51 protein-coding genes and 1 tRNA gene (2 of these 52 running past the window's edge) are annotated in these 56,569 nt (G+C 72.6%); 24 read left to right on the top strand and 28 right to left on the bottom strand.

The genetic code is table 11. From position 1 onward, the window contains the following. The 3 genes in view from EFK50_RS17120 to EFK50_RS17110 are tightly spaced (each overlapping or abutting the next) and all read right to left on the bottom strand, a layout consistent with a single transcriptional unit that may run on beyond the window. Positions 1 to 651: the beginning of an error-prone DNA polymerase gene (locus tag EFK50_RS17120; protein WP_123228813.1), read on the bottom strand. 2,745 nt of this gene lie to the left of the window's left edge; the window shows 651 of its 3,396 coding nt (coding positions 1–651); the start codon lies at positions 649 to 651; the stop codon falls past the left edge of the window. Then, entirely contained in the window at positions 651 to 2,198 is a 1,548-nt protein-coding gene (locus EFK50_RS17115) for a DNA polymerase Y family protein (protein ID WP_123228812.1), read from the bottom strand. Before EFK50_RS17115 ends, EFK50_RS17120 begins: the two co-directional genes overlap by 1 nt. Beyond that, a complete protein-coding gene (locus tag EFK50_RS17110) occupies positions 2,195 to 2,881 on the bottom strand; it encodes a hypothetical protein (protein WP_123228811.1) in 687 nt (228 codons plus the stop codon). The genes EFK50_RS17115 and EFK50_RS17110 overlap by 4 nt, the downstream gene beginning before the upstream one ends. Positions 2,882 to 2,931: 50 nt before the next feature. On the opposite strand from EFK50_RS17110, the gene EFK50_RS17105 reads away from it, so the two are divergent. Together EFK50_RS17105 and EFK50_RS17100 are read left to right on the top strand one after the other, a co-directional pair. Continuing rightward, on the top strand, positions 2,932 to 3,675 hold the full coding sequence (locus tag EFK50_RS17105; RefSeq protein ID WP_123228810.1) for an SDR family oxidoreductase: 744 nt from the start codon (positions 2,932 to 2,934) through the stop codon (positions 3,673 to 3,675). Then, complete coding sequence (locus EFK50_RS17100; RefSeq protein WP_221177457.1) at positions 3,672 to 4,082, top strand: hypothetical protein; 411 nt, start codon at positions 3,672 to 3,674, stop codon at positions 4,080 to 4,082. The genes EFK50_RS17105 and EFK50_RS17100 overlap by 4 nt, the downstream gene beginning before the upstream one ends. A 7-nt stretch (positions 4,083 to 4,089) precedes the next feature. Here the strand turns inward: EFK50_RS17100 and EFK50_RS17095 are convergent, their stop codons facing one another. Both EFK50_RS17095 and EFK50_RS17090 read right to left on the bottom strand, forming a co-directional pair. Then, a complete protein-coding gene (locus EFK50_RS17095) occupies positions 4,090 to 4,923 on the bottom strand; it encodes an SDR family NAD(P)-dependent oxidoreductase (RefSeq protein WP_123228809.1) in 834 nt (277 codons plus the stop codon). Positions 4,924 to 4,933: 10 nt separating this feature from the next. Next, complete coding sequence (locus tag EFK50_RS17090) at positions 4,934 to 6,217, bottom strand: alpha/beta hydrolase (protein WP_123228808.1); 1,284 nt, start codon at positions 6,215 to 6,217, stop codon at positions 4,934 to 4,936. A gap of 70 nt (positions 6,218 to 6,287) precedes the next feature. Between EFK50_RS17090 and EFK50_RS17085 the strand changes: the two genes are divergently transcribed. From EFK50_RS17085 to EFK50_RS17065, 5 genes are all read left to right on the top strand, one after another. Beyond that, a complete protein-coding gene (locus EFK50_RS17085; RefSeq protein ID WP_123228807.1) occupies positions 6,288 to 7,355 on the top strand; it encodes an acyl-CoA dehydrogenase family protein in 1,068 nt (355 codons plus the stop codon). Between the two features lie 80 nt (positions 7,356 to 7,435). Further along, positions 7,436 to 8,404, top strand: coding sequence for an enoyl-CoA hydratase/isomerase family protein (locus EFK50_RS17080; protein ID WP_246004214.1), 969 nt, complete (start codon positions 7,436 to 7,438; stop codon positions 8,402 to 8,404). Next, complete coding sequence (locus EFK50_RS17075) at positions 8,388 to 9,515, top strand: CoA transferase (protein ID WP_123228806.1); 1,128 nt, start codon at positions 8,388 to 8,390, stop codon at positions 9,513 to 9,515. Before EFK50_RS17080 ends, EFK50_RS17075 begins: the two co-directional genes overlap by 17 nt. After that, on the top strand, positions 9,512 to 10,804 hold the full coding sequence (locus tag EFK50_RS17070) for an amidohydrolase family protein (protein ID WP_123228805.1): 1,293 nt from the start codon (positions 9,512 to 9,514) through the stop codon (positions 10,802 to 10,804). Before EFK50_RS17075 ends, EFK50_RS17070 begins: the two co-directional genes overlap by 4 nt. A gap of 54 nt (positions 10,805 to 10,858) precedes the next feature. Beyond that, the gene (locus tag EFK50_RS17065; protein WP_123228804.1) at positions 10,859 to 11,671 is read left to right on the top strand and encodes a FadR/GntR family transcriptional regulator; all 813 of its coding nucleotides are present in this window, start codon (positions 10,859 to 10,861) and stop codon (positions 11,669 to 11,671) included. On the opposite strand, the gene EFK50_RS17060 is transcribed toward EFK50_RS17065, so the two are convergent. Further along, on the bottom strand, positions 11,664 to 13,166 hold the full coding sequence (locus tag EFK50_RS17060; RefSeq protein WP_123228803.1) for a class I adenylate-forming enzyme family protein: 1,503 nt from the start codon (positions 13,164 to 13,166) through the stop codon (positions 11,664 to 11,666). The genes EFK50_RS17065 and EFK50_RS17060 overlap by 8 nt on opposite strands. Before the next feature lie 66 nt (positions 13,167 to 13,232). Next, complete coding sequence (locus tag EFK50_RS17055) at positions 13,233 to 14,246, bottom strand: hypothetical protein (RefSeq protein ID WP_123228802.1); 1,014 nt, start codon at positions 14,244 to 14,246, stop codon at positions 13,233 to 13,235. A gap of 96 nt (positions 14,247 to 14,342) precedes the next feature. Here EFK50_RS17055 and EFK50_RS17050 point away from each other — a divergent pair, with 96 nt between their 5' ends. Further along, on the top strand, positions 14,343 to 15,098 hold the full coding sequence (locus EFK50_RS17050; RefSeq protein ID WP_123228801.1) for an SDR family NAD(P)-dependent oxidoreductase: 756 nt from the start codon (positions 14,343 to 14,345) through the stop codon (positions 15,096 to 15,098). Between the two features lie 9 nt (positions 15,099 to 15,107). On the opposite strand, the gene EFK50_RS17045 is transcribed toward EFK50_RS17050, so the two are convergent. The 6 genes from EFK50_RS17045 to EFK50_RS17025 all read right to left on the bottom strand — a co-directional run bounded on the left by EFK50_RS17045 (position 15,108) and on the right by EFK50_RS17025 (position 22,368). Beyond that, the gene (locus EFK50_RS17045) at positions 15,108 to 17,714 is read right to left on the bottom strand and encodes an NAD-dependent epimerase/dehydratase family protein (protein ID WP_183407899.1); all 2,607 of its coding nucleotides are present in this window, start codon (positions 17,712 to 17,714) and stop codon (positions 15,108 to 15,110) included. Then, positions 17,711 to 18,736, bottom strand: coding sequence for a hypothetical protein (locus tag EFK50_RS22335; RefSeq protein WP_183407898.1), 1,026 nt, complete (start codon positions 18,734 to 18,736; stop codon positions 17,711 to 17,713). The genes EFK50_RS17045 and EFK50_RS22335 overlap by 4 nt, the downstream gene beginning before the upstream one ends. A gap of 92 nt (positions 18,737 to 18,828) precedes the next feature. Beyond that, positions 18,829 to 19,416 (bottom strand): TetR/AcrR family transcriptional regulator, encoded by a 588-nt coding sequence (locus EFK50_RS17040; protein WP_183407897.1) that lies wholly within the window; start codon positions 19,414 to 19,416, stop codon positions 18,829 to 18,831. Positions 19,417 to 19,465: 49 nt separating this feature from the next. Next, positions 19,466 to 20,215: an SDR family oxidoreductase gene (locus tag EFK50_RS17035; protein ID WP_123228798.1), complete on the bottom strand. Its 750-nt coding sequence runs from the start codon at positions 20,213 to 20,215 to the stop codon at positions 19,466 to 19,468. 47 nt (positions 20,216 to 20,262) lie between these two features. Then, a complete protein-coding gene (locus EFK50_RS17030; protein ID WP_123228797.1) occupies positions 20,263 to 21,774 on the bottom strand; it encodes a class I adenylate-forming enzyme family protein in 1,512 nt (503 codons plus the stop codon). A 96-nt stretch (positions 21,775 to 21,870) separates the two neighbouring features. After that, on the bottom strand, positions 21,871 to 22,368 hold the full coding sequence (locus EFK50_RS17025; protein WP_123228796.1) for a DoxX family protein: 498 nt from the start codon (positions 22,366 to 22,368) through the stop codon (positions 21,871 to 21,873). Between the two features lie 176 nt (positions 22,369 to 22,544). Here EFK50_RS17025 and EFK50_RS17020 point away from each other — a divergent pair, with 176 nt between their 5' ends. After that, positions 22,545 to 24,245: a pyruvate, phosphate dikinase gene (locus EFK50_RS17020; protein WP_123228795.1), complete on the top strand. Its 1,701-nt coding sequence runs from the start codon at positions 22,545 to 22,547 to the stop codon at positions 24,243 to 24,245. 7 nt (positions 24,246 to 24,252) lie between these two features. Here the strand turns inward: EFK50_RS17020 and EFK50_RS17015 are convergent, their stop codons facing one another. Further along, positions 24,253 to 24,864, bottom strand: coding sequence for a MarR family transcriptional regulator (locus EFK50_RS17015; RefSeq protein ID WP_123228794.1), 612 nt, complete (start codon positions 24,862 to 24,864; stop codon positions 24,253 to 24,255). An 87-nt stretch (positions 24,865 to 24,951) separates the two neighbouring features. Here EFK50_RS17015 and EFK50_RS17010 point away from each other — a divergent pair, with 87 nt between their 5' ends. Genes EFK50_RS17010 through EFK50_RS17000 form a run of 3 tightly spaced genes read left to right on the top strand, consistent with a single transcriptional unit; the run spans position 24,952 to position 28,188 of the window. Continuing rightward, positions 24,952 to 25,713, top strand: a complete 762-nt coding sequence (locus EFK50_RS17010) for a FadR/GntR family transcriptional regulator (protein ID WP_221177456.1) — start codon at positions 24,952 to 24,954, stop codon at positions 25,711 to 25,713. A gap of 39 nt (positions 25,714 to 25,752) precedes the next feature. Further along, entirely contained in the window at positions 25,753 to 27,675 is a 1,923-nt protein-coding gene (locus EFK50_RS17005) for a linalool dehydratase/isomerase domain-containing protein (RefSeq protein ID WP_148046220.1), read from the top strand. A 21-nt stretch (positions 27,676 to 27,696) separates the two neighbouring features. Next, positions 27,697 to 28,188, top strand: a complete 492-nt coding sequence (locus EFK50_RS17000) for a DUF3833 family protein (protein WP_123228792.1) — start codon at positions 27,697 to 27,699, stop codon at positions 28,186 to 28,188. 18 nt (positions 28,189 to 28,206) lie between these two features. Here the strand turns inward: EFK50_RS17000 and EFK50_RS16995 are convergent, their stop codons facing one another. Then, positions 28,207 to 29,715: an aldehyde dehydrogenase family protein gene (locus tag EFK50_RS16995; protein WP_123229092.1), complete on the bottom strand. Its 1,509-nt coding sequence runs from the start codon at positions 29,713 to 29,715 to the stop codon at positions 28,207 to 28,209. A gap of 73 nt (positions 29,716 to 29,788) precedes the next feature. On the opposite strand from EFK50_RS16995, the gene EFK50_RS16990 reads away from it, so the two are divergent. Next, a complete protein-coding gene (locus EFK50_RS16990; protein ID WP_123228791.1) occupies positions 29,789 to 31,603 on the top strand; it encodes a long-chain-acyl-CoA synthetase in 1,815 nt (604 codons plus the stop codon). A 3-nt stretch (positions 31,604 to 31,606) separates the two neighbouring features. On the opposite strand, the gene EFK50_RS16985 is transcribed toward EFK50_RS16990, so the two are convergent. After that, a complete protein-coding gene (locus tag EFK50_RS16985) occupies positions 31,607 to 32,731 on the bottom strand; it encodes an NAD(P)H-dependent flavin oxidoreductase (protein ID WP_123228790.1) in 1,125 nt (374 codons plus the stop codon). Between the two features lie 32 nt (positions 32,732 to 32,763). Further along, the gene (locus EFK50_RS16980; RefSeq protein WP_123228789.1) at positions 32,764 to 34,809 is read right to left on the bottom strand and encodes an acyl-CoA dehydrogenase family protein; all 2,046 of its coding nucleotides are present in this window, start codon (positions 34,807 to 34,809) and stop codon (positions 32,764 to 32,766) included. A gap of 80 nt (positions 34,810 to 34,889) precedes the next feature. Between EFK50_RS16980 and EFK50_RS16975 the strand changes: the two genes are divergently transcribed. Next, positions 34,890 to 35,483, top strand: a complete 594-nt coding sequence (locus EFK50_RS16975) for a TetR/AcrR family transcriptional regulator (protein WP_123228788.1) — start codon at positions 34,890 to 34,892, stop codon at positions 35,481 to 35,483. On the opposite strand, the gene EFK50_RS16970 is transcribed toward EFK50_RS16975, so the two are convergent. Then, positions 35,470 to 35,934, bottom strand: coding sequence for an SRPBCC family protein (locus EFK50_RS16970; protein ID WP_183407895.1), 465 nt, complete (start codon positions 35,932 to 35,934; stop codon positions 35,470 to 35,472). The two genes, EFK50_RS16975 and EFK50_RS16970, sit on opposite strands and share 14 nt — an antisense overlap. 109 nt (positions 35,935 to 36,043) lie before the next feature. On the opposite strand from EFK50_RS16970, the gene EFK50_RS16965 reads away from it, so the two are divergent. After that, positions 36,044 to 38,413, top strand: coding sequence for an acetyl-CoA acetyltransferase (locus tag EFK50_RS16965; protein ID WP_123228786.1), 2,370 nt, complete (start codon positions 36,044 to 36,046; stop codon positions 38,411 to 38,413). A gap of 7 nt (positions 38,414 to 38,420) precedes the next feature. Here the strand turns inward: EFK50_RS16965 and EFK50_RS16960 are convergent, their stop codons facing one another. From EFK50_RS16960 to EFK50_RS16930, 7 genes are read right to left on the bottom strand one after another with little or no spacing between them, the layout of a single operon-like run. Next, entirely contained in the window at positions 38,421 to 39,110 is a 690-nt protein-coding gene (locus EFK50_RS16960; protein WP_123228785.1) for an ABC transporter ATP-binding protein, read from the bottom strand. After that, the gene (locus tag EFK50_RS16955) at positions 39,110 to 39,916 is read right to left on the bottom strand and encodes an ABC transporter ATP-binding protein (RefSeq protein WP_221177472.1); all 807 of its coding nucleotides are present in this window, start codon (positions 39,914 to 39,916) and stop codon (positions 39,110 to 39,112) included. The genes EFK50_RS16960 and EFK50_RS16955 overlap by 1 nt, the downstream gene beginning before the upstream one ends. Further along, entirely contained in the window at positions 39,907 to 41,373 is a 1,467-nt protein-coding gene (locus EFK50_RS16950) for an ABC transporter substrate-binding protein (RefSeq protein ID WP_123228783.1), read from the bottom strand. The genes EFK50_RS16955 and EFK50_RS16950 overlap by 10 nt, the downstream gene beginning before the upstream one ends. Further along, positions 41,370 to 43,262, bottom strand: a complete 1,893-nt coding sequence (locus tag EFK50_RS16945) for a branched-chain amino acid ABC transporter permease (RefSeq protein WP_148046219.1) — start codon at positions 43,260 to 43,262, stop codon at positions 41,370 to 41,372. The genes EFK50_RS16950 and EFK50_RS16945 overlap by 4 nt, the downstream gene beginning before the upstream one ends. Further along, positions 43,259 to 43,786, bottom strand: a complete 528-nt coding sequence (locus EFK50_RS16940) for a hypothetical protein (protein WP_123228781.1) — start codon at positions 43,784 to 43,786, stop codon at positions 43,259 to 43,261. The genes EFK50_RS16945 and EFK50_RS16940 overlap by 4 nt, the downstream gene beginning before the upstream one ends. Then, positions 43,783 to 44,187 carry a hypothetical protein gene (locus tag EFK50_RS22330; protein WP_183407894.1) on the bottom strand — a complete coding sequence of 135 codons (405 nt, stop codon included), beginning with the start codon at positions 44,185 to 44,187 and terminating at the stop codon, positions 43,783 to 43,785. Before EFK50_RS22330 ends, EFK50_RS16940 begins: the two co-directional genes overlap by 4 nt. Then, the gene (locus tag EFK50_RS16930) at positions 44,175 to 45,497 is read right to left on the bottom strand and encodes a hypothetical protein (protein WP_148046218.1); all 1,323 of its coding nucleotides are present in this window, start codon (positions 45,495 to 45,497) and stop codon (positions 44,175 to 44,177) included. Before EFK50_RS16930 ends, EFK50_RS22330 begins: the two co-directional genes overlap by 13 nt. Positions 45,498 to 45,613: 116 nt before the next feature. Between EFK50_RS16930 and EFK50_RS16925 the strand changes: the two genes are divergently transcribed. Further along, a complete protein-coding gene (locus EFK50_RS16925; RefSeq protein ID WP_123228779.1) occupies positions 45,614 to 46,402 on the top strand; it encodes a CPBP family intramembrane glutamic endopeptidase in 789 nt (262 codons plus the stop codon). Between the two features lie 60 nt (positions 46,403 to 46,462). On the opposite strand, the gene EFK50_RS16920 is transcribed toward EFK50_RS16925, so the two are convergent. Both EFK50_RS16920 and EFK50_RS16915 read right to left on the bottom strand, forming a co-directional pair. Continuing rightward, positions 46,463 to 48,391: a hypothetical protein gene (locus tag EFK50_RS16920; RefSeq protein ID WP_148046217.1), complete on the bottom strand. Its 1,929-nt coding sequence runs from the start codon at positions 48,389 to 48,391 to the stop codon at positions 46,463 to 46,465. A 130-nt stretch (positions 48,392 to 48,521) separates the two neighbouring features. After that, positions 48,522 to 49,196, bottom strand: a complete 675-nt coding sequence (locus tag EFK50_RS16915) for a response regulator (protein ID WP_183407893.1) — start codon at positions 49,194 to 49,196, stop codon at positions 48,522 to 48,524. A gap of 283 nt (positions 49,197 to 49,479) precedes the next feature. On the opposite strand from EFK50_RS16915, the gene EFK50_RS16910 reads away from it, so the two are divergent. From EFK50_RS16910 to efeB, 7 genes are all read left to right on the top strand, one after another. Next, positions 49,480 to 49,812, top strand: a complete 333-nt coding sequence (locus EFK50_RS16910; RefSeq protein ID WP_123228776.1) for an ArsR/SmtB family transcription factor — start codon at positions 49,480 to 49,482, stop codon at positions 49,810 to 49,812. 206 nt (positions 49,813 to 50,018) lie between these two features. After that, positions 50,019 to 50,603: an adenylate kinase gene (locus tag EFK50_RS16905; RefSeq protein WP_123228775.1), complete on the top strand. Its 585-nt coding sequence runs from the start codon at positions 50,019 to 50,021 to the stop codon at positions 50,601 to 50,603. 75 nt (positions 50,604 to 50,678) lie between these two features. Further along, positions 50,679 to 51,032 carry a zinc ribbon domain-containing protein YjdM gene (locus tag EFK50_RS16900; protein ID WP_123228774.1) on the top strand — a complete coding sequence of 118 codons (354 nt, stop codon included), beginning with the start codon at positions 50,679 to 50,681 and terminating at the stop codon, positions 51,030 to 51,032. A 130-nt stretch (positions 51,033 to 51,162) separates the two neighbouring features. Then, positions 51,163 to 51,238 (top strand) — tRNA-Arg (locus EFK50_RS16895). Between the two features lie 228 nt (positions 51,239 to 51,466). Further along, a complete protein-coding gene (gene efeU / locus EFK50_RS16890) occupies positions 51,467 to 52,321 on the top strand; it encodes an iron uptake transporter permease EfeU (protein WP_123228773.1) in 855 nt (284 codons plus the stop codon). Positions 52,322 to 52,354: 33 nt separating this feature from the next. Continuing rightward, positions 52,355 to 53,515, top strand: coding sequence for an iron uptake system protein EfeO (gene efeO / locus EFK50_RS16885; RefSeq protein WP_123228772.1), 1,161 nt, complete (start codon positions 52,355 to 52,357; stop codon positions 53,513 to 53,515). After that, positions 53,512 to 54,786 (top strand): iron uptake transporter deferrochelatase/peroxidase subunit, encoded by a 1,275-nt coding sequence (efeB, locus tag EFK50_RS16880; protein WP_123228771.1) that lies wholly within the window; start codon positions 53,512 to 53,514, stop codon positions 54,784 to 54,786. Before efeO ends, efeB begins: the two co-directional genes overlap by 4 nt. On the opposite strand, the gene EFK50_RS16875 is transcribed toward efeB, so the two are convergent. Continuing rightward, positions 54,783 to 55,952, bottom strand: coding sequence for a saccharopine dehydrogenase family protein (locus EFK50_RS16875; protein WP_123229091.1), 1,170 nt, complete (start codon positions 55,950 to 55,952; stop codon positions 54,783 to 54,785). The two genes, efeB and EFK50_RS16875, sit on opposite strands and share 4 nt — an antisense overlap. 65 nt (positions 55,953 to 56,017) lie before the next feature. Between EFK50_RS16875 and EFK50_RS16870 the strand changes: the two genes are divergently transcribed. Further along, positions 56,018 to 56,569, top strand: the 5' portion of a protein-coding gene (locus EFK50_RS16870; protein ID WP_123228770.1) for a beta-propeller domain-containing protein. The gene runs 1,380 nt beyond the window's last position; the window shows 552 of its 1,932 coding nt (coding positions 1–552); the start codon lies at positions 56,018 to 56,020; the stop codon falls past the right edge of the window.

Here is a 56,569-nt window from a genome sequence, read left to right as displayed (position 1 = left end):
CGCCGTGAGCCGGTCCAGCTCGTACGCCGCGGCCGCCTCGCCTCCGGACGCCAGCGCCGCGCGCACGCTCCCCTTCCGGCAGCCGGTCAGCGCCAGCCAATGGCCGCGACCCCGCTCCGCGAGCTCCTCGAGGTCGTAGACCGGCCGGCCCTTCTCGTCACCGCGCAGCTGCGCCGCGGTGATCGCCGCCGCCAGCCGGTGGTAGCCCTCGACCCCTTCGGCGAGGACCAGCAGGTGACTCCCCTCCGGGTCCGGTACGCCGTTCTGCGGAGCACTCAGCCCGAGCGAGAGCTCGGCACCGTAGACCGTCTGCAGGCCCGGGTACTTCTGGGCGATCTCGGCGAACAGCGGCGCCCCCGCGAACCCGTCGTGATCAGTCAGCGCGAGCCCATGCAGCCCCAGCCGGACGGCCTGCTCGACCAGGCGGTCCGGCCCGCTGGCACCGTCGAGGAAGCTGAAGTTGCTGTGCGCGTGCAGCTCGGCGTACGGCGTGACCGGGCCGAGCGGAGGGCGCACCTCGTCCTTGGGGCGATAGGGCTTCCGCTTGCGCGACCCCGGCCCGTCATCGGGAGCGGCGTTGCGCGCGCGTGGTTGCGGCGAGAGCCGCTTCTCCAGCTCGGACCAGGGGATCGGCGGGTTCGACCACCCCACTAGTCGTAGCTCGCTTCGGTCCACCACTGCCCGCCGTCGCAGCGCATCAACCAGGCCCGGCCGTCGACCCCGACGATCTGGAACCGCGCGACCATCCCAGCCGTCCCGCGGGACCCGTCCCACCACTGCTCGTCGGCCGGCCACGGGCCGGCCCAGGTGTCGATCACCTGCCACCCCGACCCGCTACCGCTGTGGAACCTGGTGGGCACCGCGGTCACCACACCGCGGTCGGTGACCGTCACCGGCTGACCGGCCGGCCCGACCACGGCGGTCGCCCACGGTTCGGCGAAGACCCGGCTCGGCGCCGGCGAGGGCATGCTGCCCGGCCACGGCAGGTCCGGGGCCCGCACCGCCGAAGGCCGCTCCCCCCAGGGCACCAGCAGCTGCCGCGACGCCGGCGACCGGCCGCCCTGGCGGACCGGGACGACCACGGCGTCGTACCCCAGCATCGCCTGCACCCGGGCCACACCCCGGTCGATGAGCTCGTCGGTCCCACCGCCCCAAAGACCGTCCGCGTGGGCGGCCGCGGGCTCGACCGTTTCGGGCACGAAGCGCACCAGTCCGACCGGAGCGCCGACCAGGACGCCGGCCGGGGTCGCCTGGAGCTGCCAGTGCACCCGGTCCACCACGTCGTTGGCGCCGAACCACCGCGAGTGCACCCAGGACCGCGCGGAGAGCAGCGACCGCTTGGCGTCGTCCGCCTCGGCCTCGACCCGGAGCGCGGTGCAGACCAGGCCGCGCTCCCCCAGCTCCGCGACGAACCGCTCCGCCGTACGACGGACGCTGAAGCTGACCGCCTCGACGGAGACCAGCGCCGGCTCGAAGACCACCTCGCTGACCAGGTCGGGCGGGGGCGTCCGGGTCGCCGGCTGGACCGGGTCGACCCCGCGCGCCAGCCGGTGCACCTTCGCGCCGTACGCCCCGAACCGGGTCAGCACATCCCGGGCCGGGAGCGCCGCGAGGTCGCCCAGCGTGCGCAGACCGAGACGGCGCAGCAGCCCGACCAGGTCGCCACTGTCCGGGAGCGAGTCGGTGGCGAGGACGTCGACCGGCAGTCCGGCCAGGAACGCGGCCGACCCGCCCTCCTCGACCACCCGCCAGTCCTGGATCTCGGCCAGGCGGGCCGCCTGCTCGGCCGAGAACAGGTCGTCGGCGATCCCGATCCGGACGTCCCGGACGCCGACCTCGACCAAGCGCTCGGCAATAGTGGCGGCGGCCAGCTCCTCCCCGCCGTAGAACCTCCCGGGCGCCCGGATCGCCAGCAGTCCCGGTCGCAGCGGAGCGACCCCGGGGCGGAGCGCCTCCACGGCCGCGAGCACCGGCTCGAAGGCCCGGACGTCGCGCTCCGGGTTGGCGTCGAAGAGGGTCAGTCCGGGGCACCGGGACTGCGCGTCGCGACGACGCATCCCGCGCGTCACACCGAACCCCCGCGCGGCCTGGTTGCAAGCCTGCACCCCGCCGCGAGCGATCACCGCGGCCGGCAGCGCACCGGTCGAGCCGGTCGCCACCACCGGCCAGTCCGGGCACCAGACCACCAGCGCCCTCATGCCAGTGCCTCCATCCGCGGCGCGTCAAGAGCAGGCCGCTCGACGCCGTACTCGATCCTGACCACCGGCCCCTCGGCCGAGGGGAACCACAGCTCGACCTCCCGGACCGGCGCCGAGCCGCGCTGGACCCCCAGCACCACCCGCCGGCTCCGCAACCGGCCGTGACCGGCGACCGCTCCGGACCAAGCCGAGGAGCGCAGGCTGATCCGCGCCTCGGCACCCGGCCACTCCCCCTGGACGATCAGTGCCGCGGACCGCTTCCGCAGCCGGGCCGCGATCCGGCTCGCGGTCCGCTCGGTCACCCCGACCGGGGGCCGGAGCAGCACCACCCCGACCACGTCGACCAGGGCGGCCGTGGTCTCCAGCCAGTGCTCGCCCGGGTCCGGGACGAGCACCGTCCGAGTCAGGTCGACGCCCAGCTCGGCGGCCGCCTCGACCCCGAAGTCGGGAGCACCGACCACGGCCACCCAGGAACCCTCCGCCGACGGCGTCGCCAGCAGCGCCATCCCCAGGCTGGCGCGATCGACCTCGTAGGCGCCTCCGGTGCGCAGCTGGAGCAGCCCGTCGAGGACCGGGTGCGTCGGGAGCGGCACCCGGGGAACCCCGTCCTGCATGCCCCGGATCCGCTCCTGGAGCTGCTGGAGCGTCTGCTCACGGGGAGCGAGGACGATGGGTGCGGACATCTCCCCATGATCGAACACATGTTCGAATCAAGTCAAGGCAGACTGTCCCCATGAAGATCGCCGTCGCCGGGGGCACCGGAGTAGTCGGGTCCGTCCTCGTCGACCAGCTCGCGGCAGCCGGCCACGAACCCGTCGTGCTCGCTCGCGGCGCCGGGGTCGACCTGCTGACCGGCGACGGCCTGGCGGGCCGGCTCGACGGCGTCGACGCCGTCGTCGACGTCACCAGCATCGCGACCACCCGAGGCGGTCCGGCCACCGAGTTCTTCACCCGGACCACCGGCACCCTGCTCGACGCCGGCCGGGCGGCCGGCGTCCGGCACCACGTGCTGCTCTCGATCGTCGGCATCGACGTGACCCCGTTCGGCTACTACGTCGGCAAGGTCGCGCAGGAGCGGCTCGTCGAGGACGCCCCGGTGCCCTCGACGATCATCCGGGCCACCCAGTTCCACGAGTTCGCGGACCAGATGATCGACCGCTCCGGCTTCGGCCCGGTCGTGTTCGCCCCGGTGATGCAGGCGGCGCCGATCGCCGCCGGCGAGGTCGCGGCGCTGCTGGCCGGGATCGCGACCGGGGCACCGCAGGGCCGGGCCGGCGACGTCCGCGGCCCGGAGGAGCTGAGCGTCCCGGAGATGACCCGGCGGCTGCTGCGTCGGCGCGGGTCCCGCCGGCTGGTGGTCCCGGCCCCGCTTCCCGGCAAGGCCGGTCGGGCGATGCGCGGCGGGGCGCTGATCCCGGACGATCCCGGAACGGTCGGCACCCAGACCTTCGACCAGTGGCTCGCGGAGCAGTCGTGACCGGCACCGGCCGCCGGGCCGGCCTGCTCGTGCTGGCGGCGTCCGGCTTCTTCGTGGGCGCCTGGGCGCTGGTCGGCCCGCGCTCGTTCTACGACTCCTTCCCCGGCTTCGGCCATCACTGGACCGCCGTCACCGGCCCGTACAACGAGCACTTCGTGACCGACGTCGGCGCCGCGTACCTGGCGCTGACCGCGGCCGCCGTGCTCGCCCTCGCCTGGGGCGACCTCCGCACCTGCCGGATGGCCGGCGCGATCTGGGCCGTGTTCAGCGCCCCGCACCTGTACTTCCACGTCCGCCACCTCGACGGGCTGACGACGTTCGACAAGATCGGCGAGCTCGGCACCCTGGCCGCGACCCTGGTGATCGCGGTCTGGCTGGCCCTGCCCGAGCGCACCGCCCGCCCCTGAACCGGGCTCAGAGGTACTCCGAGCCGCCGTCCACGTTGAGCAGCACGCCGTTGACGTAGCTCGCCCGCTCCGAGGCGAGGAACGCCACCGCGTCGGCGACGTCGTCCGGGACGCCGAGGCGGGTGCCCCAGGTCGCCTGGTGCCAGCGGCTGTTGGCGTCCGCGAAGTAGTCGGCCTCGGTCCCGCCGGTCTCCGCCATCCAGAGCCGGCGCTTCTCGGCGATCTGCTCGTTGACGATCATCCCGGGAAGGACGGAGTTCGCCCGGATGCCCTGCGGGCCGAACTCGCGGGCGAGGTTCTTGGTGAAGTGCGCGAGTGCGGCCTTCTGCGCCGAGTAGTGCGCGATCCGCGGGACGAAGTGCCGCATCGACATCGCCGAGGTGGTCACGATCGCGCCGCCGCCCGACCTCAGCATCAACGGGATGCCGGCCCGGCAGGCGCGCACCGAGGTCATCAGCACCGACTGGTAGGCGCGGTCCCAGCGGTCGTCCGGCTCGAGGGCCGACTCCCCCAGCTCGCAGAGGCCGACGGTGTTCACCAGCACGTCGAGGCGGCCGTGCTCGGCCTCGACAGCGGCGACCAGGGCCTCGGCCTGCCCGGCCGAGGTGAGGTCGGCGCCGAAGGCCGTGGCCGACGCGGCCCCCGCGGCGCGGGCCTCGTCCGCGACCGCTTCGAGACCCGCCTTCGGGGCGTACCGGTAGTCCTCGTCGCCCTCCTCACGACCGCGCGAGCACACCACGACGTGGGCGCCCTCGGCCGCGAGCCGGATCGCGATCGCGCGCCCCATCCCCTGGGTGGCGCCGATCACGACGGCGACCCGTCCGGTCAGTCCGAGGTCCATCGGCACTCCTTCATCGGTGCTCCCCCTCGCGCCGGGTGGCGCGGACGTAGGCGAGGAATCGGTCGATCGCGTGCACGGTGTACGCCGTGCGCAGGCTCGGGAGCAGGTCCCAGCAGTGGTGCGTCCCCGGCAGCTCGGCGTGCACCACCGGCTGCCGGGAGACGGCGCGCAGCGACGACGCGAAGGTACCCGCCTGCGCCGGTGCGGTGAAGGTGTCCTCGGCGCCGTGCAGGACGAAGAGCGGCGGCGCGTCCGGACCGATCCAGGAGAGCGGCGAGCCCTGGTCGTAGATCGCGAACGCCTCGTCCCGGGACTGCCCGAGGACGAGCCGGCGCCAGAATTCCTCCTGGCTCTTGGGCGAGTCCCCGTGGCGATCGATCAGGTCGTACACCCCGTAGAGCGGCACGCCCGCGACCACCGACGTGTCCGCCTCCTCGAAGCCGGGCTGGAACACCGGCGCGTTGGCGCTGAGCGCGGCGAGGGCGCTCAGGTGGCCTCCCGCGGAACCGCCGGTGATCGCGACGAACTCCGGGTCCCCGCCGTACGCCGCGATCTCCTGCTTCACCCAGGCGATCGCCCGCTTGACGTCGATGATGTGCGCCGGCCACCGGGCCGCGGGGGCGAGCCGGTAGTTGATCGCGACGCAGACCCAGCCGCGCCGCGCCAGCAGGCTCATCAGCGGGTAGCCCTGCCCGCGCTTGCTCCCGGCCACCCAGGCACTGCCGTGGACCTGGATCAGGACGGGAGCCCGGCCGTCGACCGGGAGGTCGGTCCGCGACCAGATGTCGAGGTGGTTGCGGCGACCGGCGTCGCCGTAGGACAGGTCCTGGGCGCGCAGGTAGCCGGCGCGTTCGGTGAACCGCGGGAGCAGCACCTGCCGCCGGGTCAGCGGGACCCGGTCGGGTGCCCTCCCGTCGGCGGGCAGGTGGTCGCGGTAGTGCTCTCCGAGCCCGGCCCGGAGTGCCTCCTCGAGCACCCGGCCGGAGGCCTGCTGCTGGCGCTGGGCACCGAGCAGCGCGACGCCGCCGGCGACGGCGAGACCGGCGCCCAGGCGGTCGGCGACGCTCCGTGGAGGACCTCCGCGGAGGAGCGCCGACGCGGTGGTGGCCGCCACCAGGCCGGCGGTGTGCAGCGGGAGCTCGGAGGCGAGCAGGCCGACCACCTCGGTCGGCACCACCGGCAGCGCCTCGACGGGCCCGGTGAACGGCTTCCCGAGGACCTGAGCGGGCCGTGCCGACCGGGCCGCGGCGGCGACGGCCGCCCAGGCCAGCCCGGTGCGCAGCAGCGACGTCATCGGCGACCGCCTCCTCTCAAAGAGTTAACTAAGTCAACCATAGCCCGGCAGTTGTGCGAGACTCTGTCGCATGAGCAGCGCGACCCCGGAGCAGCAGGAACTCGTCGAGGACCTCCGCGCCACGGTCCGTGCCGCGCTGAGCCGCACCGAGCCGGGGACCGGGGATGCCGGCACCTGGGCCCTGCTCGTGGACCAGGTCGGGGTGGACGGACTCCTCGTCCCCGAGGCGCACGGAGGGCTCGGCCTGGGCGCCCGCGAGCTCGTCGCGGTCGCCGAGGAGATCGGCGGCGCCGCGGTCCGGGTCCCGTTCCTCTCGCACGCGGTCGCCGCGGCGGCCCTGCTCCGCGCGGCCGACCTCGACGCCGCGCTGGTGGACGGCCTCCGCACCGACACCGCCACGGGCTCCCGGCGGATCGCCGTGGTGCCGAGCTCCCGGGACGCGGTCGTCGCCGACGACGCCTCCGGAACGACCCGGCTCACCGGCACGGTCACCGCCGCCCTCGACGCTCCCGGCGCCGACGTGCTGCTGGTGCAGGCTACGTACGACGGCCGGTCCGCCGTCTGCGTCGTCGACGGTACGGCGCCCGGCCTCGCCGTTGCCGAGCGCAGCGTGCTCGACCTCTCCCGTTCGGTCGGCAGCGTCGTGTTCGCCGACACCCCCGCCACCGTCCTCCTCAGCGGAGAGGCCGCCCGGCAGGCGCTCGCCGACTCGCTGCGCTGGTCGCGGCTGGCACTGGCCGCCGATCAGGTCGGACTCGCCCGCCGCAGCCTGGCGGTCACCGTCGAGTACGTCGGCATCCGGCACCAGTTCGGCGCCGCGATCGGCTCCTTCCAGGCCGTCAAGCACCGCTGCACCGAGGTGCTCCTGGAGGTCGAGCTGGCCGCGGCCCTCGTCGACCAGGCCGCCGCTGCTCTCGATGCCGGCGACGACCCGCAGGACCTCGTCAGCACCGCCGCGCTGCAGGCCGGGACCGCTGCGCTCGCGGCGACCGACGCGGTGATCCAGCTGCACGGCGGGATCGGCTTCACCTGGGAGCACGTCGCCCACCACTTCTACCGGCGAGCGCGTGCCAACGTCAGCCTGCTCGGGCCGGTCCAGGACCTGCGCGATGCCGTCGCCGCGTCGGCAGGGCTCTGACCGCGCTCGCAGCGGTACCGTCGCCCCGAAGCAGCACCCAGGTGCGGCCCAGAGGAGGAGCCCGGAGGAGGAGCCCAGAGATGAGCATGGAGGCGTCCTGGCAGGACCTCGCCGCGGGTGCCGCCGTGCTCGACCTCGACCCTGACGGCCGGCCGGTGCGTCCGCTCCTGCTCCTCGACCTCGACCGGCTCGGACCGCCGCCGAACGACCTCCGACCGAGCTCAACCCCGGGTGCCGTTGTCGTCGGCGTCACCGAGGGCGACCCGCCGGCGACCGCGCTCCCGTACCTGACCTGCTGGGTGGCACCGGGAGAGGTGGACGACCTCGTCGGGACCGTCGGCGTCGCCCCGGTGGCGGCGACCACCCTCGCCGGCCTGCTCGGCACCGGCGCGACGAGCACACCCGCGGCGCTGGTCGCCGAATCACTGGCCTACTCCGCGCTCCAGGGCGGGGCCGAGTTCCGCGACTGGCTGGCCGGCACCACCGCCACCGGCAGCGCGGACACCGACGACCCGGTCCTGGTCGAGCGGACCGGTCAGGTCCTCACGATCACCCTGAACCGGCCCGCCCGCCACAACGCGTACTCGGCGGCGATGCGCGACGCCCTGCGCGACGCCCTGGCGGTCGCACGGGCCGACCCCGAACTGCGGGTCGAGCTCCGCGGCGCCGGCCCGTCGTTCTGCAGCGGCGGGGACCTGGCCGAGTTCGGCCGGGCGACCGACCCGGCGGTCGCGCACCTGGTCCGGGTGACCACCGGAGCGGCCCGGTCGCTGGACCTGCTGCGGCCGCGGACCCGGGTGGTGCTGCACGGCGCCTGCGTCGGGGCCGGGATCGAGCTCGCGGCATTCGCCGGCCGCGTGGAGGCCGACGACGACGCCTGGTTCCACCTGCCGGAGGTCGGCATGGGGCTGGTCCCCGGCGCCGGCGGTACGGCGAGCATCCCGGCCCGGGTCGGACGCTGGCGCACCGCCCAGCTCGCCCTGACCCGTCGGCGCCTCGACCTGGGGACCGCACTCGCGTGGGGACTGGTCGATGCCCCCGCCCGGTGACCTCGCCGACTGGGCGCGCTCCGGGGCGATGGCACTCACCGGACGGCCCGACGGCCCGCCCCTGGTGCCAGCGGCGCGGCCCGCCTCGATCGTGCGTGAGCAGCTCGCCGCCCTCGGCCTCCGGATCCCCGGCCTCCTCGGTGAGCGGGCGGCGTACGCCGGTCTCACCCGGCGCGGGCCGTGGAGCTGCGGCGGCGCGATGCGGATCCTGCCCGCGCAGGACGGACACGTCGCCCTCTCGCTGGCGCGCCCCGACGACGTCGCGCTGATCCCGGCCCTCGTCGAGTCCGACGCGGCCGACGATCCGTGGGCGGCCATCGGCTCCTGGGCCGCCGGGGCCCGAGCGCTGGAGATCGAGCAGCGGATGGAGCTGCTCGGGCTGCCCGGAGGCGCGGTCCGCCACGGCCCCGGCACCCGCCCGGCCGTGCTCACCTCCGTCCACGGCACCCGCAGCCCCGGGGAGCGCCCGCTCGTCGTCGACCTCACCAGCCTCTGGGCCGGACCGCTCTGCGCGCACCTCCTCGGCCGTACCGGCGCGCGGGTGGTCAAGGTCGAGAGCCGGACCCGGCCCGACGGGGCCAGATCCGGACCTCCCGACTTCTTCGCGCTGCTGCACGACGGCCACGAGCAGCGCACCCTCGACCTCGCCGAGGAGCACGACCTGGAGCAGCTGCACGCGCTGATCCGGGAGGCCGACCTGGTGCTGGAGGCGTCCCGCCCGCGCGCCCTCCGCCACCTCGGCGTCGTCGCCGAGGACGTGGTCGCCGCCGGCACGAGCTGGCTCTCGATCACCGCGTGCGGTCGGGCCAGCGACGCGGTCGGATTCGGCGACGACGTGGCTGCCCGGGCCGGCCTGGTCGTCCCCGACGGCGACGACCTGCTCCCCGTCGGGGACGCGATCGCCGACCCGGTGGTGGGCGTGCGGGCCGCGGCCGAGGCGGTCGCCGCGCTGGCCTCCCCGGAGGCGGTCCTCCTCGACGTCAGCATGGTGGAGGTCGTTGCCGAGACCAGGGCGCCGGCACCCGAGCACGCCGTCACCCGCGCGGGGGGCCGGTGGTGGGTCGAACATGCCGAAGGCCGCGACCCGGTCACCGACCCGGAGCGCCGATGAGGACGCTCTTCACCGACGTCGAGGTCGACGGGCGGGGGTGCGACGTGCTGGTCGGCCCGGGCGGGATCGAAGCCGTCGGCGACCGTCTCGCCAGCACCGGTGCCGACGAGCACGTCGACGGCGGCGGCGGCGCCCTGATCCCCGGCCTCCACGACCACCACCTGCACCTGCTGGCAACCGCCGCCGCGCGGACCAGCGTCGACTGCTCGACCGGGCTCGACCGGCTCCGCAGCGCTCCGCCGGGCCCGTGGGTCCGCGGCGTCGGCGCGGTCGAGTCCGTCGACCGGCACGTCCTGGACGCCCTGGTCCCGGATCGTCCGGCCCGGGTCCAGCACAGCAGCGGCGGGCTCTGGATGCTGAACTCCCGGGCGCTCGCCGCGGTCTCCCCGGCACTCGCCGGGCCGGACGTCGAGCGCGATCGCGACGGGGTGCCCACCGGCCGGCTCTGGCGGTTCGACTCCCGACTGCGCGCCGCGCTCCCCGACCGCGCCGCCGAGACCCGGCAGTCGCTGGCGACCCTGGTCGAGGAGCTCCACCGGCTCGGCATCACCTCGGTGACCGACGCGACCCCCGACCTCGATCCGCCGACCGTCGCCCTCCTCTCCGACCTCCCTCTCGGCGTGACCCTGCTCGGGGACCCCGACGGCACCGCCCCGCGCAAGATCCTGGTCCGCGACCACGACCTCCCCGACCTCGCCGCGCTCACCACGCAGGTCGCCGAGGCCCACGAGCAGCGGAGACCGGTCGCCGTGCACTGCGTCACCCGGGAGGCGCTGCTGCTCACCCTGGCCGCCCTCGACGACGCCGGCCGGCTCCCCGGCGACCGGATCGAGCACGCCGCGGTGGTCCCGCCCGAGGTCCGCGCACGGCTCCGCGGCCTCACCGTGGTGACCCAGCCCGGGATGCTCGTCGCCCGGACGGAGCGGTACCGGACCGAGGTCGACCCGGACGACCTCGACCACCTGTACCCGTTCGCCTCCCTGCACGACGCGGGCGTGCCGGTGCTGAGCAGCAGCGACGCGCCGTACGGGCCGCTGGATCCGTGGGAAGGTTTGCGAGCGGCCCGCGACCGCGACCTGGCCCCGCACGAACGCGTCCCCGTCGCCGTCGCGTTCCCGACGCTGCTCCGCGACTCTGCCGGCCTCCCGCGGCGGATCGCGGCGGGCGAGGCCCCCGCGGTCTGCCTGCTCGAGGTACCCCTCGCCGAGGCGCTCCGAGCACCCGCGGCGGACCTGGTCCGCCTGGTCCGCGACCCCGCTCCGCACCGGCGGATCCGCTCCGGCCGCTGAAAGTCGGCACGCGCCGGGACGCCGAGAAGGAGTTCGAACGATACAATCATTCATATGACTGACGTTTCCGCCATCGTTCCCGGGACGGGCGTCATCGGGACTCCGATGCGCGCCCCCAAGACGGCTGAACTCATCGCCGGGCACCTGCGCCGCCAGATCGTCCGCGGCGAGCTGAAGGCCGGGGAGACGATCCCGCCGGAGCAGCAGCTCATGGAGCAGTACGGCGTCTCGCGGCCGACCCTGCGCGAGGCCTACCGGATCCTCGAGGCCGAGAGCCTGATCGGCGTCCGCCGCGGAGCCCGCGGCGGAGCCCAGGTGCTCGAGCCGGACCCGATGGTCGCCGCCCGCCACGTCGCCCTCCTGCTCCAGCTCCAGGGCACCACCATCCAGGACGTCTACGAGGCGCGCCTGGTCGGCGAGCCCGCCTGCGCCCGCCTGCTCGCGACCCGCCGCAACGCCCAGGACCTCGCCGACCTGCGCGCCGTGGCCGAGCACCTCGGCCACCTCCTCGAGGCGAAGTCGGACACCCCCGACATGAGCCAGTGGAGCAGCACCACCTACCGCTTCCACGAGCTGATCATGCAGCGCTGCGGCAACAAGACCCTCGCCGTCCAGGGGGCGGTGCTCGCCGACATCGTCGCGGTGCACCTGAGCCAGGCGATCACGACCGGCATGTCCCGCGAGGTCGACGCCCAGCCGGCGCGCTTCCGCAAGACGCTCCGCTCCTACGAGAAGCTGATCCGGCTGGTCGAGGAGAAGGACGCCGACGGCGCCGAGACGCACTGGCGCTCGCACATGGAGGTCGCGGCGAAGTACATCTTCCGCTTCGACCCCGGCAACAAGCCGCTGGTCGACCTCTTCAGCTGAGGGTCGCCTGCCGGAGGACGTCGCGCCGTACCAGCTTCCCGGTCTCGGTCCGCGGCAGCTCCGGCCAGAAGAGGAAGCGCTCGGGCGTCTTCGAGGAGCGCAGCCGCTGCAGCACGAAGACGCGCAGCTCCCCGGCCTCGAGCGCCCGGCCGTCGCGGAGCACCACCACCGCCTCGATCCGCTGGCCCCACTCCTCGTCGGGGACGCCGATCACCGCCACGTCGACCACGTCGGGATGGTGGAGGATGACCTCCTCGATCTCGGCCGGCGCGATGTTCTCCGCCCCGCGGATGATCGTGTCGTCGACCCGGCCGCCGAGGAACAGGTAGCCGCTCGCGTCGAGGTGGCCGCGGTCGCGGGTGTCGAACCAGCCGTCGTCGTCCACCGCACGTCCCTGGCCGTCGTACTCGCCGGAGACCTGGTCGCCGCGCACGCAGATCCGGCCCACCTCGCCGGCCGGGAGCGGCACGCCGTCGTCGTCGAGGACCGCCAGCTCCACCCCGGGCACGACCTGGCCGACCGAGGAGAGCCGGGCGCGGACGTCGGGATCATCCGAGGCGAGCGAGGCGCGGTGCTGCTCGGGGCCGAGCACGGCTACCGTCGAGCTGGTCTCGGTCAGCCCGTAGGCGTTGACGAAGCCGACCTCGGGCCAGGTGCGCAGCGCCTTCTCGATCAGCGCTCCCGGCATCGGTGCGCCGCCGTACGCGAGCCCGCGCAACGAGGGCACGGCCAGGTCGGACCCGGTCTCGATGATCCGGGAGAGCATCGTCGGGACGACGAGAGCGTTGGTGATCCGCTCCTCGCGCACCGTCGTCAGCCACTCGTCGGGCGAGAACTGCTCCAGCACCAGCGTGCGCCGGCCGGCGTAGAGGTTGCTGATCACGTTGGCGACCGCGGCGATGTGGTACGGCGGCACGCTCACCAGCGCCGCGTCGTCCTCCGCGGCGGCGAGGAACTCGACGGTGCCGAGCACGTACGAGGCGAGGTTGCCGTGCCGCAGCAGGACGCCCTTCGGCGCCGAGGTGGTGCCCGAGGTGTAGATGACCACGGCGGTCCGCTCGGGATCCCAGGGTTCGTCCCCGGGTTCGTCGACCGGTTCGTCGACCGGGCGCTCGGCCGTCGTCGCCAGCCACGTCGCGGCGTCGACCGCTGCGATCCCGGCCGCCCGCAGCGCCGCCCCGCCGCCCTCGTCGCCGACGCCGTACGCACCCGGGTGCCGGGCGAGCAGCGCGGTGAGCTGCTCCTCGCCCAGCCGGTAGTTCAGCGGCACCAGCGGTACGTCGGCCAGTGCGGCCGCGAACAGGGCCACCGGGAACGCCGGGCCGTTCACCCCGAGGTAGACGAGGGCATCGGCACCGGAGGCGCGGAGGACGGCCGCACCGGCTCGCGCCCGGTCGCGGAGACCGGCGGCCGTGATCCCGCCGGCGCGCGATCCCACCACGATCCGGTCGCCGGCGGTGTCGGCGACCATGTCCAGCAGCATCGTCAGGCGCATCGACCGACCGCCTCCTCGCTCCCGCTCGTCACCTGACCGCCGGGACGTCGGCGGCTGCCGCACACGCTAGCCACCCAGGAGGGCATCGACCGAGCCGATCCCTTCGTCCCGGAATCGCTCCATGAAGCTCTCGCCCCAGCTGAAGGCGACCTTCACCGGTCGCTCCTCGCCGTGCCGGAGGATCCTGCCGGCCTGGGCCCGGTACCCGCCCCAGCGCGCGGCCGAGAACTGCGACATCTGACCGCCCGGCTCCAGCTCGAACACCCAGGTGTCGCCGCCGTGGTCGCGGTAGCCGATCCGCTGGGCCCAGTCGTCGGGGTCGGGATCGATCCCGCCCCGGGTGTTCGCGTCCATCACCACCGGGCCCTTCGCGTCGGCGACCGAGACGAAGTTGAACCCCTCCCGGCCGATGGCGACCTGCCCCCACTCGACGGTGCCGTCCTCGAACTCCGTCGCGAAGGCCGACCAGGACAGCTGGGTGCCGTTGAAGATCCGCCACTCCTTCCAGTCCGCGCCGTGCGGCCAGTAGCCGTGGTCGAGGAAGACGAAGCCCTCGACCTGCTGACCCAGGACGCGCCCGCTCATCCGGTAGAGCTCGCTGGTGTAGAAGAACGGCTCCTCGTGGTCGAGGCTGCCGATCTGGATGCCCGGACCGACCAGGTCGCCCTCGAGCTCGAGGATCTGGCCCTCGCGCCAGGCCATGTGGCCCGGCGTCAGGCGGTAGTCGAGGCCTTCCTCCGGAGCACCGCCGGCCTTGCCGAGGAGCGAGCCGTGCAGGTGGTGCTCGTCCTCGGAGTACTCCCGCTTCACCTCGCCGCGCACGGTCTGGAGCGACTCGGGCACCAGGCTGACCTTGCCGCCACGGGTGTTCATCAGCCAGAGGCCGGCGGTCATCGGCCCGCAGAACTTCCGCTCGACGACGTGCAGGGCGCCGGACTCGTCGCGCCAGCCGCCGTACAGGTAGGTGGACTCCTCGGTGAGACCGAACGGCCGCGCGGTCGGGCGGTGCATGTCGAGGGACGGCTCGTAGCAGGCCACGGCGGTCGCGTAGCCGAGCTGGCCGAGCGGGAGTGTCGTCATGGAGGCACCCTTCCGGGTCAGGGGACTTGGCAGGAATCAGTTAAACAGGTTAGATACTTAAACGGAACACTAGCCTCCAGGAACGAGGAAAGCGCGATGCCCCACGCCGTGGTCACCGGTGCCGCCAGCGGGATGGGCCGGTTGATGGTCGAACGGCTCCTGGAGCGCGGCTGGACCGTCTCCGCGGTCGACCTGGACACGCCCGCCCTGCACGAGCTCGCCGGGACCGCGGGCGTCTCGGCGTACCCCTGCGACGTGAGCGACCCGCAGCTGGTGCGCGCTGCCGCGGCAGCCGTGCTCGCCGCCCACCCGCGGATCGACCGCCTCGTCACCGCCGCCGGCATCGCCGTCATCGGCCGGCTCGACGACCTCGACCCCGAACGCGTCGCCCGGCCGATGCAGGTCAACTACCTCGGGACCGTGGCCTGGGTGCACGCCCTGCTGCCGGCGTTGCGCGAGTCCGGGGGCGAGCTGGTGCTCTTCGCCTCGCTCGCCGGCTGGATCGTCACGCCCGGCTACGGCGCCTACACCGCCAGCAAGTTCGCCCTGGTCGGCTACGCCGAGACCCTGGCGCTCGAGCTGCGCGGGAGCGGGATCACCGTGCGGGCGGTCTGCCCGCCCGCCGTCCGGACCCCGATGATCGACGGGGTGATCCGCGACGGGCAGAGCGCGGCGGCGGTCGAGCGCAGCCGGCCGCTGAGCCCGGGGCAGGTGATCGACGCCATCGAGAAGTCGCTACGGCGACGGCGCGCGAAGATCTGGGTCTTCCCCGGTCCGGCCGGCATCGTCTGGCGGGTACGGCGGCTAGCCCCCGGTCTCGTCAACGCCGCGACCACCCGGCTCGGCGGCTGACCGCACCGCTCACAGGGCCGTGACGGTCCCCGCGTCGCCGTCGACGAGCACCACCTGACCGTCCTTCAGCGCCCGGGTCGCGTTCTCCGTCGCCACCACGCACGGGATCCCGAACTCGCGTGCCACCACGGCCGCGTGCGAGTGCAGGCCGCCGACGTCGGTCACCACCGCGGCCGCCGACCCGAAGAGCGCCGTCCAGCCGACGTCGGTCACCCGGGTGACGAGCACCGCCCCGGGCTCCAGGTCGTCGTCGCCGTCGCGCAGGATCTGCACCGGGCCGGTGGCGGTCCCGGCCGAGACGCCCAGCCCGGTCACCTGCTCGGTCCGGTCGTCCACCGTCGCGACCGGTTCCCAGCGCGACGTGAAGAGCGACGGGAGCTGCAGGGCGGCGAGGCGCTCCCGCTCCGCCCGGCGCGCGGCGATCTTCCCGGCATGGAGCCGCGGCGAGGCGATCTCCTCCGGGATCAGGTAGAAGACGTCGTCCTCGGCGCCGAGCACTCCGGCCGCGACCTGACGTCGCCCGATCTCGCGCAGGGCCAGCCGCAGGGCGTGCGTCGCGCGCATGGCCACGTCCTTGGTCCGCTCGCGGCGGCGTACCGCGCGCCCGAGCGCCGCCAGTGCCGGCCGGGCCCGCCGCGGCGGATCCTGGACGACGCCGGCGTCCCGCGCCGGGATGCCGGCCGCCCGGAGCACCGAGTCGAGCAGCCGCCTCGGCTCGTCGCCGTACATCCGGTTCGCGAGCTCGGTCTCGCCCGGACCGCGGTGACCGGCACGATCGAGCACGCGGGCGAACGCGGCGGCGAACCCGGGGTCGATCGACCCGAGGTCCTCGACGAGCACCGCGGAGGCGTCGGCACGGAGCGCCCGCTCGAGCTCCGGCGAGGTCCGCACCTGCGCCGCGAGCGCCTGCACCCCCTGGAGCAGGGCCGCGCTCGCGAGCCCGTCGGTACCGCCGCGCAGCGCCGCCAGGCCGAGCCCCGGCGCGACCTTCCGCACCAGGGTCTGCGCGGCGGAGGCCACCAGGTTGGTCGTCGTGCTGTAGGTCCAGGCGTCGATCACGTGCTCGCGGCACGAGTCCACCAGCGAGACCAGGGCGTCGTCGGAGAGCGCCTGCAGCTCGTCCGGAGTGAGCGCCCGTCGGGCGATGCGGTCCTCGAGCTCCGCAATCCGGCGCTCGACGCCGGCCATCCGCAGGCCCACCCCCGGCAGCGAGCGCAGCTGCCGCAGGGTCTCGCCCGCGCCGGCCCGGACCCGCGGCTCGGCCGCGTCGTCGTGGGCGATGCCGAGCACGTGCTCGTCGACCTCGCGCGGCGACGTCCCCGGCATCGCGTCCGCCATCGCGTGCACGACCGAGACGTTGGTGTAGAGCCGGTGGCCGACCGCGGCGATCGCCAGCGACCGCTGCGCCGCGACCAGGTCCGGATCCTTCATCCCGAGCAGCTCGACCTGGGCGGCTCCGGCGACCCGCATCGCGTCCCGGCTCACCCAGAGCGACATCGGGGTCAGGGTGCCGCCGAAGGCCTCCCCCACGTTCGCGGTCGTCAGGGTCGGGAACCGCGGATCGACCAGGTCGTCGAACTCGCCGCGCAGACCCGCGGGCGCGGGGTCGACCAGGTCGTGACCGGCGCCCGCCGCCCGGACGGTCCACTGGTGGTCGGGGGCCGGGGTGCGCCACGGGGTCGGCACCTTGGCCGTCCCCAGGTAGGTGACCGCGCGGACGCCGGGCACGGCGTCCTCCAGGGCCGCGCGCGAGTCGTAGACCGGCCGGTAGCCCCACTCCTCGACCATCCGGCGGGTGTCCAGCGTCGGCATGTAGCGGAAGCCGTCCAGGTCGGCCGGGCTCAGCTCGAGGACGTCCGCGCGCCAGGCGGCACCGGCGACGCCCTTGAGCACCGGGAACGGCAGCCGGACCAGCGGCTTGCGCAGGATCTCCGCGATCTCGTCGATGGAGACGCCGCGGTCCTCGGGACCGACGTTGACGATCCCGGTGCGGTCGTTGAGGGTGGCCAGGGCGTGGAACCGGCCGACGTCGTCGGTGTGCAGGAACTGCCACGACTTCATCGGACCGGTCGGTGCCGAGAGCGCCGGGTGCGCGAGGAAGCGGAACTCGTAGTTGTCCATGTCCCGCCCGGCCACGACGCAGGTCCGGGTGATCACCGCCGGCACCCCGGAGCCGGTGATCAGCTCCTCGCAGAGCGCCTTGTGCTTCGCGTACATCACCTCGGGGTGCGGCCGGAGGGGCTGGTCCTCGGAGACCACGTCCGGGTTGTCCGGCCACGGCCCGTACGCCAGCGTCGAGGAGGTGAAGACCAGCTTGCCGACGCCGTTGTCGGCCATCGCCCGGAGCACGTTCTCGGTGCCGCCGAGGTTGATCTCCTCCACCCCGGTCGACGAACGCAGCGGCGCGAGCACGAAGGCGAGGTGCACCACCCGGTCGCAGCCCGCCATCGCTCGGGTGAGCAGCTCGCGATCACGGATGTCGCCGGCGACCGAGGTGACCCCGGGAAGGTCCACCGGTCGTCGCGCGTAGGCCACGACGTCGGCGCCCTGACGGACCAGGTCACGGCAGATCGTCCGCCCGAAGACGCCGCTGCCGCCGGTGACCAGGACCTTCACGCCCGGCCTCCCGCGCCCTGGACCCGGCTCGGGAAGACTTCCTGCCACGCCCAGTGCCGGACGATGCGGCGCTGCTCGTCGACCCGGCGCAGCACGCCGGCATGGCCGGACCACCCCGGACGCGCGGCCGAGAACTCCACCATCTCGCCGTTGGCGTCGGTGACGAACTCCCAGGGCCGGCCGTCGCCGACGTCGAAGACGATCCGGTCGACGAACTCCTCGTCGCGCCACTCGATGCTCGCCTCGACGGACCGGCTGTCCACGACCGGGCCGTCCTGGGAGGCGACCGCGGCGAACCGGAACCGGTCCGCGCCGATGCTCATGTGACCCCACTCGACGGTGCCGTCGTCGTACTCGTTGGCGAACACGTTCCAGCCGCCCTGGAGCCGGTTCCAGATCGCGCTGTTGTTCCAGTCGACGCCGTGCGGGAGGTAGCTCTGGTCGACCGCGAAGAAGCCGGTCACCTTCTCGCCGAACATGGTGCCCTCGGCCAGGTAGGCGGTCGACGTGTAGTAGAGCGCACCCGGCTCGCCGGTCCGCCCGGCCTCGTCCGCCGCCGTCCGCCAGGGCACGTAGACCTGGAAGCCGGGCGCGGCCAGCCGGCCGGAGAGCTCGAGGATCGGGCCCTCGGTGCCGGTCTCGCTCCAGGTGAAGTCCTCGTCGCCGAGGCGCACCTCGAAGTGCGCGCCCCGCGCCCGCGAACCGCCCGCCGTGACGTCGTACCCGTCCTCGAGGCGGCGCTCGACCTTGCCGCCGATGGAGGCCTGCCGGCTGCGCGGGTCGGCGCGGAGGCCGACCTCGTCGCTCGCCATGATCGCGATGTCCCGGGTGGTGTAGCCGACGGCCTTGCGCAGCATCGCGTAGGACTGGCCGCTCTCGGTGCGCATGATCCCGTAGAACCAGGTGCCCTCGAGCACCAGTCCGAAGTACTGCTCGGTCACGGCGCCCTGGTCCGCCTCCGGGCGGAAGAACCCGACCAGGGGCTGGTGCTGGAAGTCGGCGCGGCGGGGAAGGACGGTCATCGGGGCTCCTGGGAGTCGGAGGCGGGTTCAATTACCTGCAATCAATGCAGTTATTTAGACGATAGGCGATCCGACGCTCCGTCGGCAAGGGATCAGGAGGGCCGGCCGAGCAGAAAGTCGACGAGGCCTGCCGCGTCGTGCGGACCGGCGCTCCCCTCCCCCAGCCAGCCGTAGATCGCCTTCGCCATCGCGGCACCGACGAGGGCGTGCAGGAACGCCTCGGACCGGACCTCCTCGGGGAGCTCGCCGCGCTCGACCCCGCGCTCCAGGATCTCGGCGATCCCGGCGAGCCGGACCGCGTTGATGTCCTCCCAGGCGGCGTGCAGCGCCCGGTCGTCCAGGCTGTCGAAGACGATCCGGAAGGTCGCGCGGCCGGCAACGCTGCCGAACCCGTCGACCAGGTTCTCGGCCAGCCTCACCAGCTGGTCGCGGGCACTCCCGACGTCGTCGGTGGCCAGCGTCGCGTCGAAGCTCCGGACCGCTTCGAGGAGCAGCTCGGTGCGGGTCGGGAAGCGCGCCGAGACCGCCGGCCGGCTGCACCCGGCGGCCCGGGCGACCTGGTCCACGGTGAACCCGGAGAGGCCCTTGGCGGCGTACACGGTCAGCGCCGCCTCGAGGATGCGGGCGTCGATCGACTCGTCGCGCGGACGACCCGGGCCGGGCCGGACGGGGTTGCTCACCACCGGCTCAGGCTCCCACACCCACGAGCCGGTACGACGGGGTCGAGACTCACACCCGGCGGGTGATGCCGCCGTCGACCACGAAGGTCTGGCCGGTCACCCAGGCCACCTCGTCGCCGCAGGCGTAGCGCAACGTCCCGATCAGCGCCTCCGGACCGCTGCGGGTCTTGATGAACGCGGTGCTCAGCATCCGGTCGACGCGCTCCGGGGAGAGCGTCTGCATCGTGGCCTCGGTGAGAATCGGACCCGGCGCGATGGCGTTCACCGGGATGCCGTGCGCGCCGAGCTCCATCGCCTGGCTCTGGGTCAGGCTGATCAGGGCCAGCTTGGTGGCCGAGTACGCGCCGGCCGGGCTGTACGCCGCGACCGAGGTCTGGTTCACGACCCGGGCCCACCCGGACTCGATCAGCTGCGGCGCGAACGCCTGGACCATCAGCAGCGCGCCGTCCAGGTTGACCGAGAACATCTTCCGCCAGTAGCCGATGTCGACCTTGAGCACCGGGTCGAGCTGCATGCCGCCGTAGATGGCGGCGTTGTTGACCAGCAGGTTGGCCGGCCCGACCTCGGCCCGCACCCGCGCCGCCAGCGCCGTGGTCGACTCCGGGTCGCTGACGTCCACCGCCATCGCGACGCACCGTCCGCCCTTGCCGGTCACCAGGGCCGCAGTCTCCTCCGCCGCCTCGAGGTTGAGATCGGCGGCGACGACCGCGGCACCGTCCTCGGCGAGCGCGATCGCGTAGTCGCGGCCGATGCCGCCGGCCGCGCCGGTGACGACGGCGACGTGTCCACTGTGGTCCATGCGGTGATTCTCCTTCGGTCTGGTTCCAGTACAGCAGGCGCCGGCGATCAGGCCCGGGCGTGCTCCGAGGCGCCGATCGCGTCGCTCCGGACGATGTCGAGCAGCTCGGTACGACTCACCTTCATCGACGACGTCCGGGGCAGCTCGTCGAGCACGACGATCCGGGCCGGCACCTCGTACGGCGTCAAGTGCTGACGGCAGAGCACGAAGAGCTCCTCGGCGGTCGGCCGCGGTCCGGCACCCGGCTCCCACTCGACCGCGGCGACCGGCACCTGACCCAGGCGGGCGTCCGGCAGCGGCGCGACCGAGGCCTCCCGCACTGCGGGGTGCCGCTCCAGCACGGCGCGGACGTCGTTGGGGTGCACCTTGAAGCCGCCGCGGACGATCGCGTCGTCGGTGCGGCCGTGGATCCAGAGGAAGCCGTCCTCGTCGAGCGAGGCGAGGTCGCTGGTCGGCTGCCAGGCATGGATGCCGCTGGGCGACTGCCGGCCGCGGATCTCCAGGATCCCGTGCTCGCCGTGTGGGATCTCGTCGCCGTGGTCGTCGACGACCCGGAGCTCGACGCCGGGCAGGGCGCGACCGACGCTGCCCTTCTTCCGCTCCCACCACTCGCGGTGCTGGCCCAGGGTCCAGGCCGTGACACCGCCGGCGAACTCGGTTGCACCGTACGTCGGCAGCACCCGGACGCCGTACCGGTCGAGCATCTCCTCGGTCAGCGCGACCGGGACCGGCGCGGTGCCCGCGGTGGCGACCTCGATGGACGCGAGCTTCTCCCGGGGCACGTCCCCGGAGAGCACCGCGCGCAGCGTCGCCGGGACCATCGCGACCGCCCGCGGGCGGTGCCGGACGACGGCGTCGACCCAGCGGTCGAGGTCGAACTTGCCGAGCAGCACGATCGAGCGGCCGGCGTACAGCGGACCGAGCGAGCCCCAGAAGCCGCCGATGTGCACCAGCGGGGTCGTCACCAGCGTCGTCCCCGAGCGGAAGAGCGCGCCGTCCGGCGGCGCCGGGACGCTGGTCGTCAGGGCCGCGTCGAACTGCTGGTCGGCGATCGAGATCCGCTTCGGCGGACCGGTGGTGCCGGAGGTGAGCATCTCCACGGTGATCCCGGGCGCGCCGACCGCGTCCCCGGCTCCGCGCTGACGCCCGACCGGCTGCCGGGCCACCGAGGCGCCGTCGAGGGTGAGCTCCAGGAGGTGGGGCGCCGCGGGGAGGGTGCCGACGACCTCGAGCATCGACGGCGACGCCAGCAGCGCGCTGACCCCGGACCCGGCGATGTCGCCGCGCATCCGCTCGGCGGGCTGGAGCGGGCTGACCGTGACCACGCACTGGTCGCCGGCGATGATCGCGAGCAGGGCGGCGACGTGCTCGGGCCGGTCCTCGAGGACCACCCCGATCCGCGCCGCACCGTTCAGGCCGAGGGTGCGCAGCGACTGCTGGATCGTGCTGGCCACCTGACGGAGCTCGCCCCACGTGGTCCAGCGACCCTCGAACTCGATCGCCCTGGCGTCGCCCGGCGCGTTCTCCAGAAGCAGGCGAAAGCGCGACCGACTCGTCATTCCGCACCACTCTCTTCAGGTACCGGTACCGGCCGCTCCGCCGGGGCGGGGACCGGTCGAGAACTATAGCACATAATCAGTTTACTGATTAAGTCTTTATGACCGATTTGGAGACGGTCGGTAGGACGTCGCCAGCAGCAGGGCGGCCAGGACCAGTCCCGCTCCGGCCGCGACCGCCGCCCACCGGACCCCGGCCACGTCGAGGCCGAGCGCGTGGTCGAGGGACCACCGCCCCGGCCCGGCGGCGGCCAGCGCGACCGCGACGATCCCGACGTGCAGCGTGTACTCCCAGCCGCCCTTGAAGACGAAGTACCCCTTGCCGCGGTGGTCGGTGAAGCTGGCGACCGCCATCAGCCCGACGAACGCGGCGGCACCGAGGCTGGTCAGCAGGCCGAGGGTGACCAGGACGCCGGCGCCGACCTCGGTGGCCGCGGCCACCCGGGCGTGCACGGCAGCCGGCCGCAGCCCGAGGCTCTCGAACCAGCCGGTCGTGCCGGCGAGGCCACCGGCACCGGCGATCTTGTTGAGCCCGTGCAGCACGAGCATCGGCCCCAGCGCCAGGCGGAGCAGCAGCATGCCGAGATCGAGGTCCACGACCACTCCTCTGTGATGAGGTGGACGCCATCGGGCGACGGCGACGAGATACAACGTAATCATATAACTGTTTCTGGTAAAGTCTCCGTTCGGACCCGTTGCACCTCCCGGGGCGACGACCTAGGCTCAAGCGTCTAAATAAACTCACCGATTACCGTAGGACCGAAGGAGCAGGCATGGGTGTTCGCGCGGCCGGCGTCACCGACCGGACCGGCTCCGGGTCCCGCCGGGTGGTCCACCTGGACGGCACCAGCGAGCTGGGCAAGGACCTGCTCGGCGGCAAGGCCTGGGGCATCAACGGCATGCGCGGTCTCGGCATCCCGGTGCCGCCGGCGTTCGCGGTCACCACGGACTGCTGCCAGGACTACTTCGCCGCCGGGAACACCCTCGCCGACGAGGTCTGGGCCGAGATCGTCGGCGGCATCGCCTGGCTGGAGGCGCAGACCGGCCACGCCTTCGCCGACGCGTCCGACCCGCTGCTGGTCTCGGTCCGCTCCGGTGCCGCGATCTCGATGCCCGGCATGATGGACACCGTCCTCAACCTGGGCGTGAATGCCGAGGTCGAGGCATCGCTCGCCCGCCTGACCGGCGACCCCGGGTACGCCGCCGATACCCACCGCCGCTTCCGGGAGCAGTACGACGACATCGTCCTCGGCTCGACCGGGACCGCCCCGCCGACCGACCCCTGGGAGCAGCTCCGCTCCGCCGTCTGCGCCGTCTTCGAGTCCTGGCAGAGCCCGCGCGCGCAGGCCTACCGCCGCAACCGCGGCCTCGGCGAGGCGGCCGGCACCGCGGTCACCGTCCAGGCGATGGTCTTCGGGAACCTCGACGACGACTCCGGCACCGGGGTCCTGTTCAGCCGGAACCCGCTGACCGGCGAGGCGCCCGCCTACGGGGAGTGGCTCACCCGGGGGCAGGGCGAGGACGTCGTCTCCGGCCGGTGCGACCCGTTGCCGCTCGAGGAGCTCCGGACCCGGGCGCCCGCGATCCACGACGAGCTGCTCGGCTATGCCTCGAGGCTCGAGCAGGTGCATCGGGACCTCCAGGACATCGAGTTCACCGTCGAGGCCGGCAAGCTCTGGATCCTGCAGTGCCGTTCCGCGAAGCGGTCCGCGCGGGCCGCCCTGCGGACCGCGGTCGCGATGGCCGGCGAGGGGCTCATCACCGAGGACGAGGCCGTCCGCCGGGTGAGCGCCGACCAGGCCCGGCACCTGCTCCAGCCCCACCTCGACGACACCGGCGCGAAGGCACCGCTCTTCGCCGGCGAACCGGCCTGCCCGGGGATCGCCACCGGCGTGGTCGTCATCGACCCGGACGAGGCCGAGGAGCGCGGCGCCGACGGCGAGGACGTCGTCCTGGCCCGGGTGACCACCAGTCCCGACGACCTGCACGGCATGCTCGGCGCCCGGGCGATCATCACCGAGCTCGGCGGGGCGACCTCGCACGCGGCCGTGGTCAGCCGGGAGATCCACCGGCCCTGCGTCGTCGGCTGCGGCGCCGGCACGGTGACCTCGCTGGTCGGGAAGGTCGTCACGGTCGACGGCGAGACCGGCCGGGTCTGGGCCGGCGTCCTCGACGTGGTCGAGCGCGACGAGGCGACCCTCGCGGACTTCGAGCAGCTCTACCGCTGGGCCTCGCGCCTGGTGCCGCTGCGCGTCTACCGGCCGGGCCGGGAGCCCGGCGGCGTGGTCGACCTGGACGCGCTCGGTTCCGCCTGGCGGAGCGGGCTCACCGCGGGCGCCGACGTGACCGGCGCGGCGCTCGCCGAGGAGGAGGGCCTCGTCGCGGCACTGGCGGCCGGGGTCGCGAGCGTCACCGTGCCGCAGGCGCTGCCGACCCTCCTCGACCTGGTCGACCTGGTCGACGCGGGGCGCTAGCGACGCGTCAGTGGGCGTTGCCCGCGGCGGCCTCCTCGGCCCGGGTCAGGCCGCACCAGTGGATCAGGTCCTCGTGGAGCTCGAACCACACCGTGTGGTAGCTGTCGAGGATCGGCCGGGTGACGTAGGCCGACTCCCCCGCGGCGTACCGGCGCTGCGCCTCGGTCAGCCGCTCGGCGTACCGGGCGGCCCGCGGGGCGATCGCGGCCACGCGGCCGACGAGCGGGAGGACCCGCTCGTGGACGGCGGTGAGCCGGGCGAGCACGTCGGTGTCGTACCCCGGGTCGGCGTGGTCGTTCAGGGAGCCGTCCGGCTTGAGCTGCCAGGCGGTGAAGATCTCCTTCGACTCCGCGTTGACCGGGAGGAACTCGTCGTACAGCTGCTTCATCGCCGCCGGGTCCACGGACGCCAGCTCGGCGGCCAGCAGGTCGGCGAGGCGCTCCTTGCCCTCGGGAGTCGTCTTCAGCCCCGTCGGCATCTCCTTGACGAAGCCGCTGCCGGCCAGCGCCGCGACCTCCGCGACGACCACGTCCTCGGCGACGCCGAGGCTCACCGCCACGTCGGAGGCGGGCACGCGGCCCTTCAGCGCGATGGTGCGCAGGACGGCCAGCTCGGTCATCGGGACTTCCTCTCGTAGATGCGTTAGTTTATCTAAATCATTTTCTCTTTCGCCACCGAACGGCGGAACCGGCCGAGGGGGGACCGCGTGGCACCGGTGAGACCTGGCGAGTTCCGGTCGCCGAAGGTGGCCGACCTGGTCGCCACCAGCCTGCGCCGGATGATCGCCACCGGCGAGCTCAACGACGGCGACTGGCTGCCCCCGGAAGCCGAGCTGGTGACCAGCTTCGGTGTCTCCCGGCCGACCCTCCGGGAGGCATTCCGGCTCCTCGAGGCCGACGGCCTGGTGGAGATCCGCCGCGGGCCCCCGGGCGGCGCCCGGGTGACCACCCCCGGCCCGGAGCGCGCCGCCGGCCTCTTCGGCCTGATCCTGACCCTGAGCGGCACCACCCTGGCCGACGTCTACCAGGCCCGGATGGCGATCGAGCCGCCCGCGGTCCGCCGGGTCGCCGAGGCGGCGGACCCCGAGGCGGTCTCCCGGCTGGACGAGGTCGTCGGCGAGCTGCGTCGCGCCGTCGGGGACCTGGACGCCTTCGCGGAGAGCAGTGCCACCTTCCACCACGAGCTGGTCCGCCTCGGCGGCAACCAGACCCTCTCGGCAGTCGTCCGGCTGCTCACCGAGATCGGCACCCGCCACCTCGCCCTGGTCCTGGACGAGCACGCGCGCACCTCCACGGAGCACCGGACCGACGAGCTCCGCGCGATCCGGTCCTACGAGCGCCTCCTCGACCTGGTCCGCGCCGGACGCGCCGACGACGCCGAGGCCTTCTGGCGTCGGCACATGCAGGCGGCGCTCACCTACTTCGGGAGCCCGGGCGCCGCTCGCCAGGTTCTCGACGTCATCAGCTAGGGGCTTGCCCTCCGCGGCAGATCTCCTAGAATCATCTTAATGATTAATCCGACTGATCGTGCGACGATCCCGCCGAGCGCGGGCAGCGCGCCGTACACCCGGCGCCTGCTCCGCCGTACCGGACTCGTGTACGCCGCGGTGCTCGCCCTCGGCGCGCTGCCCTGGCTGCTCGACCTCGACCGGTCCTGGAAGGTGCTCGGCGCCGGCCTGGCATTCCCGGGCGCCGGGTTCGTCACCGCGCTCTCCTGGTCCACGCTCTGGCTCGTCCTGGTCCTGGTCCTCGCCGGGCTCGCCGGGGTCGCGTGGTTCGGCTCCGGGATGGTGATCGCGCTGCCGGTCGTCTGGCTCGGCAGCGCGGCCGCGGCGGTGGCCGTCGTCGACGAACCGGAACGGTCCGGCTACCTGGTCGCCCTGCTCGCGGTGGCGGTCGTCGCGGTCTCGGCCCGCGTCGGCCTGACCCGGCGCGCCGGCAGCCAGGACGCCCGCCGCGACGAGCGCAACCGCACCCTCGCGTCGACGATCGGCACCGTGCGCACCACCCGGGCCCGGGCCGTGACGGCGCTCGCCGGCACCGCGCCCGAGCTCACCGACGCCCAGGTCGCCGCCCTGCGCTACGCGGTCGACCTCGCCCACCAGCCGCACGACGACTGGTCCGGGTTCGACACGATCGACATCTTCCAGCCGGCCGCGGTCCGCTACCAGATCAACCAGCTCGGCTGGGCGCTCGCCGTCGCCCAGAGTGCGTACGCACCGGCGTTCGGCGGCTACCTCAGCAGCGGGCAGCGCGGGCTGATCGAGCGCTACCTCCAGCCCGAGGTGCTCGGCTACTGGAAGTACGAGCGGGCCTGGGGGCACCTGCGCTGGGACGCCGACCCGGTCGGCCGCGACAACATCATGCTGACCGGCTACTACGGCCTGAACCTCGCCCTGTACGCCGGGAACACCGGCGACACCCGCTACCACGCCGACGGCGCGCTCCCCTTCCGCGTGACGAGGCGCCGGACCTACCCGCACAGCGCGGATGACGTCCGGGACTCGCTGCTGTCCAACTACGCCCGCTACCACGACGGCCTCTGCCTCTACCCCTGCGAGCCGAACTGGTCGTACTCGGCCTGCAACTTCCGCGGCGCCGCGACGCTCGCCTCCTTCGACCGCCTCGAGGGCACCGGGCACTGGCCGCGGCTGCGCGACCACTTCCTGGAGAAGCTGACCAGCGAGTTCACCCAGGCCGACGGCTCGGTGGTCGCACTGCGCTCGACGCTGACCGGGCTCCCGGTGCCGTTCCCGATGCCCGACTCGGTGCTGCCCAAGGAGCTCAGCCCGATCGCCCCGGAGATCGCCGAGCGGTACTGGGCGCTGGTCCGGGAGGAGATCCTGACGCAGGTCGACGGGCGCTGGGTGGCCGACCTGCCCGGCGTCGGGGTCGACTTCGGCAACTACACGAAGTCCGACATGTTCGCCCTCGGCGGCATCTACGGGTCGGCGCGGGAGATGGGCGACACCGAGGTCGCCGACGCGATGCTCGCCCTGATCGACGAGCTCGAGCCGCACGCCGACGGCCCGGCGCTCTGGTACCCGAACCGGTCGACGCTGTTCAACGCGACGATGGCGATGGACCGGCTGCTCCGCCCCGGCGGCTGGCACGACGCGATCAACGTGCCGACCGCGGCCGAGGTCCTCAGCGGCCCGGTGCTGGACCAGGTGCCCTACCCCGAGGTCCTGGTCCTCGCCGCCAGCACCGACGGCGCCGGCATCAGCGTGACCGTGACCCCCGGAGCCAAATCCGGAGCCGAATCCGGGGCCGGACCCGGTCGCCGCGCCCTGGCCTTCGCCCGGCTCTCCCCCGGTGCCCGGTACGCCGTCTCGACCGGCGGTGACGTCGTCGCCGCCGGGGACGGCCGGGCGACGGTCGAGATCGACCTGACCGGCCGGCTCGACGTCGCCCTGACCCCGGTGCGGTAGGCGAACCCCTACCGTGGACCCATGACCTCAGCAGAGACCGACGGCGCCCCGCTCGACCTGCGCGAGGTGTTCGCGCGCCCGTGGAGCGGCCGGGCGACCATCCGGCGACCGTGGTGGCTGCGCTGGTTCCCGGTGGCGTCGGACCTGCACTTCCGTACCCGGATCTCCGACGCGCACCTGGCGGAGACCACCGGCCTGACCGTCCACGACACCACCACGTTTCCCAACGGCCGGGTCTGGGAGCGCACGATGACGGCCCGGCTCGTCGCGCCCGGCCGGTGGCAGATCACCGCCGACGACATGCCCGGCGGCGCGGAGCAGACGGTGGATGCGCACGGTTTCGCGTTCACGCCGTACACGATCCTGGCGCCGGTCCTCGGCCCGCTCCGGCTCCCGCTCCGCTGCACCGACGAGATCGAGCTCCTCGACGAGCGGACGATGCTCGACACCCTGGAGATGCGGTTCCTCGGGGTCCGGGTCGGCACGATGACCATGCGCCTGGAGCGCGAGTAGCCCTCAGTCCGGTAGCCCTCAGTCCTGCGGCCGGAACCGCGCCGGCGAGGTCCTCCGCCGGCGTGCGGCGGCCTTCTTCGCGATGCTCCGCACCACCCGTTCGAGACCGCGCTCGAAGCGCGGCGAGTACGGCGGGGTGGCCAGCTTCGCGAGCGCGACCGGTGTCCGGTTGACGACCATCGTCCGCTGGTGCGTGAAGGTGTCGAACCCGGTGCGACCGTGGTACGCCCCCGAGCCGCTGCGGCCGACACCGCCGAACGGGGCCACCATCACGCCGCAGTGCGCGGCGAAGTCCTGCACCGTGATCCCGCCGCAGCGCACCCGCGTGCGGAAGTAGTCGAAGTCCCGCCGGGTCGGCCCGAACCAGTACGCCGCCAGCGGCAGCGGGCGCTCGGCCAGCCGTTCGACGACGTCCTCCACCCGGTCGTAGGGATGGATGCTCAGCACCGGCCCGAAGACCTCCTCGCGATCGATCTCCATCTCCGCGGTCACCCCCAGCAGGAAGGTCGGCGCGATCCGCCTGGTCGCGCGGTCCGGGAGCACCTCGCCCTCGGGCGCGGCGTCGACCTTGGTCGCCCCCTTCGCGACGGCGTCGTCGATCAGCCCGACGATCCGGTCGTAGTTCCGGTCGTCGACGATGCTGATGAACGTGTCGCTGCCGAGGACGCTGGGGAAGACCGCGCGGGACGCCGCCGTCACCGCAGCGACGAACGCGTCGAGGTTCGCGCGCGGGACGTAGACCTCGTCGGGGCAGAGGCAGACCTGGCCGCCGTTGGCGATCCGCGCCGAGGCGATCCGTGCGGCCGCCTCCTCGATGTCGGCCCCGTGCACGACCACCGCGGGGTTCTTGCCACCGAGCTCGAGCGTGACTGGGGTCAGGTTCTTGGCGGCCGCCTGCGCGACCAGCGAACCGACGCCCGGGGAGCCGGTGAAGAAGAGGTGGTCGAAGGGCAGCGCGCTGAACGCCGCCGCGGTCTCGGCCCCGCCGTTGACGACCACGAGCTCGGTGGCGTCGAAGTACCGCGGGACCAGCTCGGCCATCAGCGCTGCGGTCCGCCAGGTGACCTCGGAGAACTTGAGCATCACCCGGTTGCCGCCGGCGAAGGCGGCCGCGGCCGGCTCGATCGTCAGCCCGACCGGGAAGTTCCACGGCCCGATCACCCCGACCACGCCGAGCGGCACCGACTCCACCTTGATCGGGAACCCGATGGCCGCGGTCCCGGGCAGCACCCGCCGCGGCTTCATCCAGGCCTTCAGCCGGCGCCGGGTCAGCACCAGGTCGGGCAGGTAGCCGATCACGTCGTTGACCATGCTCGGCGTCCGCGGCCGCGAGCCGAAGTCGGCGTCGAGGGCCTCGACGATGGCGTCGGCGTTGTCGGTGACGAGCGAGACGAGCCGGTCGATCCGGTCCCGGCGCACGGCCAGGGACGGCGGACCGTCGGCCAGGAAGGACTGCCGCTGCACGTCGAGCAGGCGGCGCAGCTCGGCCGCCGAGGGCTCGCCGTCGACCTTCGTCGCGACCGTCATCAGCACTCCTCGCGCTTCCTAGAAGTCTTAATCATTAAACTGTATCCTACGCGTCAGACCCCCGAGGAGACCCATGCCACGCGACAACGAGACCATCACCGGCTGGAAGGTGTACAGCCGGCTCGCCCGGGTGCTGACCCGCAAGGGCACGCTCAAGGCCCTGATCGCCTCGCGCCGGCTCGACCCGGAGAGCGTCGACTCGTTCGGCAAGGAGATCCAGCGCGCGGCGGAGCGCTGGCCCGAGGGGATCGCGATCAAGTTCGAGGACCGCGAGCTCACCTTCGCCGAGGTCAACGCCGCCTCCAACCGGTACGCGCACGCCCTGAAGTCGCTCGGCGTCGGCAAGGGCGACGTGGTCGCGGTCGACGTCGAGAACCGTCCCGAGTTCCTGCTCGCGCTCTCCGGCGTCTACAAGCTCGGCGCGATCGGTGCGCTGATCAACACCTCGCTGCGCTCCACGGCGCTCGAGCACTGCCTGTCCCTGGTCGCGCCCCGGGTGGTCGTGGTCGGCGAGGAGCAGCTCGACGCGGTCGCGAGCCTGGAGGACCGCACCGGCATCTCGCCGACCTGGGCCTACCTGGCCGACACCGGGGCGGAGGCCTGCCCGGCCGACTTCACCGACCTCGACGCGCTCGCCGCCGCGGCGAGCGCGGAGAACCTTCCCGAGACCGACGACATCAAGCTCGGCGACCCAGCCACCTACGTCTACACCTCCGGCACCACCGGGCTCCCGAAGGCCTCGATCAACGACCACCGCCGGCTGCGGTACGGCGGCATCCTGGTCGGCGGCCTGGTGGTCCGCTGCGGTCCGGGCGACACGACGTACACGACGCTGCCCTTCTACCACGTGACCTCGCTGATGGGCGGCTACAGCGGAGCCATCCACACCGGCGCCGCGGTCGCGATCGGCCGCAAGTTCAGCGCCTCGACGTACTGGGACGAGGTGCGGCGGTACGACGCCACCGCGATGATCTACATCGGCGAGATGCTGCGCTACCTGCACAACCAGCCGCCGACCGCGCGCGACCGCGACCACCGGGTCCGGCTGATGTACGGAGCGGGCCTGCGCCACGAGATCTGGAACGACTTCAAGGAGCGGTTCGGCATCGAGCAGGTGCGCGAGGTGTACGGCGCCTCGGAGTCCCCCTCGGCGTTCCTCAACCTGCTCAACTTCGACAAGACCTGCGGCTGGTCCCCGACCGGCTGGAAGACCGTCGCGTACGACGTCGACCTCGACGCGCCGGTCCGCGGCGACGACGGCCTGCTGGTCGAGGTGGGCCCCGGCGAGGTCGGCCTGCTGGTCTTCGAGATCAACGACGCCCAGCCCTACAACGGCTACACCGACAAGGAGGCGTCGGCGAAGAAGGTGCTCGCCGACGTCTTCAAGCCGGGTGACTCGTGGTTCCACACCGGCGACCTGGTCCTCAACCAGGGCCACGGCCACGTCCGGTTCATCGACCGGATCGGCGACACCTTCCGCTGGCGCGGCGAGAACGTCGCGACCACCGAGATCGAGCGGGTGCTCAACGGCTGGCACCAGGTCGAGGACGCGGTCGCGTACGGCGTCGAGGTCCCCGGCGCGGAGGGGCGCTGCGGGATGGCCTGGGTCCAGGTGCGCGACGGCGAGGAGCTCGACCTGGACGGCGTTGCCAAGACCTTGCGCGCCGAGCTCCCCGGCTTCGCAGTCCCGCGCTTCCTGGTCACCGCGACCGGCAGCGCCTCGGTCACGGGGACCTTCAAGCACCAGAAGTCCGACCTGAAGAAGGCCGGCTACGCGCTGGCGGCCCACGACGGCCCGGTGCACCTGCTGACGCCGGACGCCGCGGGCTTCGTCGCGCTGACCCCGGAGTCCGAGGCCGCGCTGGCCGCCGGCGGCGTCCGGCTCTGAGACTCACTCCAGGGTGGCGGCCAGCCGCTCGGTCGCGTCGGCGTACCCGGTCGCCATCTCGATGACGACGTCGCGCGCCGACTTCCGGCGGTCCATCAGGCCCACGCCCTGGCCGACCCAGTAGGTGGCCAGCTCGCGGGCGCCCTCGTGGCCGGTCTCGGCGAGCTTGTCCACGTGCCGCAACCCGGTCTCGCTGACCCAGGACTGGAGCGGCATCGGCAGCGGCTGCGGCGCTCCCTCGCGCTCCCAGGCGGCGTGCCAGGAGGTGCGGAGCTGCCGGGACGGCTTGCCGGTCCGAGCCCGGCTGCGCACGGTGTCGCGCGAGCTGGCGGCGAGCATCTTCTCCACGGTCCACGGCGCCGTCTCGGCTTCGTGCGTGGTCAGCCAGACCGAGCCGGTCCAGGCGCCGGCGGCACCCAGCACCACCGACGCGGCCATCTGCTCGCCGGTGACGATGCCGCCGGCCGCGAGCACCGGGACCATCAGGTCGCGCTCGCGCAGCGCCCGGACCACCTCGGGCACCAGCACCATCGTGGTCACCTCGCCGCAGTGCCCGCCCGCCTCGGTGCCCTGGACGACGACGACGTCGACGCCGGCCTCGACCTGGCGGATCGCGTGCTCCTTGGCACCGACCAGCGCGGCGACCGGCAGGCCGGCCGCGTGCGCCCGCTCGATCACGTACGCCGGCGGGACGCCGAGGGCGTTCGCGACCAGCTTCACCGGGTGCCGCAGGATGACGTCCATCAGCCGCTCGCCGATGTCGCCGGTGACGCCGGCCCCGAACATACCGAGCAGCTTCTCCTCGGCGAGCTCGATCCCGTGCTCGGCCAGGACTCCCTGGACGAAGCGCCGGTGCTCGGCGGGAACCATCGCGAGCAGGGTCTCGTCGTCGACCGCCATCTCCTCGCCGAGCTTCTCCGGCAGCACGATGTCGACCCCGTAGGGCTTGCCGTCGACGTTCTCGTCGATCCAGGTGAGCTCGCGCTTGAGGTCCTCGGGCGCGAAGGAAGACCCTCCGAGCACCCCGAACCCGCCGGCCTTGCTGACCTCGACGACGACGTCGCGGCAGTGGCTGAAGGCGAGCAGGGGGATCTCGATGCCGAGCAGGTCGCAGATGTCGGTACGCACGGGTGTGGCTCCTTCTTCGGGTGGGCGGACGCCTAGCGGGGCAGTCCGAGGGAGCGGGCGATGATCCCCCGCTGGATGTCGTTGGTGCCGCCGCCGACGACGTACATCACCGACTGGCGGAGCAGGTGCTGGACGTGGCCGCCGCCGATCCCGTCGGCGTCGGCCAGCAGGGCACCGGGACCGAGCACGTCGAGCAGGGTCTCCGCGAACGACTCGGCCAGCTCGCCGCCGAGCACGCCCGCCAGCGGTGCCGCGACCAGCGCCTCGATCCCTTCGGAGCCGGTGGCGTGCGCGACCAGGGCGCGGAGCGCCTGGAGGTCGCAGACCGCCCGGTCGAGCAGGTGGCGACGGGCGGAGCCGCGCGCACCGACGATCCCGGCTGGATCGTCGCGGACGGCGTCGAGGACGTCGTCCAGCACCCGGTGGAGCTGCGCCGCGACCCCTCCCATCACGACCCGTTCGCCGGCCAGGGCGTGCGTGATCACCGTCCAGCCGCCGTCGACGGGCCCGACCCGCGCACGGTCCGGGACGACGACGTCGTCGAGGAAGACGGTCGCGGCGCGCTCCCCCGAGAGTGCCGTCATCGGCCGGACCTCGATGCCCGGGGTCGTCATCGGCACCAGGAAGACGGTGATGCCGGCGTGCCGCGGCTGCGCGTCCGGGTCGGTCCGCGCGGCCAGCCACAGGTAGTCGGCCTGCTCGGCCCGGGTGGTCCAGATCTTCTGGCCGTTGACGACCCAGTCGTCACCGCGGCGCTCGGCGCGGGTCCGGACGCTCGCCAGGTCGGACCCGGTCTCCGGCTCGGAGTAGCCGAGGCAGAAGCGCATCGCGCCGGCGCGCACCAGTGGGAGGAACCGGGCGCGTTGCTCCGCGGTCCCGTGAGCCAGGATCGCGCTGCCGAGCAGGGTCACGGAGGCCAGCTCGATCTCGACCGGCGCCCGGGCGTAGGTCAGCTCTTCGTGGAGCACCGCCTCCTCGCCGACGCTCGCGTCCCGGCCGCCGTCCCGGGCCGGCCAGCCCATCCCGAGCCAGCCGCGCTCGACCAGGGCGGCCACCCAGGTGTCCCGGTCGGCTCCGGCGAGCTCGGCTGCCAGCGCACGGACCTCGACCCGGAACGTCTCGGCGGCCGATGCCGGCGCGGACCGGTGGACGCCGGGTGCCGGCAGGCTCCCCCGCCCCTCGACGAGACGGTCGACCGGTCGGCCCCGGCTCGGCTCGAGCGCGGCGGCCGAGGCCACGTCCGCGTGCACCCGCCGGAACAGCCAGGGCCCGAGGTGCTCCTCGAAGAACCCCACGGCGGCGAGCGTGTGGTGCGCGCCGAGCAGCACCCGGCGGGCAGCCGCAGCGACGAATCCGTGCGTGAGCTCGGCCGCCAGCTCCGCGTCGGCCGAACCGTCGTCGAAGGCCCGCGCCGCCGCGGCGAGGAGCAGCTGCGCGGCGACCACGTCGATCTGGCACGCGGCGGTCCGTTGCTGAACCGCCCCGAAGGCACCGATCGGCTTGCCGAACTGGATCCGCGAGCACGCGTGCTCGACCGCGAACCGGTGCAGGCGTTCCGCCGCTCCGGCGGCGCGGGCGGCCAGGGCGAGCCGCAGCAGCGTGCGGGCGCGGTCCGTCGCCGGAGCCCCCGGTACGCCGGCCCAGGTCGCCACGCCCAGCTCCACCTCACCCCAGGCCGGAGCCGGGACGCCGTCGAGCAGGGTGGCGCCGAGCACCGGGCGGAGCTCTGCCTCGCCGTCGCCGAGCAGCAGCACCGCGTCGATCCCGGTCGGAGCCTCGGTGCGCCGCGATCCCGCCGGCAGCACCGTCACCCGGAGGTCGCCGAGCACCTCGGCCGGGACCAGGGTCGCGGCGACGTGCGCCTCCGCGAGCGGGAGCGGGCACGCCGCGGCACCGGTCGCGCGGGCGGCGGCCACCAGTGCCGAGATCGCGCCCTCGCCGCCCAGGTCGAACCAGCCGGCCCGGCTCGCAGCGTCCCGGACCGGGTCGAGCGACTTCCCGGCGCGCAGGTCCTCGACGGACCAGAGCCCGTCGAGCTGGGCGCGCACGGAGGCCGCGAAGTCGTCGGTCTCGGTCACGGGCGTCCTAGTTCCTAAACGGTTGTCGTTTCGTTATGCACGATAAGGGAACGACCATCGTTCTGCAATAGACTGCTCCGGTGACCGCGACCGCAGGCCGACCGCGCGACCCGGACGTCGACCGCCGGGTGGTCCGCGCCGCCCTCGACCTGTTCGGCGACGCCGGCTGGTCGGGCTTCAGCATCGACGAGGTCGCCCGCCGGGCCCACGTCGGCAAGCCGTCGATCTACCGGCGCTGGTCGACCGCCGCGGACCTCCTGGTCGACGCGGTCCGCGAGACCGTGCACCTCGTGCCGCCGCCGGACGGCGAGGACCTGGTCGCCGACCTGAGCGCGCTCGCCCACCACCTGCTGGACGCGCACCTGCCGGACGCGGGGCGGGCGATGCTGCGACTGAGGTTCGAGGCCCCGAGCATCCCCGAGCTGCGCGACCACTGGGAGGCGATCCGGACCAGCCAGGTCGACGCCGCGCGCCGGCTGGTGCACCGCGCGGTCCGTCGCGGCGAGCTCCCCCGCGGCACCAACGTGACCCTGGTCCTCGACACGCTCTGCGGCGCGGCGATGATGCACGCGATCGCGCGCCCCGACGACGCCGCTCCCCCGACGCGACGCGAGCTCGACCGCTACGTCGAGGAGCTGGTGGCCTTCGTGCTCGCCGGCATCAGCGCGGGCTGATCGAGTCCCGCATCGCCCGCAGCGTCGCCTCCATCCCGGAGAGCAGCCGCCGCGGGCGGCCGGCGACCCGGTCCCCGAGCATCATGAACCACGGCGAGTCCACCGTCGCGAAGCGCTGGGTCACCACGGTCGTGTCGCCGCGCTCCGTCAGCTCGAACGTCCACCGGGTGACGGCACCGGTCACGTGCCGGGCGTCGTACGCCAGCAGCCTCTCGGGCTCCCAGGCGGTCAGCGTGCACGTCGTCCGCCACCGGATCGGGCCGATCCGGTTGCGCCCGACGAACCGGGCACCCGGCGCCGGACCGGTGGCCGGCGCGACCCAGGTGATGCCGGTGCACTCCGGCGACCACTCGCCGATCCGCTCGAGGTCGGCCACCCGGCGCCAGACGACGTCGGACCGGAACGGGAAGGTCAGCGAGACCTGGCCGTCGAACTGGCTGGTGATCCCCACGCCGCACCTCTCCCCGCAGTGGCACCGCGACCCGTCGGCACCTATTATTAGTTAAATCATTATGGTGATCTGACCGCTGCCGCGCCACCCCCGAGAGAAGGACCTGCAGATGAACGCCGCGCTCCCGCCCACCACCCCGGTCCTCGTCGGGGTGGGCCAGGCCGCCGACCACCTGGACAGCCCGGCGTACGAGGGTCTCTCGGCGGCCGACCTCGCCGGTCGGGCGGCCGCGGCGGCTCTGGCCGACGCCGGGGCAGACGCAGCGGCGCTGGCGGCGGCGATCGACACGCTTGCGACCGTCCGTCAGTTCGAGGACTCGATCGCGGGCGCGCCGGCACCGCTCGGCAAGTCCGACAACTTCCCGCGGTCGGTGGCCGCCCGGATCGGCGCCGACCCCCGGCACGCGATCCTCGAGGTCTCCGGCGGGCAGGGTCCGCAGCACCTGGTCAACGAGATGGCCGCCGCGATCGCGAGCGGCGAGCGCGAGGTCGTCCTCCTCGCCGGCGCCGAGGCGATCTCGACCGTGCGGAATCTCGCCGCGGCGGACGAGAAGCCGGACTTCACCGAGAACATCGGCGGCCAGCTGGAGAACCGCGGCTACGGCTTGCGCGGTCTGGTGTCGATGCACGGCTTCAACCACGGCCTGAACGACGCCCCGGTGCAGTACGCGCTCTTCGAGAACGCCCGCCGGGCCCGGATTGGCCGCTCCCGGACCGACTACCTCCACGACATGGGCGCGCTCTTCGCACCGTTCACCGAGGTCGCCGCGAAGAACCCGTTCTCGGCGGCGCCGACCGTGCGCTCCGCGGCGGAGCTGGCCACCCCGGACGAGCGGAACCGCCCGATCTCCGACCCCTACCTGCGCTACGTCGTGGCACGCGACCAGGTGAACCAGGGCGCCGCCGTCCTGCTCACCTCGGTCGCCTCGGCCGAGCGGCTCGGCATCCCGCCCGAGAAGTGGGTCTTCCTGCACGGCCATGCCGACCTGCGCGAGCAGGACCTGCTGGAACGCCACGACCTGAGCTCCGGTCCGGCCTCGGTGCTGGCCGTCGAGCACGCGCTCGAGGTCGCCGGGGCGGAGCTCGCGGAGATCGCGGCGTTCGACCTCTACTCGTGCTTCCCGGTGGCGGTCTTCACCCTCGTCGACGGCCTGGGGCTGGCCCCCGACGACGCCCGCGGCTTCACCCTGACCGGCGGACTGCCGTTCTTCGGCGGGGCCGGCAACAACTACTCGATGCACGCGATCGCGGAGGCCGTGGACTTCAGCCGCCGCAATCCCGGCCGGCGCAGCCTGGTCGGCGCCAACGGCGGCACGCTGTCGAAGTACTCGGTCGGGGTGTACTCCTCCGAGGCTCGCGCCTGGACGCCGGACCAGAGCACCGACCTCCAGGCGCAGGTGGCCTCCTGGCCGACCGTGGCAACCACCCAGACCCCGGACGGCTGGGCGACGCTCGAGACCTACTCCGTGAAGCACGGACGCGACGGCAGCCGGACCGCGGTCGTCGTGGGCCGTCTCGAGAACACCGGCGAGCGCTTCCTGGCGCTCGGCGTCCCCGGCGACGAGGCGCTGCTCGACCTGCTGGCCGAGGACGACGCCATCGGCGGCCGGATCTTCGTGCGCACGGTGGACGAGGGCAGCCGGGTCTCGGTCTCCCGGGCCCGGATGGACGCGTTGCTGCCGGTCCGGGCACCGGGCTTCCGGGAGGCCTACGAGCACGTGCTGGTACGGCGCGACGGCCACCTGCTCGAGGTGACCATCAACCGCCCGGACGCGCGGAACTCGCTGCACCCGCCGGCCCACACCGAGCTCTCCGAGATCTTCGACGCCTACCTCGCCGATCCCGAGCTCTGGGTCGCGATCATCACCGGCGCCGGCGCGACGTCGTTCTGCGCCGGCAACGACCTGCTCTACACCGCGACCGGGAAGCCGATGTACATCCCGCCGACCGGGTTCGCCGGGCTCACCAGCCGGGCCGGGATGACCAAGCCGGTGATCGCCGCGGTCAACGGCTTCGCGATGGGCGGCGGCCTGGAGATCGCACTCGCCTGCCACCTGGTGGTGGCCGACGAGACCGCCCAACTGGCGCTGAGCGAGGTGAAGGTCGGCCTCTTCGCCGGCGCCGGCGGCGTGGTCCGGCTGCCCCGCCAGCTGCCCGAGAAGGTCGCGACCGAGATGATCCTCACCGGCCGGCGCCTGGGTGCGGAGGAGGCGTACCGGCGCGGGCTGGTCAACCGGATCGCCCCCGCCGGCCAGGCGCTGGAGACCGCTCGCGAGCTCGCCGCCGAGATCCTGGAGGGCTCGCCGACCTCGGTCCGGCTGAGCCTGCAGGCGATGCAGGACGCCGCCGGGATCGCCGACACCGTCGCGGCCGTCCGCACGCCCACGCAGGCGGTGGACGAGCTGATCACCAGCGAGGACATGCAGGAGGGCATGACGGCCTTCGTGACCAAGCGACCGCCGCAGTGGCGCAACCGCTGAGGTCGGCTCAGGCGCCGGTGTAGCTCGCGAAGACCTCTTCGGCGTCGAGCTCGGCCGGCTCCCCGGCGAACGCGACCGAACCCTTGTTGAGCAGGTAGACGTAGTCGCAGACGGCCAGTGCCCGGGTCACGTACTGCTCAACCAGGAGCAGGCTCGCACCGCGCAGCGCCAGGCGCTCCAGGAACTCGAAGATCTCGTCCACGATCTTGGGCGCCAGGCCCATCGACACCTCGTCGAGGAGGACCAGGCTGGGCGACTGGACGTAGGCACGGGCCAGAGCGAGCATCTGCTGCTCACCACCGGACATCGTGCCGGCGACCTGGGTCAGCCGCTGGCCGAGACGGGGGAAGGCCTCGATGGCCAGCTCGGTCGCCTCCGCCGTCTGCCCGTCCGGCGACTGGACCAGCAGGTTGTCCGCCACCGTCAGCGCCGGGAAGACGCCGCGGCCCTCGGGCACGTGGCAGAGCCCGCGAGCCACCAGCTGGTGCGGGGCGCGGCCGGTGATGTCCTCGCCGTCGAGCGTGACCCGCCCGCTCATCGGCTTGATGAGCCCGGAGACCGTCCGCAGCAGCGTGGTCTTGCCGGCACCGTTGGCGCCGAGGAGCGCGACCACCGAGCCCGCCGGGACCGCCATCGTGACCTCGCGCAGCACCTGCGTGGAGCCGTACCCCGCGGAGAGCTTGTCCAGGACCAGCACTACTCGTCCCCTTCCGTTCCGAGGTAGGCGGCGCGCACCTCCGGGCTGCGCCGGACCTCGTCCGGAGTGCCCTCGAAGATCGGCGTCCCGAACTCCATCACGTAGATGTAGTCGGAGAGGTCCATCACCAGGCTCATGTCGTGCTCGACGATGAGGATCCCGCAGCCGGTGGTGGCGACCAGCTTGCGCAGCACCTCCCCGAAGGCCTGGGTCTCGGCCTTGTCGAGGCCCGAGGAGGGCTCGTCGAGCAACAGCATCGAGAACCCGCCCGCGACCACCCGGGCGAGTTCGACCAGCCGGCGCTGGCCGGTGGAGAGCTCCACCGGACGCCGGTCGGCGAGTCCGACGATGCCGCACAGCTCGAGCGCCCGCGCGGTGACCTCGACCAGCTCCTCGCGCTCGCGGCGCGTCGAGAAGATCTGCCGCCACGGGAGCGAGCCGGCCATCGCGGCCTCCCGCCCCATCGAGACGTTGTCGCGGACCGTGGCGTGGTCGAAGAGCTCCATCTTCTGGAACGTGCGCCCCAGACCGCGCCGGGCCCGGGTCTGCGGCGACAGCGCGGTGATGTCGCGTCCGTCGAGCTCGACCGACCCGTCGGTCGGCCGCTGCAGCCCGCTGCAGACGTTGAACGCCGTGGTCTTGCCGGCACCGTTCGGCCCGAGCAGCGCCGTCACCCGGCCGAGCGGAGCGTCCAGGCTCAGCCCGTTCACGGCGGTCAGGCCGCCGAACTTCACCACCAGCCGGTCGAGCCGGAGCCCGGTTCCGCCGGTCACCGCGTCGACCCGCTCCGCCGTCGTCATACGCATTGCGGCCGGAGCCCGTTGGAGGCCCACTTCCCGTTGCGGATCTGCACCGAGTAGTAGCAGTCGATCGACGGTGCCGGCTTGCCCGGCTTGAACACCAGCCGCGGAGCGAGCCCGCCGACGGTGGTGCCGCTCACCTTGTACATCGCCTGGGTGAGGTTCTTGGAGGTGACCTTCTCCCCCGGCGGGATCTTCGCGACGGCCTCGGCGAACAGCTGCCCCGAGACCCAGGCCTGAGCGGTCGCGCCGTTGATCTCGGCGCCGCGGGCGTACCGCGAGATCGCGTCCTGGAAGGCGCGCGCGGACGCCGAGCTCTTGTCGATCCAGGGGAAGTCGTAGGCCAGTCCGACCAGCCCGTCGGCGTTGGGATCGCTCTGCTGGGAGTTGCTGGTCGCGATCCCGGGCGCCAGGTAGAGCGCCTTGAGGCCGACCTGCTTGCAGTCCCGCAGCATCCGCGAGGTCATCCCCGCGTCGCCGATGATGTAGACCGAGTTGGCGCCGGCGTTCTTGGCCCCGGTGCACTGCGACTGGAAGTTGAGCGTGCCGACCGAGACCTGCGCGCCGTACACGAGGTCGACGCCCTGACTGGCGGCCCCGCCCTTCTTCAGCGCGTTGTAGCTGGTGGAGCAGGCCGGCAGCTCGACGCAGTAGAAGAACGCCATCTTCTTCTTCCCGGCCTGGGCGGCGGTCTTCGCGAAGCCGAGGTTGAGCGAGGACTGGGTGGTGCCCTGCGGGAAGAAGTAGCTGTTCTTGTGCCACCCGGCGTCGGAGAGGTCACCGCCGATGACCGGGATCCCGGCCGCCTGCGTGTACGACGCCAGCCCGGGGAAGCTGATCGCGACGAACGCGCCGACGATCGCCACCGCGCCCTGCTCCTCGACGAGCTGCTGCGCCATCGACTTGGCCTTGGCGGAGTCGCCCGCGCTGTCGAGGGAGATCAGCTTGACCGGGTGCCCGCTGACACCGCCGCGCGCGTTCACCCACTTCGCCCAGGCCTGCAGTCCCGCCTGCGCCGGGCCCTCGGCGGCCCCCGCGATGCCGGAGAACTCGCCGACCTGGCCGATCACGATCGGCTCCTTGTTGGCCACGCCGCCGTTGCCGTTGCCGCTGCCCGTGCCACTGCCGGTGCCGGTGCCTGTTCCGGTACCCGTTCCGGTGCCGGTCCCGGTGCCTGTTCCGGTGCCCGTTCCGGTCCCGGTGCCTGTTCCCGTGCCCGTTCCGGTGCCGGTCCCGGTGCCCGTGCCGGTCCCGGTACCTGTTCCCGTCCCGGTGCCGGTCCCGGTGCCGTCGCCGGTGCCGGTCCCGTCGCCGACCACGTTGCCGTTGGCGTCGGTGACGACGGTCCCGAAGGCGCCGGCCTTCAGCTCCTCCTCGGACAGCTTCGTCCCGCACCCGGCGAGCACGAGGGCGGCGACAGCAGCCGCCACGGTCATGGCGACGTGCGCCTTCTTGCCGTTCATGGCACCTCCACGAGTTTCGGGTGATGGGCACGCGGCGGCAGCGCGTGCGGAGCACGATCGCCGGCGCGTCGACGGGGACGTTTCGGTACGAGGGCGGAGCCGGAGATCCCGGGGGCCACGGCCATCAGGAGCGCCCCGAGCCCGAAGAAGACGGGCAGGTAGAGCTGGAAGGTCTGGTTGTAGACGTAGCCGGGAACGACCTGGATCAGGGCGGCGGCGATGAACGGCGCGACGATGATGCCGCGACCGGCGATCACCAGCACGGTCAGCACGACCAGCGAGTTGAGCCAGCCGAACCGGGTCGCGTCGATCACCCCGAAGAGCGGCGCGAGCAGCGCCCCGCTCACGCTGGCGACGAACGCCGAGAGGCAGAAGACCAGGACCCGCAGGCCGTTGATCCCCGCGCCCATCGTGACCAGCGCGGTCGGCGAGTCCGCCAGGCCGCGCAGCAGCCGCCCCATCCTGCTGCGCTCGACGCTGAGCACGAGCACGGCGGTGCCGACGACGAACGCCAGCAGCACGTAGTAGTAGCCCTTGTCGCCGTCCAGGCCGAAGGCCCCGGGGCGCGACGCCGCCCGGCCCAGCTGGGTGCCGAACAGCGGGTTCGTCGCGTACCCCAGGTACTGCATCAGGATCCCGAGCCCCAGGGTCGTCACCGCCAGGAACAACCCGGCGAGCCGTACGGCGGGCAGCGCCACCAGGATGCCGAGCGGCACCGCGGCGAGACCCGCGATCAGGACGGCCGCCAACCAGGGCACGTCGCCGAGGTGGGTCATCACCGCGGCGCCGACGGCCTGGAACGCGATGTGGCACAGCGACACCTGGCCGGAGAGCCGCACCAGCAGGCTCAGCGAGAGGAAGAGGATCACGTAGGTCAGGCCCTGGCTCCAGATGATCAGCTTCGCGCCGACGAGCACCGGGACCAGCGCCAGCGCGACGACCGAGACGATCCCGGTGCCGAGCATCTGGTTCAGGGTGAGCCGCGAGGTCGCCGGTGCCGCCGACAGCACGCTGCGCCCGATCTCCTTGAGCTTGGACTTCGAGGTCACCAGCAGCACGACCACGAGCAGCAGGAACGGGATCGCCAGCGGCAGCCCCTGGAACAGGGTCGTCTGGGGAGCCCACTTCGGCGCCAGGCTGGTGAGCAGGCCGAGCACCAGGCCGCCGGCGTACGCGAGCGGCAGGCTGGTGAACCGGCCGATCGCGGCGGCCCCGAAGGCCTGGACGACGAGGAGGGTGAGCAGCACCGAGTCGAGGTTGCTCGTCGGCGCGATCAGCAACCCGGACGCGGACGCGAAGACGGAGCCGATGATCCACGCCGTACGGCGGACCTTGACCGGGCTCCGGCCGGTCATGTCGAGCAGGTCCGGGTCGTCGACGACCGCGCGCATCTCCGTGCCCAGCCGGGTCCAGCGGAAGAAGAGGAAGATGCCGACCGCCGCGGCGAGCGCGATCGCCGCCGTGATCACCTGGTCGGCGCGGATCAGGGTGCCGGAGACGGTGAACCCGCCCTGCGGGAGGAACCCGGGGAACGGCAGCGCCGCACCGCCGTACCGGACCACCAGGATCGACTGGCAGAAGAGCAGCAGACCGACGGTGCCGACCACCCGGTTCGCCGTGGAGGTCCGTGCGAGCAGGCGCGCGACCACCTCCAGGACCAGGCCCGACAAGGTGCCGAAGACCAGCACCACCAGGATGATCGCGATCGGCACCGGTACCGAGTTGCGGGTGAGGTCGTAGTACAGGAACGCGGCGATGGCGGTCACGCCGCCCTGGCCGAAGTTGAGGATGCCGGAGGTCTTGTAGGTGAGCACCAGGCCCATCGCCGAGAGCCCGTAGACCGATCCCGACACCAGGCCGAAGACGATGAACGGCAGGTAGTCGCTCACGGGCTGCACACCCCGCACGCGGTGAGGGACGAGTCCACCGCGTCGACCACGACCGACGCCTTGCCCGCGACGAGCAGGCAGTCGGACCGGTGGTAGAGCGTGCCCTGGTCGAGGCGCACCAGCGTCGAACCGCCCGGGTCGACGACGGTGTCGTCGGGCACCGGCTCCTCGCCGGTGACGCCCAGGTGCTCCTGGAGCTGCGGGCTGAGGACGGCGAGCCGGGTCGCGAAGACCTGCTGGCGCTGGCGGACCGCGCGGGTGCCGGCCACCAGCCAGAACGTCGTACCGGCACCGCCGAGGAGGCCGCCGACGAGTCCGAGGAGGATCCAGAGACCGGAGTTCTCCGGGTTGGCGTCACCGCGCGCGCCGACGGTCGCCACGGCGAGCACCACGAAGGCCAGGAGCCAGAGGGTGACGACCCGGCCGAACTGCGCCAGGGACCAGATCCCCGGGCGGGCGGCCGGCTTCGGCGCGAAGTCGGCGAGCGACAACCGCGCCTCGACAGCGGAGCGCTGGGCCGTCACCCGATGTCCTCCGCGGCCGCATCCGCCTCGTCGCGGGCCGCCTTCTGAGCACGGGGGGCACGCGCCATCGACCGGCCGCGGGCGGGTGCCGCCGGAGCGACCTGGTCGGCGTCCGGGACGACGGCGCCGCTCAGCTCGATCAGCTTCTCCAGGTGCTGGTCCAGGCCGTCGAGCTTGGTCCACTCGTCGCGCAGGTCGGCCGAGAGCCAGAGCAGCGCCGCGAGGCCGAGGAGGAAGAGCCCGCCGAGGCCGTCGGAGACGACGTACGGGATCTGGGCCGCCGGGTAGGCGGTGTCGCTCACGCCCTGCCAGCCGAGCACGAGGAGCACCGCCCCGGCGATCATGCAGAGGACGGCGGCGATGCGGTCCCAGTAGGTACGGGCGAAGTTCATGAGGTCCATTTGTTTCGCACTCCCAGTAGGCGGATGCAGGTGGATGAGAGGAGCAGCAGCACGGCGAACCCGGCGACCGCCAGGTAGAGGTTCGACATGTCGACGAACCGGGCGCGCACCCCGAGTAGCAACGGGTCGTCGAGGGGCGGGGTCAGGACCGGGAGGGCCGGCTCCAGCGCACCCGGGATCAGCGGCGGGGACGTGACCGGAAGATCGCCGGACGGGAGGAGCGGGGTGTCCGGGAGGACCGGGCCGGTCCCCGGCGGCGTCACCGTGCCACCGCCACCGTCACCGTCGCCCTCGTCGGGGAGGACCGCGTAGTCGATCGAGGCGCTCGCCTTGCCCAGGTCGTAGACCACGGTGGTGGTGCCGCAGTAGGTGACGCCGCTGACGATCGGGGTCGGCAGCGGGATCGCGATGCACTTCGGCGGCGGCGGGACCGTCTGGATCAGCCGGAGGCTGCCCGAGATCATCCCCTTGTCGGTCTCCTGGGCGTCGACGACCTGGAGCTCGACCAGGCCGCGGGTCGCGGTGGAGAGCAGCTTGCCGACCTGCTTGAGCGAGATCGGGAGGTTGCCGATCGGGGTGACGAACTGGTCGTTCTTGTACTCCAGGGTCAGCCCGGCGATCTCGAGCAGCCCGATCTTGGTGTCGGACGTCCGGTGGATCTTTCCGTCCGGGTCCCGCACGACCTCGACCTTGCTCTGGACCCGGCCGAGCGAGACGAGCCCGTTGATCCGCACCGCGTCGACGATGCTCGTGGCGGTGGCGGTGACCCGGTCGTCGTCGACCGTGATCTTCGCGGTGCTCACCGTGTTCAGCACGCCGTTGTCCTCGTCGAGGGCACCGCCGAGCGTCGCCCGCGATTCCGAGGTGTTCTCGGTGACGGCGGCCGTGAGCGCGTAGGGCCCGGTGGCGACCTTCGCCGGCTTCTCGCCGGCCTGCACCGTGATGTCGCCCGGGATCGAGATCGACGGGAACGGGAACGGCAGCGGCTTGGGGATCAGTGTCGGCACGAGCGCCCCGAGCAGAGCGGGCACGCTGGCCGCCGAGCCGGCGTCCGGGGAAGCCGCCCGCGCGACCCCGCCGCCGAAGCTGGTGAACGTCGCCTGCGCGGTGCCGAGCCCGGCGTCGATCTGCGGGAGTGTCGGGATCGAGCCCTTGTCGTTGGTGATGGTGACGTGGAAGACCTGGGCGTCGACCCGGGCGTTGAAGCTCGCCTCGGCGTGCGCCGGCGTCGCGCCGAGACCGAGAAGGACAGCCGGGATCGCCGTGCACACCGAGACACCCAGGGCGCGACGCCGCGAAACCGCCTTCATAGGTAAATAATTAAGCCGATTCCACGATGGGTGTCAAGCGTCACACCGGCATCCGGGCACCCGCCGGAGACCGTGTGCCCAGGCGTGACACCCCCGGGCGCTGCTAGCGTCCCTCCATGACGAATCCGGACACATCGCCCGCTGCCGGCCGGCGCCTCAGCTATGCAGGGTTTGCCGCAGTAGCGGCCGTCTACCTGGCGATCATCCAGGGCGGCGGCCGCCTCGCGCAGGAGGTCTTCGACGCCGGCGACGGCTTCACGACCACCCGCGACGTGATCGTCAACATGTGGATCCCGCTGGGCGCAGCGCTCATCTTCACGTACGGCGTGATCGCCTACCTGGGCTGGCTCAAGCCGGTGCTGAGCGACGACCGCCCGACGCAGCGGTGGGTCTGGGCGGTGCCGATCATCCTGGCGATCTGCCTCCTGGGGGCCATCGACTACGCCGACCTCGGCGACAAGGGTCTCGGCTTCGCGCTGGCGCTCTTCGTCGCCACCCAGTTCGTCGGCTGGGGCGAGGAGGGCATGTTCCGGGGAATCGGCGTCACCGTCTTCCGGGAGCACGGCCTGACCGAGGGCAAGGTGGCGCTCTGGTCGAGCATCGCCTTCGGCGCCGTGCACCTGACGAACGCGCTCAGCTCGGGCGGCCAGGCCGTGCAGCAGGCGATCGTGGTCAGCTTCGCCGGCTACTTCTTCTACCTGACCCGCCGGGCGTCGGGCGGCAACGTGCTGAACTCGGTCCTGCACGGCCTCTTCGACTTCTCGCTCCTGACCGGGACCGCGATCATCGTCGACCAGAAGGGGTACGCCGGCTCCGGCTTCGCAATCCTCGCCTACCTCCTGATCGCCCTCCTGGTCCTCGCCCGCCGCAAGCACATAGAGCCCGCCGCGACCGGTTCGGCCTAGCACCGTCGAGCGCTCGATCGCCTCGCCGGGAGCTCCGCGATACGTGCGCCGGAGCCGACGTCAGCCGAGCACCAGCGCGACGCCGACCGCCACCACGACGAGACCGAGCAACTCGTTGCGCCACGAGCGCGCAGGCGCCGGCCCGTCGCGTCCGACCAGGGACAGCAACGAGACCACCAGGCCGGGAAGGGCGAGCAGGACGAACCCGTTGCGCACCACGTCCGGTCCGGTGAGCGTCGTGCTGGCCCAGCTCGAGGCCAGCATCCCGACGACCAGCATGAACAGCACCATCGCGACACCGCGCGGCAACGCCCGGTAGAGCAGCTCGGAGTTCGGGAAGCGATCGGACAGCAGGCCGAGCAGCGACGGGAGCACGAAGACCGCACCGCCGACCCAGAGCTGCCACGAGTTCCCGACGAACGGCTCCGCGACGAAGACGAACACGGCGGTCCGCACCAGCGCCGCCGCCACGGCCCGACCGGCCGAGGGCTCGGGAAGGATCCCGGTGTCGACCACCGTGAGGCGTTCCGGGAACAGCCGGGTGCTGATCTCCTCGAGGACGACCCGGACCAGCACGGCCGCCATCACCACGACGGCGATCCGGTCGGCGTACGGGTCGATCGGGGACTGCCGACCGGAGAGCCCCGCCATGCCGCCCACCGCGCCCTGCACCGCCCACCCGCTGACCAGCGCCGCGATCACCCCGTCCGCGAGGCGGTCCCAGGTGTGCATCGCACCGAGCTCCCGGGTACGTCGCAGCGGCCGCGACGCGGAGGCGATCAGCGGGATCGCGAACCACAGCGCGGCCAACCCCAGGAACGACCGCAGGCTCGGCGCGAATCCCAGGTCTCCCGGACCCCAGAGGAGGACCCCGAAGGCGAAACCGGCGACACCGAGCAGTCCGGCGGACGCGTCGAGAACACCCAGGCAGATCAGGGCGGCGGTCAGCAGCACGGACGGCGGCAGCGGCAGGCCGTCGGTGTACGACGCTGCGCGTACGCCGACCACCAGGGCGGCGACCGGCACCACCAGCCAGGTCACTCCGAGGATCGCGCGCAGGTAGGAACCGTCGGCCGCGATCCTGGCGAGCAGCGGCGCCCGCAACGACAGGTCCTTCGGCAGCGAGCGCGACAGGCGGTCGAGGATCAGCCATCCGGTCAGCAGACGCCACCAGCGCGAGTGGTCGCCGGGCCCGGCGCGATCAGGGTCGAACTCGTACATCCCGTTGTCCGCGACCAGCACCGACCCCTCGGAATCCTCCGCGCCGGGCGGGTAGCGCTTGCGCCAGGTGCGGCCGCTGGCGGCAGCGAGACCGGAGCCGCCGATGAGCGCCAGCACCGCGAAGCCGGTGACGCCGAGGTCGAGGATCGCCTTCTGCGAGAGCGGTGCGGCCTTGCCGTAGGCGCTGGGAGCGTCGCCGTCGCCGTCGCCGGCCTCCACCCGGGGCGCACCGCCGGCAACCGGGATGTCGGCCTTCTCGCCGGCACCGCCGGCGGGGACCTCCGGAGTGGTGCGAGCACCGACCGCGTCGTCGCCGGCGTCGTCCACCGCTGCACTGTTGTCGTCGCCGGCGTCGTCGCTCGCGGAGCTCCCGCCCTGCGGGACCGCCGGGGCCTTGGTCGGGTCGACGGCCGGGGGCGGCGACGGGACCGGAGTGGGCGGGGGCGAGGGAGTGGGAGCGGGGCGGCGGCCGAGACTGCACGAGACGGTGCCGTCCGAGGCGACGGCGTACGAGCAGCGGAACAGCACCAGATCGAGGCCGAAGTCATCGACCTTGTCGACCGGCGTGCCCTTCGCGCCGGTGTGCACCTTGACCGTGAGCGAGTCCGGGTCGAGCTCGACGCCCTGCCCCGAGGGCAGCAGGATCGTGACCGGGTCGGGATGGTCGGCCGCCGTGGACGGTCCGCCGACGAGGAGCACGGCGGCAAGCGCGGCACCAACGGTGCCGAGCACCGCAGCGCCACGCGCGAGACCTGATCCCTGGAACACGACAGGAAGGTAGGCAACGGGCGACGCAGCCGTGGGTCGCTTCCGAGGCCCAGCGCTCATTTGTCCCACGATCGGGGGACACCACGTCCTCGCCGAGACGCGTCGGGCCGCCTGCTCCGCGCAGAGTGGCCTAGTCCAGGTAGCCGTCGGCGAGCGCCGTACGGGCCAGGTCGACCTTGGTGCGCAGCGGGCGTCCCGCTGCGGCGTACTTGGACTTGACCCGGTCGACGTAGGTCTTCGCGGTCTCTCGTTTCACCCCGAGCGCGGTCGCGACCTGGTCGATCGTGCTGCCGGAGGCGTACAGCACCAGCGCGCGTTCCTCCTGATCGCTGAGCGCCGGACGGTCGCCCTCGCGCGCGAGGAACTCACCGAGCTCGCGGGTCATCCAGCGACCGCCACCGAGGACGGTCCGGGTCGCGGCGACGACGTCGGCGATCGAGTCCCGCTTGCTGACGACCCCGGTCGCCCCGGCGCGCAGCACCTGGCGCACCAGCGGCAGGGACGTCATCTCCGAGACGACCAGGACCTTGATCCCGTCCCGCACGAGCCCGCGGACGACGTCCGGGTCGACGCTGAGCCCGCGATCGACGTGCAGGTCGAGGGCGAGCAGATCGGGCGCGGACGCCGCACTCCCAGCGGCGAGCCAGCCGACGAGGTCGGGCAGGCTCTCGCCCTCGTGGACGACGCGCACGCCGCGCTGCGCCCGGAGTACCGACACCAGCCCCCGGCGCTGGAGCAGGTGGTCCTCCACGACAGCGACGCGCCAGTGCCCGGCACCCGCCTCGTTCGCGGACCCACTGTCCATGCCGTCCACCTCCGGGAGCTGCCTCCCACGCCTTCCCCCGCGCCGCCGTGCCACCGCGAAGGTAGGTGGCGGCAGACCACGAATCGGACCGAAGACGCCTCTGACCAGCGAAAAGACCCCAGATCTGGGGGCAGGGCGGACGCCGCGACGAAACCGCCGTACGACGCGGCAGGACCACGGCACCCTCGGGTGGCTCGGTCGGAGGAACACCATGACTTGAAAACATTCTCAAGTCGTGGAACGCTGACCACCTGATCCCGATGCACACCAGGGAAGGAACGTCGTGGGAGTTCCGCTGTACCAAGCGAAGGCCGAGTTCTTCAAGACCCTCGGGCATCCCGCACGGATCCGGATCCTGGAGCTGCTCTCGGAACGCGACCACGCCGTGCACGAGTTCCTCGAGGCGATTGCGATCGAGCCGAGCAACCTGTCCCAGCAGCTGGCTGTCCTGCGTCGCACCTCGATGGTGATCTCCTATCGGCGAGGTGGCGAGGTCTTCTACTCCGTGAGCGTCCCGGAGGTCCGTGACCTGCTGCTCGCAGCCCGGTCGATCCTTTCCGGTATCGCCGCCAGTCAGGCGGATCTCGAGCCCGAGCTGTCCCGCACGGCACTTTGATGGAAGCCCGCACAAGGTGATCGCACTGGCCTTCGAAGCGCTGACTGGCTGAGCGCCGGCCACGCGATCTGACGACTGGCGCCTGCTGGCGCTCGGCTTCGGATGTGCCACCGCGGGGCGCGTTGCCCGCACCTCCTAGTCCCACCCCTCCCTCACCGAGGCAATGGCGCCCCGACCGACCAGCACGAACGACGAAAGGCAGCACCATGCGCCTGCTCATCATCGGCCCGCCGGGCTCCGGCAAAGGCACCCAGGCTCTCCACATCGCCCGTCGCCTGGCGGTTCCCGCGATCTCGACGGGAGACATCTTCCGTGCCAACGTCGCGGCCGAAACCCCGATGGGGCGCATCGCGCGCGAGTACATGGAAGCCGGCGAGTACGTCCCCGACCAGGTCACCAACACCATGGTCCGCGACCGGCTCTCCGAGTCCGACTGCGCATCCGGGTTCCTTCTCGACGGCTACCCCCGCACGCTGCAGCAGGTCGCCGAGCTCGAGACCGTCCTGGCTCCCAGCGACTCGGCCCTCGATGCGGTCATCGAACTCGCCGTCGACCAGGACGTGCTCATCGAGAGGCTCCTGCTCCGCGCCCGGTCGCAAGGACGTGCCGATGACACCGCCGAGGTCATCAGCCGCCGCCAGGAGCTCTACACCGCGCAGACCGCACCCCTGACGCGCCACTACGCCGACCTGGGCCTGCTCCACCTCGTCGACGGCAACGGATCCGTCGAAGACGTGGCGGCCAGGATCGCCCTCACCCTGGACCAGCTCCTCGCGAGGACGACGTCGTGAACCAGCAGCCGGCCCCCAGGCGAGCCCGCCACCTGACTCAACCCCATCGCACGACGACCCGCATCGGAGCAGCAGATGAGTAGCACCCCTTCCCCCTGTCCGCAGTGCAGCGGCACCTTCACCTACGAGCTCGGCCCCCTGCTGGTGTGCCCGGAGTGCGCCCACGAATGGTCACCTGCCGAGGCCGCAGAGAGCGACGAGAGTGCGGCGCCGGTCGTCAAGGACGCGGTCGGGAACGAGCTCGCCGACGGGGACACCGTCACCGTGATCAAGGACCTGCGCATCAAGGGGAGTTCCAGCGTCGTCAAGGTCGGTACCCGCGTGAAGAACATCCGACTCATCGACGGCGTCGGAGACCACGACATCGACTGCAAGATCGACGGCATCGGACCCATGCAGCTCAAGTCCAGCGTCGTCAAGAAGATCTGACCCGCCTGCCCCGGCAGGGACGGCAGCCGGATTGGCCCGAGATCGCACCAGTTGAGCACAGCCACACCACCGTCACTAGACTGACGCCCGGCGTGCGCGGGGGTCTTCCTCGGCCATCGGCGCACGTCCCGCCCCAGTAGCTCAGTGGATAGAGCAGCCGCCTCCTAAGCGAAAGGTCGCAGGTTCGACTCCTGCCTGGGGCACCAACAAGCAGCCTCGGCACCATCAGCTCACCAGAGCAGCACTCTGCTGATGAAGCGAAAGGTCGCCAGTTCGACTCTGGCCTGGGGCACCAATCCGCAATTTTCGAGACTCCGCGTTCCCCGTGAACGCTCCGAGCCCGTTACCCGGCTCACACGCCGACCCGGTTGGCAAGCCTTACCTAAGAGGTGTTTACTCCTAAGGCAAGCCTTACCTGTTGAACCGGAGAAACCGTGCTCGCGAACTACCTGATCGGGCTGCGCGAGGGACTCGAAGCATCCCTCGTCGTGGTCATCTTGATCGCCTACCTGGTCAAGAGCGATCGGCGGCACCTGCTCCCCCGGATCTGGACCGGGATCGCCTTCGCCGTCCTGGTCTCGCTCGCCTTCGGGGCACTGCTGACCTGGGGACCGAAGCGGCTGACCTTCGAGGCCCAGGAGGCCATCGGCGGCACGCTCTCGATCGTCGCCGTCGGGTTCGTGACCTGGATGGTGTTCTGGATGGCCGGGCACGCCCGCAGCCTCTCCGGCGAGCTGCGCGGCAAGCTCGATCGTGCGGCCGAGGCGAGCTGGGTCAGCCTGGTCGTGATGGCGGCACTGGCCGTCGGCCGCGAAGGGCTGGAGACGGCTCTCTTCCTCTGGGCCGCCACCGAGGCCGCGACCAACAACCAGGGCTCCACCACCACGCCGCTGATCGGCGCGCTGCTCGGCATCATCACCGCGGTCGCGATGGGCTTCGCGTTCTACAAGGGCGTGCTCACCATCAACCTGAGCAAGTTCTTCAAGTACACCGGGATCATCCTGATCGTCGTCGCCGCCGGCGTCCTCGCGTACGGCGTGCACGACCTCCAGGAGGCCGACATCCTCAGCGGCCTGAACGACAAGGCCTTCGACATCAGCGCGACCATCGACCCGAACGCCTGGTTCGGCACCCTGCTCAAGGGCGTCTTCAACTTCCAGCCCGACCCCACCTGGCTCCAGGTCTGGGTCTGGCTGGCCTACCTGGTCCCGGTGATGGCGCTCTTCCTGCTCCGGCAGCGCACCCCGCGGTCACCGGCGCCCGCCCCCGCTCCCCTTCCCCAGAGCTGAATCCTCAGCCCGACCCTCGAAAGGCACACCCCTGTGAAGCTCCCGATCCTCCTCTCCGCCTGCGCCCTGGCGGTCGCCCCGCTCTCCGCCTGCAGCCTCACCGAGGACAACGACTCCGGTAAGAACAGCAGCAACAAGATCACCGTCACCTCGACCGACGACAAGTGCGAGGTCTCCGCGGCGAAGGCCGAGTCCGGGCGGATCTCGTTCAACGTCAAGAACGACGGCAGCAAGGTCACCGAGTTCTACCTGTACGGCGAGGACGGCCTCCGGATCGTCGGCGAGGTCGAGAACATCGGGCCCGGGATCACCCGCGATCTGGTGCTCACCGCGCAGCCCGGCACCTACTTCACCGCCTGCAAGCCCGGCATGATCGGCAAGGGCATCCGCGCCGACTTCACCGTCTCCGACTCCGGCAAGGACGTCACCATCAAGGGCGTCGACCAGAAGACCATCGACACCGCGCTGGCGCAGTACTCGTCGTACGTGAAGGACCAGACCAGCCAGCTGGTCGCCGACACCCAGGAGTTCATCGACGCGTACAAGGCCGGGGACGACGACAAGGCCCGCACCCTCTTCCCGACCGCGCGCACGCACTGGGAGGGCACCGAGACCGTCGCCGAGTCGTTCGGCGACCTCGACCCGAAGACCGACCTGCGCGAGGCCGACCTCGAGCCCGGTCAGAAGTGGACCGGCTGGCACGCGATCGAGAAGGACCTGTGGCCGCCGGCCAAGGGCTACACGGCCTTCACGCCGGCCCAGCGGGTCACCTACGCCGACGACCTGATGGCGAACATCACCACCCTCAACACCCGGGTGCAGACCCTGACCTACACCGTCGACCAGATCGCCAACGGCTCCAAGGGCCTGCTCGACGAGGTCGCGACCGGCAAGATCTCCGGCGAGGAGGACATCTGGTCGCACACCGACCTGTGGGACTTCCAGGCCAACGTCGACGGAGCCAAGGTCGGCTACGAGACCCTGAAGCCGCTGCTGGACGTCAAGGACAAGGCCCTCTCGGAGACCCTGGCGACCCGGTTCGCCGAGCTCCAGAAGCTGCTCGACAAGTACAAGGTCGGCGACGGCTTCGTCTTCTACGACACCGTCAAGGAGCCGCAGCGCCAGGAGCTCTCGGACGCCGTCAACGCGCTCTCCGAGCCGCTCTCCAAGATGGCCGGGGCACTCACCCTGTGACCACGGACGACCAGAACAGCACCGTCTCGCGCCGGCGGCTCCTCGGAGTCGCCGGCGCGGGCGCGCTCGCCGGTGCCGCCGCGCTCGGCGGGTTCGAGCTCGCGCAGGCCTCCGACGACGCACCGGAGACCCCGTCCGCGGGCCTCGCCTACGACTTCCACGGCCGCCACCAGGCCGGCATCGTGACACCGTCCCAGGACCGGCTGCACTTCGCCTCGTTCGACGTGACCACCAGCTCGCGCGACGAGCTGATCGCCCTGCTCAAGGCCTGGACCGAGGCCGCCGAGGCGATGACCACCGGCGCGAGCGTGGGCGCGGACACCCTGACCAACTACGCCTCGCCACCGACCGACACCGGCGAGGCACTCGGCCTGCCCGCGTCCGGGCTCACCCTGACCTTCGGCTTCGGGCCGTCGCTCTTCACCAAGGACGGCAAGGACCGGTTCGGGCTCGAGGCCCGCCGGCCGAAGGCGTTGCAGCACCTGCCGCACTTCCCCGCCGACAACCTCGACCCGGCGCGCACCGACGGCGACCTCTGCGTCCAGGCCTGCGCCAACGACCCGCAGGTGGCCGTGCACGCGATCCGCAACCTGGCCCGGATCGGGTTCGGCACCGTCGCGATGCGCTGGAACCAGCTCGGGTTCGGCCGGACCTCCTCGACCTCGACCAGCCAGCAGACCCCGCGCAACCTGATGGGCTTCAAGGACGGCACCGCGAACCTCAAGGGCGAGGACGCCGCCGAGATCGAGAAGTTCGTCTGGGTCGACCCCTCCGACGACGCGAACGCGTCCTGGCTCGCCGGCGGCTCCTACCTGGTCGCCCGCCGAATCAAGATCCAGATCGAGCCCTGGGACCGCACCTCGCTCAGCGAGCAGGAGGCGCTGATCGGACGCGAGCGCGCGCACGGCGCCCCGCTCTCCGGCGGCACCGAGTTCACCGACCTCGACCTGAAGATCGAAGGGCGCAACGGCCCGCTCATCGGGATGGACGCGCACGTGCGGCTCGCGCACCCGTCGCAGAACAACGGCACCAAGCTGCTGCGCCGCGGGTACAACTTCACCGACGGGACCGACGCGCTCGGCCGTCTCGACGCCGGCCTCTTCTTCATCGCCTTCGTCCGCGACCCCGGCAAGCACTACGTGCCGATGCAGAACCAGCTCTCGTCCCAGGACGGGCTGATGGAGTACCTGCAGCACACGGGATCCGGCCTCTGGGCGGTGCCGCCCGGCATCAGGAAGGGCGAGTACGTCGGCCAGGCCCTGTTCGCCTAGACGACCTCGAACGTGATCCCGGCCAGCTGCAACCGGGCCAGCAGGTTGTCCCCCATCGCCACCGCAGTGGTGACCTGGCCGGCGGTCTTCGGGTTGTCGTCGAAGACCAGGCTCAGTGCGGACTCGGCGAGCATCTTCGAGGTCTCGCTGTAACCCGGGTCGCCACCGGAGACCCGCGTGTGCACGGTCTTGCCGGCCGCCTCGCCGACGAAGTCGACGGTGAACCAGGACTTCGCGCGCCGGGACTCCGAGGGACCCTCGCCCTGCTTGATCCGCTTCTTCAGTGCGTTCCGCAGCGGCGGGATGTTCGCGGCCACCACCAGCGACCCGACGCCGAGCGCACCACCGACGGTGTAGCGCAGCGTCTTCAGGCCCGCGAAGTGGCTGTAGGAGAAGTCCGGGCCGTAGGCGTCGAGCGCGGCCGCCGAGCGGGTCACCACCAGCGGGTCGATCGTCGGCATCGGCAGCAGGTAGTAGCCGAGCACCGAGTCCCGCCCCGGCTTGCCCTGCACCCAGCGCACCTTGCGCCCCTCGGGGCGGCCCTCCTTGGCACGCCGCGCGGCCAGCGCCTTCTTCGCCGCGCCCTGCCGCGACATCGCTCCCATCGCGGAGTGGAAGGTGCCGCCGGAGAACTGCGCCCCGCTGCGCACGACGCCGCGCACCGTGGCCTTCTCGCCGGCCGGCAGCTGCTGCACCGTGAAGTAGGCACCGAGGTCGTGCGGGATCGAGTCGAACCCGCAGGCGTGCACGATCCGGGCGCCGGTGGCGACCGCCTTGTCGTGGTGGGCGACGTACATCAGGTCGACGAACTCGGGCTCCCCGGTCAGGTCCACGTAGTCGGTGCCGGCGTCCGCGCACGCGGCGACCAGCGCCTCGCCGTACTGGAGGTAGGGGCCGACGGTAGTGATGACGACCTTGGTGGCCGCGGCGACGGCCGCGATCGAGGCCGGGTCCGCGACGTCGGCCTGCAGCAGCGCCAGGTCGGCGCACGCCGGGTTGATCGCGGCGAGCCGGGACCGGACCGCCTCCAGCTTCGCGGTGCTGCGCCCGGCCAGCTCCCAGCGGCAGTCCGCCGGAGCGTGCTCGGCCAGGTAGGCGGCCGTCAGCTCCCCGGTGAAACCGGTCGCTCCGAAGACCACGATGTCGTACGTACGTGCTGCTGCCACGGTGTGCTCCTGGTGCTGCTGCGGGAGGAAGGGAACCGGTTCCAGCCTACCCACGTCTGATCCGCATGCGCTTACTCAGCAAGGTGGCCCTCGGCGGCTCGGTGGCATCAGCAGCGACGGTCGGAGCCCTGGTGGCGGCAGGGGTGTTCGCGACCAGCGCCACCCTGGTGGCCGTCGACCCGGTGGCCCCTCCTGCCCAGGCGGACGCGCTGACCCCGTTCGACTCCTGCGGCGACCTGCTGGACTGGTACGTCGACCGCGGCGTGCGCGAGGTGGGCGAGTACGGCTGGAACTACCCGTACTACGGCTGGGGAGACGTCGGTACGCCGCGGATGGCCTTCGACGCCGTCGGCGCGGGGCCGCAGAGCGCCGCGCTCTCCACCGTCAGCAAGTCCGTCGCCCGCTCCTCCAGCGCCACCGGAACCAACACCCAGGAGGAGGCCGTTGACGAGCCCGACATCGCCAAGACCAACGGCTCCCTGGTGGCCCGCATCGTCGCCGACCGCCGGCTGGTCCTCTTCGACGTCACCGGCGCCGAGCCGACGGTGACCCGGCGGCTGCAGCTGCCCCGGGACGGCTACGGCGCCGAGCTGCTGCTGGTCGGCGACCGGGTGCTG

Source organism: Nocardioides marmoriginsengisoli, from assembly GCF_003725695.1.
GTDB classification, from domain to species: domain Bacteria; phylum Actinomycetota; class Actinomycetes; order Propionibacteriales; family Nocardioidaceae; genus Marmoricola; species Marmoricola marmoriginsengisoli.
Note: the sequence above shows the minus strand (reverse complement) of the source record. Positions and strands in the feature narration are given on the sequence as shown.

Excerpts from the sequence above, each read along its gene's own strand:
- EFK50_RS17115 (WP_123228812.1), bottom strand. The coding sequence starts at position 2,198 with ATGAGGGCGCTGGTGGTCTGGTGCCCGGACTGGCCGGTGGTGGCGACC.
- EFK50_RS17110 (WP_123228811.1), bottom strand. The coding sequence starts at position 2,881 with ATGTCCGCACCCATCGTCCTCGCTCCCCGTGAGCAGACGCTCCAGCAG.
- EFK50_RS17105 (WP_123228810.1), top strand. The coding sequence starts at position 2,932 with ATGAAGATCGCCGTCGCCGGGGGCACCGGAGTAGTCGGGTCCGTCCTC.
- EFK50_RS17095 (WP_123228809.1), bottom strand. The coding sequence starts at position 4,923 with ATGGACCTCGGACTGACCGGACGGGTCGCCGTCGTGATCGGCGCCACC.
- EFK50_RS17090 (WP_123228808.1), bottom strand. The coding sequence starts at position 6,217 with ATGACGTCGCTGCTGCGCACCGGGCTGGCCTGGGCGGCCGTCGCCGCC.
- EFK50_RS17085 (WP_123228807.1), top strand. The coding sequence starts at position 6,288 with ATGAGCAGCGCGACCCCGGAGCAGCAGGAACTCGTCGAGGACCTCCGC.
- EFK50_RS17080 (WP_246004214.1), top strand. The coding sequence starts at position 7,436 with ATGAGCATGGAGGCGTCCTGGCAGGACCTCGCCGCGGGTGCCGCCGTG.
- EFK50_RS17075 (WP_123228806.1), top strand. The coding sequence starts at position 8,388 with ATGCCCCCGCCCGGTGACCTCGCCGACTGGGCGCGCTCCGGGGCGATG.
- EFK50_RS17070 (WP_123228805.1), top strand. The coding sequence starts at position 9,512 with ATGAGGACGCTCTTCACCGACGTCGAGGTCGACGGGCGGGGGTGCGAC.
- EFK50_RS17065 (WP_123228804.1), top strand. The coding sequence starts at position 10,859 with ATGACTGACGTTTCCGCCATCGTTCCCGGGACGGGCGTCATCGGGACT.
- EFK50_RS17060 (WP_123228803.1), bottom strand. The coding sequence starts at position 13,166 with ATGCGCCTGACGATGCTGCTGGACATGGTCGCCGACACCGCCGGCGAC.
- EFK50_RS17055 (WP_123228802.1), bottom strand. The coding sequence starts at position 14,246 with ATGACGACACTCCCGCTCGGCCAGCTCGGCTACGCGACCGCCGTGGCC.
- EFK50_RS17050 (WP_123228801.1), top strand. The coding sequence starts at position 14,343 with ATGCCCCACGCCGTGGTCACCGGTGCCGCCAGCGGGATGGGCCGGTTG.
- EFK50_RS22335 (WP_183407898.1), bottom strand. The coding sequence starts at position 18,736 with ATGACCGTCCTTCCCCGCCGCGCCGACTTCCAGCACCAGCCCCTGGTC.
- EFK50_RS17035 (WP_123228798.1), bottom strand. The coding sequence starts at position 20,215 with ATGGACCACAGTGGACACGTCGCCGTCGTCACCGGCGCGGCCGGCGGC.
- EFK50_RS17030 (WP_123228797.1), bottom strand. The coding sequence starts at position 21,774 with ATGACGAGTCGGTCGCGCTTTCGCCTGCTTCTGGAGAACGCGCCGGGC.
- EFK50_RS17020 (WP_123228795.1), top strand. The coding sequence starts at position 22,545 with ATGGGTGTTCGCGCGGCCGGCGTCACCGACCGGACCGGCTCCGGGTCC.
- EFK50_RS17015 (WP_123228794.1), bottom strand. The coding sequence starts at position 24,864 with ATGACCGAGCTGGCCGTCCTGCGCACCATCGCGCTGAAGGGCCGCGTG.
- EFK50_RS17005 (WP_148046220.1), top strand. The coding sequence starts at position 25,753 with ATGATTAATCCGACTGATCGTGCGACGATCCCGCCGAGCGCGGGCAGC.
- EFK50_RS17000 (WP_123228792.1), top strand. The coding sequence starts at position 27,697 with ATGACCTCAGCAGAGACCGACGGCGCCCCGCTCGACCTGCGCGAGGTG.
- EFK50_RS16995 (WP_123229092.1), bottom strand. The coding sequence starts at position 29,715 with ATGACGGTCGCGACGAAGGTCGACGGCGAGCCCTCGGCGGCCGAGCTG.
- EFK50_RS16990 (WP_123228791.1), top strand. The coding sequence starts at position 29,789 with ATGCCACGCGACAACGAGACCATCACCGGCTGGAAGGTGTACAGCCGG.
- EFK50_RS16965 (WP_123228786.1), top strand. The coding sequence starts at position 36,044 with ATGAACGCCGCGCTCCCGCCCACCACCCCGGTCCTCGTCGGGGTGGGC.
- EFK50_RS16955 (WP_221177472.1), bottom strand. The coding sequence starts at position 39,916 with ATGCGTATGACGACGGCGGAGCGGGTCGACGCGGTGACCGGCGGAACC.
- EFK50_RS16950 (WP_123228783.1), bottom strand. The coding sequence starts at position 41,373 with ATGAACGGCAAGAAGGCGCACGTCGCCATGACCGTGGCGGCTGCTGTC.
- EFK50_RS22330 (WP_183407894.1), bottom strand. The coding sequence starts at position 44,187 with ATGGACCTCATGAACTTCGCCCGTACCTACTGGGACCGCATCGCCGCC.
- EFK50_RS16930 (WP_148046218.1), bottom strand. The coding sequence starts at position 45,497 with ATGAAGGCGGTTTCGCGGCGTCGCGCCCTGGGTGTCTCGGTGTGCACG.
- EFK50_RS16925 (WP_123228779.1), top strand. The coding sequence starts at position 45,614 with ATGACGAATCCGGACACATCGCCCGCTGCCGGCCGGCGCCTCAGCTAT.
- EFK50_RS16915 (WP_183407893.1), bottom strand. The coding sequence starts at position 49,196 with ATGGACAGTGGGTCCGCGAACGAGGCGGGTGCCGGGCACTGGCGCGTC.
- EFK50_RS16905 (WP_123228775.1), top strand. The coding sequence starts at position 50,019 with ATGCGCCTGCTCATCATCGGCCCGCCGGGCTCCGGCAAAGGCACCCAG.
- EFK50_RS16900 (WP_123228774.1), top strand. The coding sequence starts at position 50,679 with ATGAGTAGCACCCCTTCCCCCTGTCCGCAGTGCAGCGGCACCTTCACC.